45 protein-coding genes and 2 tRNA genes (1 of these 47 running past the window's edge) are annotated in these 57,671 nt (G+C 33.3%); 19 read left to right on the top strand and 28 right to left on the bottom strand.

All coding sequences use genetic code 11. From position 1 onward, the window contains the following. The 3 genes from leuC to ASD98_RS17135 form a co-directional block, all read right to left on the bottom strand. Positions 1 to 387: the beginning of a 3-isopropylmalate dehydratase large subunit gene (leuC, locus tag ASD98_RS17145; RefSeq protein WP_056206641.1), read on the bottom strand. 1,008 nt of this gene lie to the left of the window's left edge; the window shows 387 of its 1,395 coding nt (coding positions 1-387); the start codon lies at positions 385 to 387; its stop codon lies beyond the left edge, outside the window. 517 nt (positions 388 to 904) lie between these two features. Next, complete coding sequence (locus tag ASD98_RS17140; RefSeq protein WP_056206639.1) at positions 905 to 1,825, bottom strand: AraC family transcriptional regulator; 921 nt, start codon at positions 1,823 to 1,825, stop codon at positions 905 to 907. Positions 1,826 to 1,896: 71 nt separating this feature from the next. Then, the gene (locus tag ASD98_RS17135) at positions 1,897 to 2,700 is read right to left on the bottom strand and encodes an SDR family oxidoreductase (protein WP_056206638.1); all 804 of its coding nucleotides are present in this window, start codon (positions 2,698 to 2,700) and stop codon (positions 1,897 to 1,899) included. Positions 2,701 to 3,030: 330 nt separating this feature from the next. Between ASD98_RS17135 and dnaE the strand changes: the two genes are divergently transcribed. Both dnaE and ASD98_RS17125 read left to right on the top strand, forming a co-directional pair. Next, the gene (gene dnaE / locus ASD98_RS17130) at positions 3,031 to 7,569 is read left to right on the top strand and encodes a DNA polymerase III subunit alpha (protein WP_056206637.1); all 4,539 of its coding nucleotides are present in this window, start codon (positions 3,031 to 3,033) and stop codon (positions 7,567 to 7,569) included. Between the two features lie 177 nt (positions 7,570 to 7,746). Then, a complete protein-coding gene (locus ASD98_RS17125; protein WP_056206635.1) occupies positions 7,747 to 8,721 on the top strand; it encodes an outer membrane beta-barrel protein in 975 nt (324 codons plus the stop codon). Positions 8,722 to 8,973: 252 nt separating this feature from the next. Here the strand turns inward: ASD98_RS17125 and ASD98_RS17120 are convergent, their stop codons facing one another. The 4 genes from ASD98_RS17120 to ASD98_RS17105 all read right to left on the bottom strand — a co-directional run bounded on the left by ASD98_RS17120 (position 8,974) and on the right by ASD98_RS17105 (position 15,246). Further along, positions 8,974 to 9,966 (bottom strand): Gfo/Idh/MocA family protein, encoded by a 993-nt coding sequence (locus ASD98_RS17120; protein ID WP_056206633.1) that lies wholly within the window; start codon positions 9,964 to 9,966, stop codon positions 8,974 to 8,976. A 245-nt stretch (positions 9,967 to 10,211) separates the two neighbouring features. Further along, the gene (locus ASD98_RS17115) at positions 10,212 to 12,320 is read right to left on the bottom strand and encodes a prolyl oligopeptidase family protein (RefSeq protein ID WP_056206631.1); all 2,109 of its coding nucleotides are present in this window, start codon (positions 12,318 to 12,320) and stop codon (positions 10,212 to 10,214) included. 221 nt (positions 12,321 to 12,541) lie between these two features. Beyond that, positions 12,542 to 14,749 (bottom strand): TonB-dependent receptor, encoded by a 2,208-nt coding sequence (locus ASD98_RS17110; RefSeq protein WP_056206629.1) that lies wholly within the window; start codon positions 14,747 to 14,749, stop codon positions 12,542 to 12,544. A 143-nt stretch (positions 14,750 to 14,892) separates the two neighbouring features. Continuing rightward, entirely contained in the window at positions 14,893 to 15,246 is a 354-nt protein-coding gene (locus ASD98_RS17105) for a hypothetical protein (protein WP_056206627.1), read from the bottom strand. A gap of 224 nt (positions 15,247 to 15,470) precedes the next feature. Here ASD98_RS17105 and ASD98_RS17100 point away from each other — a divergent pair, with 224 nt between their 5' ends. Beyond that, positions 15,471 to 16,178 carry a porin family protein gene (locus ASD98_RS17100; protein ID WP_056206625.1) on the top strand — a complete coding sequence of 236 codons (708 nt, stop codon included), beginning with the start codon at positions 15,471 to 15,473 and terminating at the stop codon, positions 16,176 to 16,178. On the opposite strand, the gene ASD98_RS17095 is transcribed toward ASD98_RS17100, so the two are convergent. Beyond that, the gene (locus ASD98_RS17095; protein WP_056206623.1) at positions 16,173 to 16,778 is read right to left on the bottom strand and encodes a hypothetical protein; all 606 of its coding nucleotides are present in this window, start codon (positions 16,776 to 16,778) and stop codon (positions 16,173 to 16,175) included. The genes ASD98_RS17100 and ASD98_RS17095 overlap by 6 nt on opposite strands. A 335-nt stretch (positions 16,779 to 17,113) precedes the next feature. Here ASD98_RS17095 and ASD98_RS17085 point away from each other — a divergent pair, with 335 nt between their 5' ends. The 4 genes from ASD98_RS17085 to ASD98_RS17070 all read left to right on the top strand — a co-directional run bounded on the left by ASD98_RS17085 (position 17,114) and on the right by ASD98_RS17070 (position 21,986). Continuing rightward, positions 17,114 to 19,582 (top strand): bifunctional UDP-N-acetylmuramoyl-tripeptide:D-alanyl-D-alanine ligase/alanine racemase, encoded by a 2,469-nt coding sequence (locus ASD98_RS17085; RefSeq protein ID WP_056206620.1) that lies wholly within the window; start codon positions 17,114 to 17,116, stop codon positions 19,580 to 19,582. Positions 19,583 to 19,650: 68 nt separating this feature from the next. After that, positions 19,651 to 20,028 (top strand): large conductance mechanosensitive channel protein MscL, encoded by a 378-nt coding sequence (gene mscL, locus ASD98_RS17080; RefSeq protein ID WP_056206619.1) that lies wholly within the window; start codon positions 19,651 to 19,653, stop codon positions 20,026 to 20,028. 176 nt (positions 20,029 to 20,204) lie between these two features. Continuing rightward, positions 20,205 to 21,194, top strand: a complete 990-nt coding sequence (locus ASD98_RS17075; protein ID WP_056206617.1) for an aspartate-semialdehyde dehydrogenase — start codon at positions 20,205 to 20,207, stop codon at positions 21,192 to 21,194. A 105-nt stretch (positions 21,195 to 21,299) separates the two neighbouring features. Next, positions 21,300 to 21,986 (top strand): DUF6058 family natural product biosynthesis protein, encoded by a 687-nt coding sequence (locus ASD98_RS17070; protein WP_056206616.1) that lies wholly within the window; start codon positions 21,300 to 21,302, stop codon positions 21,984 to 21,986. A gap of 52 nt (positions 21,987 to 22,038) precedes the next feature. Here the strand turns inward: ASD98_RS17070 and ASD98_RS17065 are convergent, their stop codons facing one another. The 4 genes from ASD98_RS17065 to ASD98_RS17050 all read right to left on the bottom strand — a co-directional run bounded on the left by ASD98_RS17065 (position 22,039) and on the right by ASD98_RS17050 (position 24,560). Beyond that, complete coding sequence (locus tag ASD98_RS17065) at positions 22,039 to 22,356, bottom strand: 2Fe-2S iron-sulfur cluster-binding protein (RefSeq protein ID WP_056206614.1); 318 nt, start codon at positions 22,354 to 22,356, stop codon at positions 22,039 to 22,041. A 58-nt stretch (positions 22,357 to 22,414) separates the two neighbouring features. Continuing rightward, entirely contained in the window at positions 22,415 to 22,894 is a 480-nt protein-coding gene (locus ASD98_RS17060) for a hypothetical protein (protein ID WP_056206612.1), read from the bottom strand. Positions 22,895 to 23,109: 215 nt separating this feature from the next. Further along, positions 23,110 to 23,349 carry a NifU family protein gene (locus tag ASD98_RS17055; protein WP_053469915.1) on the bottom strand — a complete coding sequence of 80 codons (240 nt, stop codon included), beginning with the start codon at positions 23,347 to 23,349 and terminating at the stop codon, positions 23,110 to 23,112. A gap of 80 nt (positions 23,350 to 23,429) precedes the next feature. After that, the gene (locus ASD98_RS17050; RefSeq protein ID WP_056206610.1) at positions 23,430 to 24,560 is read right to left on the bottom strand and encodes an Mrp/NBP35 family ATP-binding protein; all 1,131 of its coding nucleotides are present in this window, start codon (positions 24,558 to 24,560) and stop codon (positions 23,430 to 23,432) included. A gap of 419 nt (positions 24,561 to 24,979) precedes the next feature. Here ASD98_RS17050 and ASD98_RS17045 point away from each other — a divergent pair, with 419 nt between their 5' ends. Beyond that, positions 24,980 to 26,599, top strand: coding sequence for a murein L,D-transpeptidase (locus tag ASD98_RS17045; protein WP_056206609.1), 1,620 nt, complete (start codon positions 24,980 to 24,982; stop codon positions 26,597 to 26,599). Positions 26,600 to 26,664: 65 nt separating this feature from the next. On the opposite strand, the gene ASD98_RS17040 is transcribed toward ASD98_RS17045, so the two are convergent. The 3 genes from ASD98_RS17040 to ASD98_RS17030 form a co-directional block, all read right to left on the bottom strand. After that, on the bottom strand, positions 26,665 to 29,091 hold the full coding sequence (locus tag ASD98_RS17040) for an ABC transporter permease (RefSeq protein WP_056206607.1): 2,427 nt from the start codon (positions 29,089 to 29,091) through the stop codon (positions 26,665 to 26,667). Positions 29,092 to 29,227: 136 nt separating this feature from the next. Then, the gene (locus ASD98_RS17035; RefSeq protein ID WP_056206605.1) at positions 29,228 to 29,935 is read right to left on the bottom strand and encodes an ABC transporter ATP-binding protein; all 708 of its coding nucleotides are present in this window, start codon (positions 29,933 to 29,935) and stop codon (positions 29,228 to 29,230) included. Positions 29,936 to 30,139: 204 nt separating this feature from the next. After that, the gene (locus ASD98_RS17030) at positions 30,140 to 31,384 is read right to left on the bottom strand and encodes an efflux RND transporter periplasmic adaptor subunit (protein ID WP_056206603.1); all 1,245 of its coding nucleotides are present in this window, start codon (positions 31,382 to 31,384) and stop codon (positions 30,140 to 30,142) included. 157 nt (positions 31,385 to 31,541) lie between these two features. Here ASD98_RS17030 and ASD98_RS17025 point away from each other — a divergent pair, with 157 nt between their 5' ends. Continuing rightward, positions 31,542 to 32,885, top strand: a complete 1,344-nt coding sequence (locus ASD98_RS17025; protein ID WP_056207415.1) for a sigma-54 dependent transcriptional regulator — start codon at positions 31,542 to 31,544, stop codon at positions 32,883 to 32,885. A 130-nt stretch (positions 32,886 to 33,015) separates the two neighbouring features. Next, positions 33,016 to 34,341: a PAS domain-containing sensor histidine kinase gene (locus ASD98_RS17020; protein ID WP_056206601.1), complete on the top strand. Its 1,326-nt coding sequence runs from the start codon at positions 33,016 to 33,018 to the stop codon at positions 34,339 to 34,341. Positions 34,342 to 34,501: 160 nt separating this feature from the next. Here ASD98_RS17020 and ASD98_RS17015 read toward each other — a convergent pair whose 3' ends face one another. The 5 genes from ASD98_RS17015 to ASD98_RS16995 all read right to left on the bottom strand — a co-directional run bounded on the left by ASD98_RS17015 (position 34,502) and on the right by ASD98_RS16995 (position 38,690). Continuing rightward, complete coding sequence (locus ASD98_RS17015) at positions 34,502 to 34,831, bottom strand: MGMT family protein (protein WP_056206598.1); 330 nt, start codon at positions 34,829 to 34,831, stop codon at positions 34,502 to 34,504. Positions 34,832 to 35,034: 203 nt separating this feature from the next. Further along, positions 35,035 to 35,673 carry a LysE family transporter gene (locus ASD98_RS17010; protein ID WP_056206596.1) on the bottom strand — a complete coding sequence of 213 codons (639 nt, stop codon included), beginning with the start codon at positions 35,671 to 35,673 and terminating at the stop codon, positions 35,035 to 35,037. Between the two features lie 42 nt (positions 35,674 to 35,715). Further along, a complete protein-coding gene (trmB, locus tag ASD98_RS17005; RefSeq protein ID WP_056206595.1) occupies positions 35,716 to 36,393 on the bottom strand; it encodes a tRNA (guanosine(46)-N7)-methyltransferase TrmB in 678 nt (225 codons plus the stop codon). Between the two features lie 162 nt (positions 36,394 to 36,555). Next, positions 36,556 to 37,938, bottom strand: a complete 1,383-nt coding sequence (locus ASD98_RS17000) for an ammonium transporter (RefSeq protein ID WP_056206593.1) — start codon at positions 37,936 to 37,938, stop codon at positions 36,556 to 36,558. Positions 37,939 to 38,201: 263 nt separating this feature from the next. Beyond that, positions 38,202 to 38,690 (bottom strand): nuclear transport factor 2 family protein, encoded by a 489-nt coding sequence (locus ASD98_RS16995; RefSeq protein WP_056206591.1) that lies wholly within the window; start codon positions 38,688 to 38,690, stop codon positions 38,202 to 38,204. A 287-nt stretch (positions 38,691 to 38,977) separates the two neighbouring features. Between ASD98_RS16995 and ASD98_RS16990 the strand changes: the two genes are divergently transcribed. Beyond that, on the top strand, positions 38,978 to 39,655 hold the full coding sequence (locus ASD98_RS16990) for a hypothetical protein (RefSeq protein WP_056206590.1): 678 nt from the start codon (positions 38,978 to 38,980) through the stop codon (positions 39,653 to 39,655). 150 nt (positions 39,656 to 39,805) lie between these two features. Here ASD98_RS16990 and ASD98_RS16985 read toward each other — a convergent pair whose 3' ends face one another. From ASD98_RS16985 to ASD98_RS16960, 6 genes are all read right to left on the bottom strand, one after another. Beyond that, positions 39,806 to 40,120 carry an HPF/RaiA family ribosome-associated protein gene (locus ASD98_RS16985; RefSeq protein ID WP_053469929.1) on the bottom strand — a complete coding sequence of 105 codons (315 nt, stop codon included), beginning with the start codon at positions 40,118 to 40,120 and terminating at the stop codon, positions 39,806 to 39,808. Positions 40,121 to 40,259: 139 nt separating this feature from the next. Beyond that, complete coding sequence (locus ASD98_RS16980; RefSeq protein WP_056206588.1) at positions 40,260 to 40,685, bottom strand: very short patch repair endonuclease; 426 nt, start codon at positions 40,683 to 40,685, stop codon at positions 40,260 to 40,262. Positions 40,686 to 40,784: 99 nt separating this feature from the next. Beyond that, positions 40,785 to 41,189 (bottom strand): hypothetical protein, encoded by a 405-nt coding sequence (locus tag ASD98_RS16975; RefSeq protein WP_056206587.1) that lies wholly within the window; start codon positions 41,187 to 41,189, stop codon positions 40,785 to 40,787. Positions 41,190 to 41,197: 8 nt separating this feature from the next. Continuing rightward, positions 41,198 to 43,849 carry an ATP-binding protein gene (locus tag ASD98_RS16970; protein WP_056206586.1) on the bottom strand — a complete coding sequence of 884 codons (2,652 nt, stop codon included), beginning with the start codon at positions 43,847 to 43,849 and terminating at the stop codon, positions 41,198 to 41,200. Beyond that, positions 43,849 to 45,438: a DNA cytosine methyltransferase gene (locus ASD98_RS16965; RefSeq protein ID WP_056206584.1), complete on the bottom strand. Its 1,590-nt coding sequence runs from the start codon at positions 45,436 to 45,438 to the stop codon at positions 43,849 to 43,851. The genes ASD98_RS16970 and ASD98_RS16965 overlap by 1 nt, the downstream gene beginning before the upstream one ends. Positions 45,439 to 45,533: 95 nt before the next feature. Then, positions 45,534 to 47,999, bottom strand: a complete 2,466-nt coding sequence (locus ASD98_RS16960) for an AsmA-like C-terminal region-containing protein (protein WP_056206581.1) — start codon at positions 47,997 to 47,999, stop codon at positions 45,534 to 45,536. A 241-nt stretch (positions 48,000 to 48,240) separates the two neighbouring features. Between ASD98_RS16960 and trxA the strand changes: the two genes are divergently transcribed. Continuing rightward, positions 48,241 to 48,558 carry a thioredoxin gene (gene trxA, locus ASD98_RS16955; RefSeq protein ID WP_012023423.1) on the top strand — a complete coding sequence of 106 codons (318 nt, stop codon included), beginning with the start codon at positions 48,241 to 48,243 and terminating at the stop codon, positions 48,556 to 48,558. Positions 48,559 to 48,734: 176 nt separating this feature from the next. Here the strand turns inward: trxA and ASD98_RS16950 are convergent, their stop codons facing one another. Together ASD98_RS16950 and ASD98_RS16945 are read right to left on the bottom strand one after the other, a co-directional pair. Next, positions 48,735 to 50,810 (bottom strand): ATP-binding protein, encoded by a 2,076-nt coding sequence (locus ASD98_RS16950; RefSeq protein WP_056206579.1) that lies wholly within the window; start codon positions 50,808 to 50,810, stop codon positions 48,735 to 48,737. Then, positions 50,811 to 51,515 (bottom strand): LytTR family DNA-binding domain-containing protein, encoded by a 705-nt coding sequence (locus ASD98_RS16945; protein ID WP_056206577.1) that lies wholly within the window; start codon positions 51,513 to 51,515, stop codon positions 50,811 to 50,813. It abuts the gene before it with no gap. Between the two features lie 202 nt (positions 51,516 to 51,717). Between ASD98_RS16945 and ASD98_RS16940 the strand changes: the two genes are divergently transcribed. The 7 genes from ASD98_RS16940 to ASD98_RS24590 form a co-directional block, all read left to right on the top strand. After that, complete coding sequence (locus tag ASD98_RS16940) at positions 51,718 to 52,233, top strand: hypothetical protein (RefSeq protein WP_056206574.1); 516 nt, start codon at positions 51,718 to 51,720, stop codon at positions 52,231 to 52,233. Positions 52,234 to 52,287: 54 nt separating this feature from the next. Next, entirely contained in the window at positions 52,288 to 52,872 is a 585-nt protein-coding gene (locus tag ASD98_RS16935; RefSeq protein WP_056206572.1) for a DUF4082 domain-containing protein, read from the top strand. Positions 52,873 to 53,243: 371 nt separating this feature from the next. Beyond that, positions 53,244 to 55,817, top strand: coding sequence for a M1 family aminopeptidase (locus tag ASD98_RS16930; protein WP_056206570.1), 2,574 nt, complete (start codon positions 53,244 to 53,246; stop codon positions 55,815 to 55,817). Further along, positions 55,814 to 56,740 carry a DUF58 domain-containing protein gene (locus ASD98_RS16925; RefSeq protein WP_056206568.1) on the top strand — a complete coding sequence of 309 codons (927 nt, stop codon included), beginning with the start codon at positions 55,814 to 55,816 and terminating at the stop codon, positions 56,738 to 56,740. The genes ASD98_RS16930 and ASD98_RS16925 overlap by 4 nt, the downstream gene beginning before the upstream one ends. 86 nt (positions 56,741 to 56,826) lie before the next feature. Then, a tRNA-Asp gene (locus ASD98_RS16920) sits at positions 56,827 to 56,900 on the top strand. Between the two features lie 535 nt (positions 56,901 to 57,435). Next, positions 57,436 to 57,509, top strand: a tRNA-Asp gene (locus tag ASD98_RS16915). Between the two features lie 62 nt (positions 57,510 to 57,571). Further along, a partial coding sequence (locus tag ASD98_RS24590) for a GIY-YIG nuclease family protein (RefSeq protein ID WP_199866310.1) occupies positions 57,572 to 57,671 on the top strand: 100 nt, incomplete at its 3' end.

The raw sequence follows: 57,671 nt of genomic DNA, 5'->3' as shown, positions 1-57,671 counted from the left end.
CGAATCACCACATACAATAGTGGCACCTGGCAAAGTAATTCCGTTTTCAGGACCAACTACGTGTACAATTCCATTTTTAATGTGACCTAATCCCCAGTGTGAAATTCCGTATTCATTAGCATTGTCTTCAAGAGCTTGAAGCTGATTTGCCGATAAAGGATCCTGAACTGGTAAATGTTGGTTTATGGTTGGTGTATTGTGATCTGCAGTTGCAAAAGTACGCTCTGGGTATAATACCGAAACATCTCTTGATTTTAATCCTAAAAAAGCAACAGGACTCGTAACTTCATGAATGAAATGGCGGTCAATAAAAAACACATCTGGTCCATCTTCAATTTTACGCACTACATGTGAATCCCATACTTTGTCAAATAATGTCTTACTCATTTTTTATTTTTTTTAATTGTAATTTCTATAACCACAGCATTTCCTGTTCATTATAATAGCAAAACAAAAGTAAAAAAAGATATAAAGGCGTCAATTTCAATATTTCATTATATACGATACCCAAACTAAAATACAAATTGCTAAACCGCTTTTGCAGTTTCAATTTTGGCAGAAAAATGATTTAGAAAATGACTTTGTTTTTCTTTTTCGGCTTTGTTTTTCTTTGATTGTTTTTTGTTTTAATAGTTTGCAAATTTATTTCAAAATCACTATAAAATATAAGGATTTAATTGAAAAAATCTAACAAAATGAATAAAAATAGTAATAATTGTTAGTTTTAATTTCTTTGCAAAGAAGATGCTTTTTGGGTTTTTGAAAGCTTTTAAATGAGTTTTTAAGACGTTATTTAGATTCAATAAACCATCTAAATACTACGACATCCAAGAAGTGTAATTTTATGAAATTTTATGCTTTTTTAAGACAAAAACTGCTTTTTTTGACAAGAATATTTTGAAGATTAATTTAACGAGTTTTTAAACTCTAATGGTGTCTGGCTTGTTTTCTTTTTAAAAAGTTTACTAAACGATTGAGGATATTCGAAGCCTAATTGATAAGCTATTTCGGCTACCGAAAGATTTGTAGTCATCAGGAAATCTTTTGATTTTTCAATTAGTTTAGAGTGAATATGCTGCTGGGCATTTTGTCCAGTTAAATTGCGAAGCATATCGCTTAAATAATGACTGGAGACATTAACTTGTGAGGCAAGAAAATCAACCGAAGGCAAACCTCTTTTTAAGGTTTCGGCATTATTAAAATAATTATTTAAAATGTCTTCTACTTTAAGTAATAAATCATTACTGATTGTTTTTCTGGTAATGAACTGACGTTTGTAAAAACGGTTGCTATAATTAAGTAAAACGTCCATATAAGAAACGATAACATCCTGACTCATTTCGTCAATAGCCGTATGAAGTTCATTGTCAATACTATTTAATAATCCTAAAATAGTTGTTTTTTCGCTGTCAGAAAGATGCAGTGCTTCATTGGTATCGTAGGAGAAGAAACCATATTTTTTGATATTTTTCCCTAAAGGATAATTTCTAATAAAGTCAGGATGAAAAAACAGAGTAAACCCGTGATATTCGATTCCTTCTTCATTATCAGTAAAAATCAATTGATTGGGTGAAGTAAACATTAATCCGCCTTCATTAAAATCATAATAACCCTGACCGTAACCCATTTTTCCGTTAGTAGAATATTTATAGGATATTTTATAGAAATCGAGAAGAAAAGCATTATTTGTCAATTCGGCATTTATAACCAGTGTGGTATTATCAACCAGACTAATCATAGGATGCAGCGGTTTTGGTAACCGAAATAAACTATGAAATTGTGATATAGAAGAAAGTCTCGACGGATTGTGGTTTTTCTTTTCCATGATATAAAGGTATAAAAAATGAAAATTAATACCGCACAGATTATCAAAACCTGAGCGGTATCAGTAATAAATTATGCTCCCAAAAATTGTTTGCCAAATGAAGCGCGAAAAACTTCGTCGCCTTGTTCCAATCTTTGTTGGTAAAGAGCTTTAGCATCTTCACCAGCCACATATCTAAGTTTGGTTTTTCCATCTGTTGCAGCTTCGTAAACAACGTCGGCAATTTGCTCTGGGGTGGATGCCATTTCAAACATTGCATCTACATTTTCAAACATTTTGTCTGCCATTGCTTGATATTCAGGTTTAACACCAGTATCAAGCGAACCGTGTAGAAATTCTGTTTTGATACCGCCCGGAGAAACCGTTTTAATATTTATTCCAAACGGATTTAATTCGTAAGCCAAACTTTCGCTCCAGCCTTCCAATCCCCATTTTGTCGCGTGATATACAGAACCTAAAGGAAAAGAAATTAATCCTCCAATAGAAGTAGTTGAAATAAACAATCCGTTTCTTTTTTCTCTGAAATACGGAATAAAAGCATTTGTAACACGAATTACCCCTAACAAGTTAGTGTTTAATTGTTTTGTGATCTGATCGTCAGTAAGACTCTCTAAAGGGCCAATCAAGCCATAACCAGCGTTATTAAAAACGATATCAATATTGCTTAATGCAATAGCTTTTTCAACCGTGCTTTGTATTTGGTCGTAGTTGGTAACATCCAAAGGTAGAAGTGTTACATTTTTTAATTGAGAAAGTTCTGTTTCTTTTTCAGGAGTTCTCATAGTTGCGATTACGTTCCATCCTTTTGCTTGAAATAATTTTGCTGTTGCTTTTCCTAAACCTGATGATGCGCCTGTGATAAAAATTGTTTTCATGATTATTATTTTTTTAATTGTTATAATTTGATGAAGCAAAGTTCAGGATACAGCATAGTTTAAAAGTGTTCATTTTGGTCTAATGAGTATCCAAAATGAATAATCGAACTTTTTTAAGAAAAAAAGAATGAAATTCAGGTGTTTTTGGGTTTAGAAAACGAAGATGTTAATTGTGCTTTTGTTGATAACTTCGTTTTTCATTAGCTTAAAAAAAAGCGTAAATTTGAACTTCTTCCATTTTCTATAAAGCAGTTTTTTATACTCCATATAATCAGATATTTATATTGGATAAGCTTGGGATTTGGAGTTTAATTTTTGTATTTTCACTCTATGTATTTAATATTCGATACCGAAACAACCGGATTACCAAAACGCTGGGACGCCCCAATAACCGATTCTGATAACTGGCCTCGCTGTATTCAGATCGCGTGGCAGCTGCATGATGAAATGGGACAGCTTATTGAGCATCAGGATTATTTGGTAAAACCAGAAGGATTTAATATTCCGTATGATGCTGAGCGTATTCACGGTATTTCGACTGAATTGGCTGAAGCCGATGGAATTACGCTGGCTGAAGTTTTGGAGAAATTCAACATTGCTTTAAGTAAAACCAAATTTATTGTTGGTCAAAATTTAGGTTTCGATGTTAATATTATGGGGGCCGAATTCCATAGAATGGGTGTGGACTCTCCAATGAGTACCATGCCGGTTTTGGATACCTGTACCGAAGTTACTGCTTCCTTATTACAGCTTCCGGGAGGTCGTGGAGGAAAATTCAAACTTCCAACTCTTACTGAGTTACACAGCTATCTTTTCGATAAACCTTTTGCAGAAGCGCACAACGCAACTGCCGACGTTGAGGCAACTACGCGTTGTTTCTTGGAGTTAATCAGAAGAGAGGTTTTTACCAAAGAAGAATTAGATGTTCCAAAGGATTATTTCAAAGAATTTCAAGATCGAAATCCACAGGAATTTCCGTTAATCGGATTAAAACACATCAATTTAAAAGCAGCTTCTGATAAAATCAGGGAGCAAATCAAGGCTTTACAATCTGATGACAAACAAATTACCGTTTCAGAATCTGACAGAGCAGATTTTAAAGCGGCAAAATTTGCACATTTACACAATCATACGCAGTTTTCGGTTCTGCAATCTACAATAGGAATTGGTAATATTGTTGCAGCTGCGGCCAAAAATGGAATGCCGGCTGTTGCCATGACAGATACCGGAAACATGATGGGTGCTTTTCACTTTGTGAGCGCCGTTATGAACCACAATAAAGCTGCATCAGGAAAAAATAAAGTTTTAGTTGAAGCCGGAGAGGAACCAACTGAAACGGAGGTAAAACCAATCGTAGGCTGCGAATTTAATATTTGTGAAAACCATTTAGATAAAAGTAAAAAAGACAACGGTTACCAAGTTGTGTTACTGGCTAAAAATAAAGCTGGTTATCATAATCTGGCTAAAATGGCTTCGATTGCTTATACAGAAGGATTTTATTATGTGCCGAGGATTGATCGAAACATAGTCGAAAAATACAAAGAAGACATCATGGTTTTGTCTGGGAATTTATACGGAGAAATTCCGAGTAAAATCCTGAATATTGGGGAAAACCAAGCGGAAGATGCTTTAGTTTGGTGGAAAGAACAATTTGGTGAAGACTTTTATCTGGAAGTCATGCGCCACAATCAGGAAGATGAAAATCGTGTTAACAAAACCCTGATTGAATTTGCACAAAAACACAATGTCAAATTAATTGCGACCAATAATACCTACTATTTAAATAAAGAAGATGCCAATGCGCACGATATTTTACTTTGTGTAAAAGACGGTGAAAAGCAGGCAACGCCTATCGGTCGCGGGCGTGGTTATCGTTACGGACTTCCAAATCAGGAATATTATTTCAAGTCGGAAGAAGAAATGAAAAAACTCTTCGCCGATTTACCCGAAGCGATTATCAACATTCAGGAAATTATAGATAAGGTTGAAGGATATTCACTTTACCGTGATGTATTGCTTCCAAAATTTGATATTCCCGAAGAATTTTTTGTTGCAGAAGATGAAGCTGACGGTGGTGTTCGTGGAGAAAATAAATATTTGAGACACCTTACAATGGAAGGTGCGAAAAGAAGATATGGAGAAATAACTGAATCTATCCAAGAACGTCTGGATTTTGAATTATTAACGATTTCAAATTCCGGATATCCGGGGTATTTCTTAATTGTACAGGATTTCATCGCCGAAGCCAGAAAAATGGATGTATCGGTTGGACCGGGTCGTGGATCTGCGGCGGGTTCTGCCGTTGCATATTGCCTCGGAATTACCAATATCGATCCAATTAAATATGACTTACTTTTTGAGCGTTTTTTAAATCCTGACCGTGTATCGATGCCCGATATTGATATCGACTTTGATGATGAGGGTCGTGGACGTGTAATGGATTACGTAATCAACAAATACGGCCAAAAGCAGGTGGCACAGATTATCACTTACGGTAAAATGGCAACCAAATCGGCTATTCGTGATACGGCTCGTGTACTGGATTTACCATTGTTTGAAGCCGATAGAATTGCCAAACTAATTCCGGGAATGATGCCGTCAAAATGGAATTTGGCGCGTTTTATTTCTGAAAGCGAAGAGGAAGTCAAAAAAGCACTTCGTTCAGACGAATTTGATAATGTAAAAGAATTGATTGCGATTGCCAATGAAGGTGATTTGGCAGGAGAAACTATTCAGCAGGCAAAAATCCTTGAAGGGTCGATGCGTAATACCGGAATTCACGCCTGCGGGGTAATTATTACACCATCGGATATTACGAATTATGTTCCTGTAACCACAGCAAAAGATTCGGATTTATATGTAACGCAGTTTGATAACTCGGTTGCAGAAAGTGCCGGATTGCTTAAAATGGACTTCTTGGGTCTGAAGACCCTTACGTTGATAAAAGATACCGTAAAACTGGTAAAATACAGAACAGGAATTGATCTGGATCCTGATACTTTCCCGATTGATGATGAAGAAACGTATGCACTTTTCCAAAGAGGTGAAACCGTTGGAATCTTCCAATACGAGTCACCTGGAATGCAGAAATACATGAAAGATCTAAAGCCAACGGTTTTTGGAGATTTAATTGCCATGAATGCATTATATCGTCCTGGACCTTTGGAGTATATTCCGTCTTTCGTTCGAAGAAAAAATGGCGACGAAGAAATCAAATACGATTTAGATGCCTGCGCGGAATATTTATCTGAAACCTACGGAATTACAGTTTATCAAGAGCAGGTAATGCTTTTGTCTCAGTCTTTGGCAGGATTTACAAAGGGTGAGGCCGACGTTTTGCGTAAAGCGATGGGTAAAAAACAAAAGGATGTACTGGATAAAATGAAGCCGAAGTTTGTGGAGCAGGCTGCAGCAAAAGGGCACGATGCCAAGATTCTGGAAAAAATATGGAAAGACTGGGAAGCCTTTGCGAGTTACGCCTTCAACAAATCACACTCGACTTGTTATGCCTGGATTGCGTACCAAACGGCATATTTAAAAGCACATTATCCTGCAGAATATATGGCTGCAGTTCTTTCGAATAATATGAACGATATCAAACAGGTTTCGTTTTTTATGGAAGAATGTAAACGTATGGGCTTAGAAGTTTTAGGCCCAGACGTAAACGAATCATACTATAAATTTACGGTAAACGATAATTATGCTGTTCGTTTTGGAATGGGCGCTATTAAAGGTGTTGGTTCCGGAGCTGTAGAAACCATTGTAGAAAACAGAAAAGACGGAAGATATAAATCAATTTTTGATTTGGCGAAGCGAATTGATTTGCGTGCAGCCAACAAAAAAGCAATTGAAAACTTAGCATTGGCTGGTGGTTTTGATTCTTTTGAAGGAACAACCAGAGCGCAATATTTCCATGATGATGGTGACGGAATTACGTTTTATGAAAAAGCGATGCGTTACGGATCGAAATTTCAGGAAAATGAAAACTCGTCGCAGGTAAGTTTATTTGGAGAAGCAAGTGAAGTTCAAATTGCAGAACCTGTTGTACCGCCATGTGAAGACTGGAGTACAATGGAAAAACTGGCCAAAGAAAAAGAGGTTGTAGGGATTTATATTTCCGGACATCCGCTTGATGATTTCAGGTTTGAAATGAAATACTTCTGCAACGCCCGATTAGAAGCCTTGAAAAGCATGAATGAATATGTAGGGAAAAATCTAAATTTTGCCGGAATCATCAATAACGTACAGCACCGTGTTGCCAAAAATGGAAAAGGCTGGGCTGTATTTAATCTGGAAGGATATGATGAAAGTTTTGAGTTTAAGATTTTTGGTGAAGAATACCTGAGGTTCCGCCACTTCCTGATTCAGAATAATTTTGCTTACTTGAAAATTTTGATAAAAGACGGCTGGGTAAACCATGATACAGGAAAAAAATCAGAACCCAGAATGCAGTTTGTTGAGATTAGACAGCTTCAGGATATTTTAGAGGCTTTTGCTAAAAAACTGATTCTTTTATTAAACATCAAAGATCTTCAACCTGAGTTTATTCATAAATTAAGTAATTTATTCAATGAAAATAAAGGCGATAATACAGTGAGTTTTGACATTATGGAAATCGAAAATGTGAAGCGTTTAGTTGAGGTTGAAACCACAAGTGAATTTGAAGACAGTGAAGATGCCGTTTTTGAAGATGAAAATGAAGACAGCGAAACCATCGCCGGAGAAGCTAAAATGCAGGAAGTAAAAGAAGTCGAAGAGGTGAAAGTAGTAACTAAATTAACGATGCCAAGCAGAAGATTAAAAATTAGGATTTCGGCAGAGCTTCTTCAGGAATTAGAGAAAATGCAGGTAAATTTTAAGCTGAACTAAATTTTAACAGTTAAAATTTAATTGAATGTAAATTTTTAGTGTTAAAAATATGCATGCATAATACTTTTTTAGTAATATTGCCCAAAATTACAACGATTTCGTTCCAAGTCTAACAATGCAAATTATAAGAATATGTTAAAAAATTCTAAGTTTGTATAAATTAATTAAATCAGAATTATGAAAAAGAACCTATTTTTATTAGGATTATTAGTTTGCTCTATCGCTACAATGGCGCAAACAGAAAAAGCAGACAAACCGGAAAGCTGGTACTTTAAATTAGGTGGATCTTATTTCAACCAAACTGCTTCAACTGAGTTTCCAGAAGTGGGAGGTCAGGCACCAAACAGAGACGTATATGCTGGGACTTTAGCAAATAATAAATTAGTTTCAAGAGAAAGTATTACAGGATCTTTTGGACAAGGTTTTAGAAGTGGAATTACTGCAGGATACCGTTTTTCTACACGTTTAGGAGTTGAGTTAGGGGCTAACTACTACATTAGTAATAGCAAAACTATGGCTCAGACTACTGATAGACTTTATTCATATACACCAGCTAACAATGTTGCAACTTACATTAGTTTTCAGGCTAATGGACAAATCAAAGCTTTTGATATAGCACCAGCAGTTGTAATGTTTTTAGGTGAAGCTCATGGTTTTGAACCATATACTAAAGTTGGGGTTATTGTTCCAATTCATGGTACATTAGATATTAAAACGGATAGAGAACTTACATCTTATGTAGGAAATAATGTTGTAAGTACAACAAATATTTATTCTAAAGATGTAGTAAAACCAAATCCAACTCTTGGATTTATGGCGACTTTAGGAACATCTTATAAATTAGGAAAACACATTTCTGCTTTTGCAGAATTAGAATACCGTAACTTTACTGTTCATGGTAAAACTAAAGAAACTACAGAATATACAGTAAACGGACAGGATGCTTTAGCAACAAGAAATACATCACAGAGATACACTGTATATCACGATAGATTAGATGTAAATTCTAATAATCCGTTATTTAATCCGAACACTGCTACAACTACTGATACAGCAGACACAACAAGACCAGATGACAAAATGGACGAATTAAGTTCTTATGTTGGAATTTCTGGTTTAGGATTAACTTTAGGTTTAAAATACAGCCTATAATTTTTTATAGAAGTTTTATAGTTTTTTGAAGAAAAGGATATTCGTGAGAATATCCTTTTTTGCTTTGTTTTTATTTCTCCTTTCGTAGAAATGACAAGATTTATTCAATTGCCTACAGCTTTTGCCGAGGTTGATAGAATTGAATTTAAAAAGGATTTAGGCAAACAAACGTTTTTGGCGAAAGCCTTGAATATGTTTTAATTTTTATCCTCTAGCTAAAGCTGAATGCAATTGAACTTATGTAATATAAAGTTATTTCGAATTCCTAAACTCCTTCAAAACTTCATCAATAACCCAAGTCGTTCTTGCTCCTGAAATTCCTTTAGACGGAGAAGCCCCTTCTTTACCTAAAAGCTCTGTCATTACAGTTTCTATAAAGGGCTGCTGAATATGAAGCGGATTCTCAATTGTAATACTTTCTTTTTTTCCATTTGTATATTGAACATGTATTGGATCATTTCCGAAAGTTGAAAATGAGATTTTACCTTTATCACCCACAATTTCAGTGTTATCGTAACGCTCAAAACTGGCGAAATTCCATAAACCAGTTCCGTGAACTCCATTTTCAAATAAAAATGACATAGAAACTGAATCTTCAGCAGGATATGCTTTAAGTTGAGAAGTCGCATGTCCGCGAACAGATTTTATCGGACCCAAAACAAAATCCAGAAAATCTAAAGTATGGCAGGCCAGATCAACAAAAATTCCACCTCCTGAAATATGTGGCAAAACTGTCCACGGAAGATTGATTTCGTCGTCGTAACGTGCTTCAAAAGGATGATATAAAACAGTATTTACATGTCTTATGTTTCCTAATTTTCCTTTGTCAATTATTTCTTTTATTTTTAAAAAGCGAGGTAAGCCCCTTCTGTAATAAGCAACAAACAAAGGAACATTATGTTCTTTGCAGGCACTGATCATTTCATTACATTCTTCAAAAGTCAATGCCATTGGTTTTTCAACATATACAGGTTTTCCGGCTTTGGCACACAAAAGAGTATATTCTTTATGGGAAGATGGCGGAGTAGCAATATAAACCGCGTCAACTTCAGGATCGTTAATTAAATCGGCGGCATTCGAATACCATTTCTGAACATTATGACGTTTTGCATAATCTTCTGCAAGCTTTGCGTCTCTTCGCATAACAGCAACCAAAGCAGAATTAGGAGCTCTCTGAAAAGCCGGCCCGCTTTTTACTTCTGTTACATTCCCGCAGCCTATAATTCCCCACTTTATAATTTTCATGGTTTAAGTTTTAAGTTTTTCAAATTTAGTGTAAATGCTTTATTTAAAAAAGTTAGCCACGAATTCACGAATTATTTCACGTAGATTCTACAGATTTAGGCAGATCTAAGCTGATTTAATTAATAAAAATCTGTGTGTATCCGTTTAAATCATTTTAAATCTGCGTGAAACAAAATAAACAAAGCCACGAATTCACAAAAAATAATTAGTGAATTCGCGGCTGAAAAAATTAAGTTTTAAAAGTTTTACTTTTTAGGCAAAGCTTTAAATCCCATATTATAAAGAGTGAAAGCCTGAATGTCTACATTCTCCTGAATTGTAGCCGCTACAGATTTTCCTGCACCGTGACCAGCTTTTACATCAATTCTAATTAAAACCGGGTTTTCTCCCGCTTGTTTGTCTTGCAATTCTGCAGCAAATTTAAAACTGTGAGCCGGAACTACACGGTCATCATGATCTCCAGTTGTTACCATTGTTGCCGGATATTTAGTGCCATTTTTAACGTTTTGAACAGGAGAATATCCTTTTAAATATTCAAACATTTCTTTATTATCCTGAGCTGTTCCGTAATCATACGCCCAGCCCGCACCAGCTGTAAAGGTATGGTAACGAAGCATGTCCATTACACCAACCGCAGGCAAAGCTACTTTCATCAAATCAGGACGCTGTGTCATTGCTGCGCCAACTAATAAACCTCCGTTAGATCCTCCGCGAATAGCTAAATAATCAGATGAAGTATATTTTTGTGCGATTAGATACTCTGCAGCAGCGATAAAATCATCAAATACATTTTGTTTTTGAAGCTTTGTTCCTGCATCGTGCCATTTTTTTCCATATTCACCGCCGCCTCTTAAATTGGCAACCGCATAAACACCTCCGTTTTCCATCCAAACCGCATTCGAAATACTAAATGCAGGCGTCAAACTAATATTAAATCCGCCGTAACCGTAAAGAATCGTTGGATTTTTACCATCTAATTTAGTTCCTTTTTTATAGGTAATAATCATAGGAACTTTTGTGCCGTCTTTTGAAGTATAGAAAACTTGTTTAGACTCGTAATCTTCACTTTTGAAATCAACTTTTGGTTTTTGATACACTTCTGATTTACCAGATTTTGGTTCAAAAGAAAAAATGGTTCCTGGTGTTGTATAGTTTGTAAAACTGTAGTATAAAATCTTTTCTTCTTTTTTTGCACCAAATCCGCCAGCAGTTCCAACTGCAGGAAGTTTGATTTCGCGAACTAGTTTTCCGCTGTAATCATATTGTAAAACTAACGAAACAGCATCTTTTGTATAATTGGCAAAGAAATAGCCGCCACCCGTAGATGGAGATAAAACATTCTCAGTTTCTTTTATAAAATCTTTCCAGTTTTCCTGTTTTGGATTGCTGAAATCTACAGAAACCACGCGGCCGTTAGGAGCGTTATAATCCGTTTGTATGAATAATTTACTTCCTTCGTTTTCGATAATATTATTATCACTGTTGAAGTTGTCTACAATGGTAACAATAGGGCTGTTTGGAGTTTTTAAATCTTTAATATAAAGTTCATTTCCGTAAGTCGAATTAGCAGCCGTAATTACTAAATAATGATTGTCTTCGGTCACAGAACCGCCAACATATCTCCTTTTTTGATCTGCACCAAAAATTACTTTATCTTCTTTTTGAGAAGTTCCTAACTTATGAAAATACAATTTGTGCTGATCTGTTTTTGCAGAAAGCTCGCTTCCTTTTGGTTTATCGTAACTAGAATAATAAAAACCTTCATTTCCAAGCCATGAAACGCCGCTGAATTTTACATCGACCAAAGTATCTTCCAAAACTTTTTTAGAAACAGCATCAATAATAATCACTTTTCTCCAGTCGCTTCCGCCTTCAGAAATGGAATATGCCGCTTTATTTCCATCTTTAGAAAAATCTAAACCGCCAAGCGAAGTGGTTCCGTCTTTCGAGAAAGTATTCGGATCCAGAAAAACTTCTTCTTTACCACTTTGATCTTTTCTGTAAATAACAGATTGATTTTGAAGGCCGTTATTTTTAGAATAATAAGTAAACTTTCCTTCTTTAGATGGAGCACCTATTTTTTCGTAGTTCCAAAGTTTTTCCATTCGCTTCTTAAGTTCTTCGCGAAATGGAATTTTATCTAAATATCCATAAGTTACTTCATTTTCAGCTTTAACCCAAGCACCAGTTTCTGCAGATTTATCATCTTCAAGCCAACGATAAGGATCGCTTACTTTTGTATCAAAATACACGTCGACAGTTTCTCCTTTTTTTGTTTCCGGGTACTGAATTTTATTTTGTCCAAATGAAATTCCTGCAGTTGTAATTGCCATTATAAGAAAGGTTTTTTTCATAGTTTTTGATTAACAGTTGTAACAAAAATAGCACTTTTTGTTGTGAAAATAATTTAAACCATATAAGTTATATAAGTTCATTTAATTTAAGGTCAAGCTTATATTTAGTAGGATAACTCATTTAAAGAATAAAGAATTAAACCATGTAAGTTATATGAGCTTATTTAATTTAAGGCTTAGCTTTTATTTACTTATATAACTTATATGGTTTAAAAAAAATGTTACAGATTGAAATTAACGCCCAGAACGATGTTTCTTCCAATATTTGGGATTCCGTCTGTTTTTAATCTTGAAAGGTGCGCAATGTATTTTTTGTCGAATAAATTGTTTCCGTTCAGGTTGATGTCAAAAGCAGTTTTACCCAATTTTACAGTTCCTCCAAAGCCTAAATTTACCAAAGTATAACCTTTAGAAGCAGTTTCAAAACCACTCACATTATCCTGGCTAAAAGTTGAAGAAACGTTTAACGAAGCAAAACCTTCGCTTAACCAGTTTTTGATATTAAATTCAGTTCTAAGCGTATTATTCCAGTTGTTGGCAGGAATCAACGGCAAGTAATCATTATTGTCTTTTTTACCGGTTACGGTTTCAAAACTAGTTTCAAAATGCAACCAGTCTAAAGGATGTGGGTGAAAGTGTAAACCAACTTCACCTCCGTACAATTGTGCATTATCCTGAATATAAGCAAAAACATCATTATCGTCACGAGTTTCTCCAGTTGGAGAAGTGTAGATATAATTGTTTATGTGATTGTAAAATCCATTAACGAAAAACTCAAAATGTGTGTTTTTGTATTCTAAATTCAAATCAGTCTGAACGTTTTGTTCTGTTTTCAAATCAGCATTTCCAATTTCATAGCGGTTTGTTCCTTCGTGAACCCCGTTTGAAGTTAACTCCGCTAAGTTTGGTGCTCTAAATCCGGTTGCTACATTTAAACGAAGCGTAAGCGGTTCAGCCAGTTTTGTTTTATATCCTAAAGAAGCATTAAAGCTATCAAAAGATTTGTCTAAAGCCTGAAAATAACCTTCTTCGCCTTCAATTCCGTGTGGATCAGAAGTAACATTTCTGTTGTCAAAACGTAATCCTGCCTGAAGAACATTATTGTTCCATTCGTAATTTGCGGTTCCAAAAACACCAAAATCATTAGTTGTTGCATCTGGAATTAAATATTCTTCACCCGAATTTTTATTCGTTTGATGCATTCCCTGAACACCTAAGATAGTTTCGATTTTTCCGAATTTAGGAAAGTGATATTTTAAGTTGTAATTCAAAGTATTCAATCTCATGTGAAGCGAAGCGTCATTGCTGTCTTCAAACTCGCTTCTGTCATTTGAAATATAACCTAAATCAACATCAAGTTTTGAGTTTTCAAAAAAGATCACATTGTTTAAACTCAATAAATGATTAAAAATCCCCTGTCTCGGAAATTGAGTGTCTTTGCTTGAAGATTGTTCTGCAATTCCATCTTCGGGCATTCCAATATCCAGCTTATTGTAATTGTATCTTAAAACACTTGAGAAACTTGAGTTGCTGTAACCAATTCCGGTTTTAAAATCGGTTTCATTATAGCGAGAATTTGTAACACGGTCGCCATCGGCAATTTTATAATCAGAATGCGTGTTATAACTTCCACGTGCCAGAAATTTCCAATTATCCGTAGACGTTTTTAATCCAATAGAAGAATTGCTTCCTTCTGTATTCGTAAAATATTTTTGACTGAAATTAGCTTTAAAAGTACCGGCATCAGCAAATTTTTCAGGATTAAAGTATAAAACTCCTCCTAAAGCATCAGAACCGTATAATAGCGATGCCGGGCCTTTAATAACTTCAACACTTTCAATTCCGGCATCGTTTAAACCTAAACCATGTTCGTCTCCAAACTGCTGGTTTTCGATACGAACACCTTGAGAGTATACTAAAACACGGTTTCCGCTTAATCCACGAATAACCGGTTTACCAATAGAAGTTCCGGTAGAAATTTGCGAAACTCCGGGAATAGTCGCCAAACCTTCAATTAAAGTTGAAGTTCCTTTTTGCTGTAAAGTTTTAATGCTTTCATGCTCGATTTTCATTACGTTTTGCGATTGCAATTTGTTGAAAGGTGTAGAAACCACAACTTCATCCATTTCTAAAATCGACTCTTCGAGCGATACATCAACGGTATTTTGCTTTACTAATTTTATGATATTTTTATTTTGAGTAGCATATCCAACATAAGAAAAAGACAAACGCAGATTTCCGTTTGGAAGATTGTTTAATTCGTATTTTCCGTTTGCATCAGTCGTTGTTCCTTTATGCAATTCTGAAGCATAAACAGAAACGCCCGGCAAAGGTTGGTTTTGATTGTCAGTTACTGTTCCTGAAACCGAATTTTGGGCAGAAAGCAAGCCCGAAAACCCTAAAATAAGGGCAATTATTAATTTTTTCATTTGAAAATTTTGCTATAGTTAAATGGATTTTCTTCTTTTAAATGAAAATTAAACGAACAGTACAGCAATCCCAATTTAATAAACAGGATTAGGAAACTCAAAGTTGTTTTGAATTTAGATTTAAAAAAAAGAGATGTTGAATTTTAAGAAACTATAGCAGCGGGAGGGCCTCGTAATAAATACGAACTTTTTGAAACAAAGAAAATCTTTTCTGACAGCGGGAAAAAATAAGGGATTTCGCTGCTGAAAGAATGAAACTGAAAAGAGAAAGTTTCCGGAACAATATAACTTCCAAAAGCAAAATTACAAACATAACAAAGATCGTAATTATGATGCTGATGCGTTATTTCGCCACTTGGATCATTATAATCGTGGTGACATTGTTTTTCTGAAAGCTGTTTTACAATATGCTCATAACTGTGTATGGACTGAAACAATATCGAGAACAATATTGTTACAGCAAAAGAGAAACTTAATATGAGCTGTTTTTTCTTCATACAGGACAAAGGTATAAAAGATCGAACAAATACAAATTCATTTTTTGAATTCTAATGCAGATTATTTGAAAAAAGTTCAGCAAACACAAATATTCTTAATCAAAAACAGAATAATTACTTTCTAATCGCTTCCTGAACTATCATTATATTATATTTGTAAGTGAAATAAATCGATTCTATTAAGCGTTTATTTTATAGAACCTCTTTTAAACTCAAAAAATTATATGCGATTTCTTTTTAGCTGTTTGTTTTTAGTTTCATTTTTTAATGCTTTTTCACAAGAAGATGTCAAAGCAGAAATAAAACCTATAGTTAAAATAGATTCTTTGTATAGAGAAGATCAGTTTTATTTTTCTGTAACCTATAATATGTTTACAGATATTCCTCAAAAATTCAAGCAGAACAAATTTTCCCTTGGACTTTCGGGCGGGTTTTTACGTGACATGCCAATCAATAAATCCAGAACAGTTTCAATTGCGGCAGGTTTAGGACTGAGTTATCAAAATTACTATCAGAATTTTGGTATTTCAAAAGATGGAGCCGGGGCCGTAGTTTATAATGTTGTAGATGCAGGAGAAATTGTTTCAAACCGATACAGACAATATTCTGTAGAACTTCCAATAGAATTTAGATGGCGTAATTCTACTTATGAAAGCACAAAATTCTGGAGAATTTATGGCGGAGTAAAATTGAGTTACATATTCTCTAATACTTCAATTTTAGACGATGGCGAAAACACGTATCGAATAAATAATAATGATGCTATTAATAAATTCCAATATGGGCCGTATATTTCTGCGGGTTACAATACCTGGAATGTTTATTTGTATTATGGTTTGAGTCCGTTGTTTAAAGATGGTGTTACCACATTAAGCGGAGAAAAAGTTACCATGAAAACGCTCAATGCAGGATTAATATTCTACATTTTATAACCATAAATACAAAAATAATAGCTGCGGTAAAACGCCAATTGAAAGCCCAATCGATATTTCTTTTGGCGTATGGGCATCCATTTCTAATCGGGATGAAGCTACAATTCCGGATAATAAAATTAACAATGCGCCCCAATATGGATTGTGCATTTGTAAATGAATATTTAATCCGATAGCAAAGATCGTAAATCCTGTAATGGCGGTCATGTGCAGACTGGCCTTAATTTTAAAAAGCGAGCAGACTAACGCCAGGATTGTACTAAACAACGCACCCAAAAAAAAGAAATGCAATTCAGGATAACGTGTAATAACAATACTTCTTTTTACCAATAAAATATATAAAAAGCATTGTAAAATAAGCGGAATGCGACGTTGAGAGTTTTCCGGAAGCATCATCGATTTTACGTGTCCGGTTGAACGCAAAAGCATGAAAAATAATATAGGAACTATAATCGTAATTACTAAAATCTGAAACAGAACAAAATATTTTTCCTGTGTCGTAAAAATATCATCCTTACAGTAAAGATATAATAGTGTGGCGTACATCGATATAAAAATCGGATGGAGTATATAGGAGAATAATGGAAGTATTTTTTTCAAAACGTATTATTTTGTGGTATTGAACAAATATAAGGAATTAATGTTTTTTGCAATTAACTGTGGAAATTTTCACAAATTATTAGCATATTTTTTTGCCACGAATTGCACGAATTATTTTATTGCTGGATGCTTAAAATATTTGCCACAGATTAAAAGATTTTCACAGATTAGAAATCCTTTTAATCCTTTAATCTGTGGCAAAAAATTAAAAAACAATTCGTGGAAATTCTTGCAATTCGTGGCATCCGCTTTTTTTACATTTCAAAATAAATTAAGAAATATTAGTGTAATTTGTGGCAAACCTTTTTTTAAATTTGACAAAAAGAAATTTCTAAATGAGCATAAATTTAAAAAGCCTTATTCCGGTTTTTAACGCCGAATGGATAGGTTCAGAATCTGATATTTTTGTAGATCATATTTCGATCGACAGCCGTTCTTTACAAAACGGATCTCAAACCTTGTTTATTGCTCTTTCCGGGGTCAATAATGATGCTCATTTGTATATTTCAGAATTGATAGAAAAAGGCGTTCAGAATTTTGTTGTTCAATACATTCCTGAAAATGTAAAAGGAAAAGCTAATTTTTTTATTGTAAAAAACACGCTCAAAGCACTTCAGGAGCTCGCAGGTTATTATCGTGATTTATTCGATTTTCCAATAATTGGTTTAACCGGAAGTAACGGAAAAACTATTGTAAAAGAATGGCTTAATTTCCTTTTAAGCCCAGACTATAATATTATCCGAAGCCCAAAAAGTTATAACTCACAGGTTGGTGTTCCGCTTTCTGTTATTGCCATAAATGAGAAACATAATCTAGGGATTTTCGAAGCCGGAATTTCGACGGTTAACGAAATGGTTAATCTCGAAAAAATCATCAAACCCAATATTGGCGTTTTAACCAGTATAGGTTCTGCACACGATGAAGGTTTTGAAAATCTGAGACAAAAAATCAAAGAAAAATTACTGCTTTTCAAAAAGTCAGCCGTAATAATCTATCAAAAAAATGAATTGACAGATGTATGTCTTTTGGATTTTTCTACCGAATTTCCACTTCAAAACAGAACGTTATTTTCATGGAGTTTTACAAATGCTTCTGCGGATGTTTTTATTCTGATGAAAGAAACTAAAAACGATTCAACAATTATCAAATATCAATATAAAGAAGAAATTTTCAATTTAGAAATTCCGTTTAGTGATTCGGCTTCTATTGAAAATACCATTTCCTGTTTATTGGTTTTACTGCGTTTTAACTATGACTTTGAGGTTATTCAAAATCGTGTGAAACTGCTTTATCCGGTCGAAATGCGTCTTGAAGTTAAAAACGGAATTCACAATTGCAGTTTAATTGACGATAGTTACAGCTCCGATTTTCAATCGCTAAAAATTGCTTTAGACTTTTTAGAAAGCCAGAAAAAAAATGCTTCAAAAGCCGTTATATTATCAGATATTTTTCAAAGTGGTTTTTCGAATGAAGAGCTCTATTCAAAAGTTGCTCAGTTAATTTCAGACAATAAAATCAACCGAGTGATAGGAATTGGAGCTACGATTTCATCTTTTGCAGCTAAATTTCCAAACAGTACAATGTTTCAAAATACGGCCGAATTTATTGATGCAATTGAAAGCCTGAATTTTAATAATGAAACAATTTTAATAAAAGGAGCAAGATCATTTCAGTTTGAAGAAATCGTTTCACTGCTGGAAGAAAAAACGCATGAAACGGTTCTCGAAATCAACCTTGACGCTATAAATCATAATTTAAATTATTTCAAATCAAAACTTGCCGATGATGTAAAAATTATGGTTATGGTTAAAGCTTTTGGTTATGGAAATGGCGGACTTGAAATTGCAAAATTACTCGAACATAATAAAGTAAATTATTTAGGTGTTGCTTTCGCTGATGAAGGAATCTCGCTGAAAAATGGCGGAATCAAACTGCCAATTATGGTTTTGAATCCTGAGTCGACCAGTTTTCCTTCCATCATTCAATATAAATTAGAACCTGAAATTTACAGCATAAAAGGTTTAAATGCCTTCTTGAAAATTGCCAGAGAAAAGAATTTAAAAGATTTTCCTATTCATATTAAACTTGATACAGGAATGCATCGTTTGGGTTTTGAAGACAATACGATCGATGAGTTAATTGCAACTTTAAAAGGAAATTCAACCGTTCGTGTTCAAAGTATTTTATCACATTTGGCAACAAGCGACGATTTAAATCATTACGATTTTGTCATTAAACAGATTAATTTATTCGAAAAATTATCTTCAAAATTAATGACGGAATTAAATATAAATCCAATTCGTCATATTTTAAATACATCGGGAATTAGCAATTTTCCAGATGCACAATATAATATGGTTCGTTTAGGAATTGGTTTATACGGTGTTTCTAACGATCCGTTAGAACAAAAATATCTGGAAAATGTCGGTACATTAAAATCGATTATTTCGCAGGTTCGTACTATTCCAACGGGTGACAGTGTAGGTTACGGACGTCGTTTTATGGCCGAAAAAGAAACCAAAATTGCCACAATCCCAATTGGATATGCAGATGGAATTTCGAGATTATGGGGCAATCAGGTTGGTTTTGTAACCATTAAAAATCAAAAAGCCTATATCGTAGGAAGCGTCTGTATGGATATGTTAATGGTTGATGTAAGTCATATTGATTGTAAAGAAGGGAATTCGGTAATTATTTTCGGCGAAAGCCCAACGGTTATCGAAATGGCCGATGCTTTAAAAACCATTCCGTATGAGATTATGACGAGTATTTCGCAGCGCGTGAAACGAGTATTTTTTAGATAGATTTTGGAAACTCTAAAGAAAATTACGTATTTTCGATATAATTAATTTATAAACTAAAAGAAATAATTATGGGTGTATTTTCAGAATTTAAGGAATTTGCAATGAAAGGCAACGTAGTCGATTTGGCTGTCGGTGTAATTATTGGAGCAGCTTTTGGTAAAATTGTAAGCTCATTAATTGAAAATGTAATAACGCCATTGATATTGAAACCGGCATTAGATGCGGCACATTTATCAACTATTGAAGAACTGACGGCTTTTGGAGGTGTCAAATACGGTTTGTTTCTTTCGGCAGTAATTAACTTTATAATCGTTGCTTTTGTTTTATTCTTAATCATAAAAGGAATAAACAATCTTAAAAAGAAAGATGTTCCGCCACCGCCGCCAGCCGGACCAACGCAGGAAGAATTACTTACGCAAATTAGAGATTTATTAAAAAATAAATAAAGATATATATACCGCTACACTAAGTCTAACTTAACCGCTTCACAACGAAGCGGTTTTTTACATATTGTTTAATTTATAACATTTTGTTATTTTTTGTGAAGCGTGTTGTTTTCGTTTTTATTATAACTATTTTTGCAGTGTAAAATTAGATTAATAGATATTTAAAAATATAAATAATGAGAATTGCAGTTGTAGGTGCTACCGGAATGGTTGGCGAAGTAATGCTTAAAGTTTTAGCAGAAAGAAATTTTCCTGTTACAGAATTAATTCCTGTTGCATCTGAAAGATCAGTAGGAAAAGAAATTGAATATAAAGGAACGAAATATAAAGTTGTTGGTTTACAGACTGCTGTAGATATGAAAGCGGATATCGCAGTTTTCTCTGCAGGTGGAGATACATCTTTAGAATGGGCTCCAAAATTTGCTGCAGCGGGAACAACTGTTATTGATAACTCATCGGCATGGAGAATGGACCCAACTAAGAAATTAGTAGTTCCGGAAATCAATGCATCTGTATTAACAAAAGAAGATAAAATTATTGCAAACCCAAACTGTTCTACTATTCAAATGGTATTGGCTTTGGCTCCTTTGCATAAAAAATACAACATTAAAAGAATCATCGTTTCTACTTACCAGTCTATCACTGGAACTGGTGTAAAAGCAGTGAAACAATTAGAAAACGAATACGCGGGAATTCAAGGTGATATGGCTTACAAATATCCTATCCATAGAAATGCAATTCCACACTGTGATAGTTTTGAAGAAAACGGATACACTAAAGAAGAAATGAAATTAGTGCGTGAAACTCAAAAAATTCTTGGTGATAACACAATCAGAGTTACGGCTACTGCAGTTCGTGTACCGGTTGTAGGCGGACACAGTGAAGCGGTAAATGTTGAGTTTACAAATGATTTTGAAGTAAATGAAGTTCGCGAAATTCTGCACAATACTGATGGAGTAGTGGTGCAGGATAATTTAGATACATTTACTTACCCAATGCCATTATATGCAGAAGGTAAAAATGATGTATTTGTTGGAAGAATTCGTCGTGACGAAAGCCAGCCAAATACATTAAATATGTGGATTGTTGCTGACAACTTAAGAAAAGGTGCTGCAACAAACACGATCCAAATTGCTGAATATTTAATTGCAGCAGGTTTGGTATAATTAGAGATTAAAGAAAATTGTTATAAAGAAAAAGCCGTAATTGCAGCAATGTAATTACGGCTTTTTCGATTTATTTTAATGTTATATTTGACTTTTATTTAAACTATGAAAGACATTAATTTAAAATACATCGAAAACCATTATATTGAGTTCAACGATGTAATTAAAACGGCGAATATTGCAGCAGATAAACTATATTGGTTAATCGAGGTTAAACTTGTTCCTGAGCCTTCTTATATTGTAAAGTCAGAAATTACAATTAGTTCTTCGCTAAATGACAGCCACCTGATAATGACAGATAAAAAGTATTTTCACCCAAAGGTTTTAGACCTTATAAAAATGAATGCTGATAATTCGAATCCTGAAAAATTCAAATCTGAGTTTAAAGAAAACTTGCTGTCAAACTTAAAAAATCATGCTTACAATACATTTGCGTACGGAAATGTTTTTGATGAAAATCAAAATGTTGATAATGTAAAAACCGAAAATGCATTAGAGGAAGAGTGGAATTACTTTTGCAAAGGGGTGTACGGAATCTGCACCTTACAAAACAATGAAAATGCTATTATAAATAAAGAGGTCACAATAAAAAGAATCTTGAATTTCATCGAAAAGAAGTCAACTTCATTAACAAACGATGAAAAAATAGAGCTGCAAGAACTCAATGCAGAATTTAATAAATCAACCAGTTTGTTTGCGCCTTATCAGCGAGAATCGAGCAGTCGGGGTAAATATTTAGATAAGCTGCTAAGGGAGTTTTCGTTAGATAATTTGATTAAAGATTACGATTAAAAATTTGGAAATAAAAAAAGCGAGAACCAATTGATTCTCGCTTTTTTATTTTTTAATATTCAGGAGCCAGTTCTAATTCCAGTCCTTCTAATCCTTCAGTAATTGGGATCTGACAGCCTAAGCGGCTATTGGATTTAACATAAAACGCTTCCGAAAGCATAGCCTCTTCTTCATCTCCCATTTCTGGTAACGCAACATCATTAAGAACATAACACTGGCAGGAAGCGCACATTGCCATTCCTCCGCAGGTTCCTTCAACAGGAAGTTCGTATGCCTTGCATAACTCCATTATATTCATTGCCATATCAGTCGGAGCCTGTAATTCGTGTATAACTCCTTCTCGATCTTTAATCTTTATTAATACATCCATTTATTATGGGAATTTTATTGACAGGATTTTATAACGTGAAAAAATCCTTGTATTTATACTAACTCGTAGGTTTTGTACTAAAAGCGTATTCTTTTCCGTTGCTTTCTTTAAGACGCATTTTTACGCCTAAAATACTATCGCTTTTCTCAAGAATTGTAATAACTGCAACTACTGAATAATAATCTCTATCAGATTGAAAAATTAATGTGCCTTCGTAAGTAGAGTTTAAAACTCCTTGTTTGTCTGTTGTTGCAGAAACCTTTCTCGGGTTCAAAAACTGCGCTGAACTATATGTCGCTCTGTTTGAAAATTTTCCTTTTCCATCAACAAAATCGTATAAGAAATCATAATTTCCAATACTTAAAGTTCCAGGTGCATCAGCAGGGTTAATTGAAAACACAATTTTTCCTGAGTACGTAAAATCTGACCATTCTTCAGCTTCGCTTATCCAAGCTTTGTCAACAACAACTGTTTTATTTTGCGCATAAATGCCTGACGCAAAAAACACTAACAAAAATAGAGTGTAAAATTTCTTCATAAAATATAAGATTAAGGGTTATGTCACAAATTTAAGTTAAAAATGTAACAAATAGTTAACTAAAACTCTTAAATCTTTATATTGTTTTTTATGAAATCCTCAAAAAACCGCAACAATCGAGTTAGTTTATTGAAGTTTTACAAATCTTTGCACTTAAAGGCCTATTATTCTTGTTAATTCAATAAAGCAAAAACAAGACAATAAATATCGTTTTATTACATAATATTTACCACAGTTTCAATTTGTGGTGCATATTTTTTTATAGTGGTTTCTACACCGGCTTTTAGGGTCATCTGGTTTACGCTGCAGCTTATGCATGCACCCTCTAGACGAACTTTTACATGTTTATCGTCATCTATAGAGATTAGCGAAATATCTCCGCCATCAGACTTTAAGAATGGCCTGATTTCGTCTAAGGCCAATAAAACATTATTTGTTAATTCTTCTGTTGTCATAATATTTAATGTGTCAATTAGAAAATGTGTCAATTAGAAATTTTAAAAAAAAATCTCATTATCTCATTATCTCAATTATCCTAATTTTTCTTAACTGCAGAGCAGCCTGCCATAGTTGTAATTTTAATGGCTTCGGTAGCAGGAAGACTTTCGTTTCTGCTTACTACTTCCTGAACTACGTTTCTGGTGATTTCTTCAAAAACAGCTTCAATAGGCGATGCCGTTTGTAAAGCCGCCGGACGGCCGTAATCTCCTGCTTCACGAATAGACTGTACAATTGGAACTTCTCCTAAAAACGGAACATTTAAATCTGCTGCAAGGTTTTTTGCTCCTTCCTGTCCAAAGATATAATATTTATTATTTGGCAATTCCTCTGGTGTAAAATAAGCCATGTTTTCAATGATTCCCAAAACAGGAACATTAATGTTATCCTGCATAAACATCGAAACTCCTTTTTTAGCATCGGCAAGAGCCACAGCCTGTGGTGTACTTACTACAACAGCTCCCGTAATTGGTAAAGACTGCATAATAGAAAGGTGAATATCTCCAGTTCCCGGAGGTAAATCAAGAAGCATAAAATCTAATTCTCCCCAATCTGCATCAAAAATCATTTGGTTCAATGCTTTTGCAGCCATTGGTCCTCTCCAGATTACTGCCTGGCTGGGTGCTGTAAAAAATCCAATAGAAAGCATTTTAATTTCATAACTTTCAATTGGTTTCATTTTTGATTTTCCGTCAACAGTAATCGAAACCGGTTTTTCATTTTCAACATCAAACATAATTGGCATTGAAGGTCCGTAAATATCGGCATCTAAAACTCCAACTTTGAAACCCATTTTTGCAAGCGTAACGGCAATATTTGCAGTAACAGTCGATTTTCCAACTCCTCCTTTTCCAGAAGCAACTGCAATAATATTTTTAATTCCCGGAATAGCACGACCTTTAATTTCGGCTTTCTCAGGAGTTTCTACTTTAATGTTTACTTTAATTTTAGCATCGGCAGATATTAATTCGTGAATCGTTTTTTTAATATCATCTTCAGCTCTTTTTTTGATATGCATAGCTGGCGTGTGCAATACTAAATCGACTACAACTTCGTCGCCAAAAGTAAGTACGTTAGCAACCGCACCACTTTCGACCATATTTTTTCCTTCTCCCGCTATAGTGATTGTTTCTAAAGCTTTAAGAATTTCTTTTCTATCTAATTTCATTTTATTGTGCTATTATGTATGGAAAGAAATCGATTTAAAATTCTATATTAATTTAAACTGATTTCAGACTGCAAAGATAACAGATTAAGTTTGGATTTAAACTCTTTTAAATTGTATTTATTGATATTGAGATTAGTCAAAATGATGAATGCAGATTTTTTAAAATCATTAAAATTCGAAAAGATGTTCTAAAACCTTATTCTGTAAAGATTTCTTTTAATTATAATCTGCATAAAAATGTATGAAATTTACAGCAGTAAATGTAAGAATTGTCAATTATCTTGATTAAATTTGAGTGCCTTAAATCTAAGATTTCCCAATAGTACAAAAAAGTATGAAAACTTATTTTTGGCGCTTCTTTATGAGTTTTCGATATTTTTTGAAATGATTTTTATTTTAAAAATTTAAACCTTAAAAATATGCGAAATTTTACTTCTCTTTCTGTAATTATTGCTTGTAGTTTTTTAATGTTTTCTATAAATGCAGCAAGCTATACATCGAAAATTAAAAATGAAAATTCTGAGTTTGAAAACGTTTTTGAATTCAAAAACAAGTTTGTTTTAGGAACAATTGATGCCGCTTCAATAAACAGCTTTTATGCGAAGTATCCTAAACTGAAGAAATATCAAAAAGACGTAGAAGATCTTTATAAAAAGAAAGCTTACAATACGATTTGGTATGATGATAAAAATGTCAGCGAGTTTGGTGCTTTATTATATCATAAGGTAGGTCTTTTAGAAGAGCAGGGTATAAATGCAGAAATGCCTTATATGGATTTGGTTGACGATGTTTTTAATGAAAATGTTTCAAATAAACTTCCACAAATAGACACAGAGCTTCTGCTTTCTAATATGTATGTATTTTATGCAAGTAATGTATATTCTGGAGTCGATGCCGAGACTTTGAAAAAAATTGGCTGGTATCTTCCAACCAAAACAATTTCATATGATCGAATTTTAGATTCTTTAATGGGCGATCCGGGTCGATTGAACAAGGATGAAAATCTTCTTTTCAGCCAATATTATAAACTTCAGGATGTTTTACAACGGTATCGAAATATTGAAAAAAAAGGTCTTTGGAAAAAAATTGAGATTGATGAAGCAAATTTCAAAGATTTAAAACCTTTAGACAGCGGAAAAGTTATCCAGCAAATTAGAGAACGTTTGTTTGTGGTTGGTGATTTAAAAGAAGACTCTAAAAGCCAGTATTATGATCAGGAAATGATGGACGCCGCTTTAAAGTATAAAAAACGATACGGACTTAAGTTGAATTACACTTTTACAAAAGAACAAATTGACCAGATGAACGAACCAATTGGAAATCGAATTCGGACTATTATGCTGAATATGGAACGCTGCAGATGGATTCCGACCAAACTCGCAAAAGCAGATGAATATGTAATGGTAAATATTCCGTCGTTTCGATTAGTATATGTAAAGAATGGGAAATATGATTTGGTTTCGGATGTTTTTGTGGGAACACGAATGACAGAAACGGTAATTTTTAGCGGTAATATCGACCGAATTGTTTTTAGTCCGTACTGGTATGTTCCAACAAGTATTATTCAAAATGAATTAAAACTTAAAATTGCCGAAGATAAAAACTATCTCGCCGATCATAATATGGAATGGAATGGAGGCCATGTAAGACAAAAACCCGGCCCGGACAATTCTCTGGGATTAGTCAAATTTATGTTTCCAAATCCAAATGATATTTACCTGCATGATACTCCGGCAAAAAGCTTATTTGAATTTGAAAAACGAATTTTCAGTCACGGATGTATTAATGTAAAAGAAGCTAAACAACTCGCTCTGGAAATCCTAAAAGACAATCCTGAGTGGCCGGTTGATAAAATTAATCAGGCCATGAGCGGTGAAAAAGAAACTACCTGCATGCTCAAAAATAAAATCCCAATTTATATAGGATATTTTACTGCCTGGGTAAACGATGATGGAGAAATTGGATTTTATCCGGATGTTTATGATCGGGATCAGCGTTTAGATAAACTGCTGTATTCTGACCCTGTTGCTTTAAAATAAAAAACAAATCCCCGTCAAGATTCTCATATCTGACGGGGATTCTCTTAAAAAAATGGTCTACAAGCTTATTCGTATTTTAAATATTTTAAAACGTCTATTTTGGTTACCTGATACGCTTTTGCCAAAACAATCAGCAAAGTAAGAACTAACAGCGAAACAAGTGCAATACTAAAAGGAGCGGCTGAAACATTAATTCTGAAAGCAAAATCTTCAAGCCATTTTTGCAATAAAATATAAGCCGGAACAATACCAATTGCAAATCCTGTTAAACAGAAAATGATGTATTGTTTTGATAACTCTTTCAGTAAAACATCTGTTTCTGCGCCAAGTGTTTTTCTAATCGCTATTTCTTTCAATCTTCTTTCCATCGAAAATGATGCCAAAGCAAACAATCCAAAAATTGCAATTGTGATTACAACCAGATTCAGGATAAAAAACAAATCTTTTTGTTTTACCTGCTCCTGATAAGTTTTAGCAAATCCTTTGTTTACAAATTCATAATCAAAAGGATAATCAGGATTTACGTTTGTCTCCCAATATGTTTTTAATTTATCTAATGTTTCGCTCAGATTATTTGGAGAAACTTTTATATATACATTATCAAAATTATTCCATTTCAAGGTTTTAAGATTGATAAAAACCATTGGAGGAACTTTATTTTGCAATCCTGTAATATGAAAATCCTTTACAATCCCTACAACCTTAAACTTTAAATTTCCTTTTTCATTCCCCCAGCCCGAAGTTATAACTGTATTTATAGGATTTTTAAGTCCTAATGATTTAGCCAGAGTTTCATTTATAAGCCAGTTATCAATAGTATCTGAGGCAAATTTTGGAGATAAATCACGACCTTCAACCACTTTAATTTTCATCATATCAAGAAAGCCAAAGTCCATTTCAACATTTCGAGGCTGAACAAAAACACCGTTGTGCGTAAAACCCGAACTCGAATTAGTGCTGTTTCCAAATGTGCCGGCAAAAGTAGAAACCTCCTGAACGCCGGATATTTTTAGAATTTCTTGTTTTGTTACTTGATATTTTTCACCCTTTTTTTTGTAATCGTTATAATTAAACGGAACTCTGATTACCTGATTACCATTAAAACCAAGATCTTTATTCATCATATAACCCACCTGAGAATTTACAATCAAAGCACCAATGATAAAAAATGTTGCAATTCCGAATTGAAAAATAAGCATCGAATTCCGAATCCAGATACCACTTTTGCTTCTGGAGAAATTACCTTTTAAAACTTTTAAAGTTTCGAAATTTGAGATATAAATGGCAGGGAATATACCCGCAAAAATGATTACTAATCCAAAAATCAAAATGAGCTGCAGGTAAAATTCACCGCCATTCATAGTCAAAGTCTTTCTTAAAAAAGAATTATAATACGGAAGAGAAAGTTCAACAATTGCTAAAGCAAACAAAATTGACAGCATTACAATTATTGCCGTTTCAAATATAAACTGCGTAATAATTTGGTTTTTTGAAGCACCAACAATTTTACGGACACCAACTTCTTTAGCACGTTTTATGGCAGAAGCTGTGGCGAGATTAATATAATTTACCAATGATAAAACCAAAATTAAAATCGATAAACCAGCCATAATATAAATAAGCTGTAAGTTTCCTTTTAATTCAGGAGTAGCAGATCCCGAAGTTTTGGTGCCATGTAAATGCAGCGTTTTCAGCTGATCAAGTATAACTTCTATTTCTCCATTTTCCTTAACGTACTGTTCAACCGTCTGGCCGCTTTCTTTAGCATCTTTTAAAGTTCTGTTTACATAATTTACGTTATGCATTTTCTTTAAAACCAAAGCAGGATCAGCATTTTTTTTAATTTTAATCAGCAAACCATAATTAAAATTCCCCCAGCTGTTAATATCGCTTTCACGTACAATGTCACCAAAAACATAGTTAGGTTCAACAGAAGAAGGTTTCACAATGCGATAAACAGATTTTACGATATAGGACTTATCATTGTAGGTAATAGATTTTCCGATAGGATCTTCATTATTAAAAAGCAGTGCAGCCTGTTGCTCAGAAATGGCGACACTGTTTTTCTCTTTTAAAATATCTTTTTTAGCACCTTTTATGATCGGGAAAGGGAAAAAATCAAAAAAGTTATTATCAGATACTGTTATCTTTTTATCGATTACTTTTTTATTCTGATATTTTATCGCTGCTTCGCTATACCAATTGTGCATAAAGGAAATCTGCTCAATTTCTGGGATCGATGCCTTGCAGGTTTGTCCAAACGGGATTGAACTCGTAGCCCAGGTGTCTCCGGTTTTTCCTATTTTGTTTAGAACCTGATAGACATTTTCTTTTTCCGGATTCCATTGATTGTAAGAGTGCTCATTATTCCAATATAAAATGGCAAAAATCACACCGGCAACACCAATACTTAATCCTAAAACATTTAAAAACGAAAACAATTTGCTTTGCCTTAAATGATAAACAAATATTTTAAACCAGTTAAAAATCATGGTATAAGTTTTATAATTACGTTAGTTATTTTTTGGTCCAAAGGCTGGTTGGCCTTTTAAAGAAGAGTAAAAATTTTGCAAACAAATCCCACCAGAACTAAGATTGCAGTAATAACAAATTTTATCATTTTTTCGATTATTTAGCGTCCATAAAAACATCAACATTTCTCTGATTTAGTTTTTCAGAGAATATAACTCCGTCTTTCATATGAATTGTTCTTTGTGAAAAAGAAGCATCATAATCAGAGTGGGTAACCATCAAAATTGTAGCACCTTTAGCATGTAAATCAGTTAAAAGTTCCATTACCTCATTACCATTTTTACTGTCCAGATTTCCTGTTGGCTCATCGGCCAGGATAATTTTTGGGTCATTAACCAAAGCTCTAGCAACCGCAACTCTTTGCTGCTGACCTCCGGAAAGCTGCTGTGGAAAATGTTTCAATCGATGTGAAATATTTAGTTTCTCAGCAATAGCTTCTATTTTTTGTTTTCTATCCGATGCTTTTACATTATTGTAAAGCAAAGGCAATTCGATATTATCATAAACCGAAAGCTCATCGATTAAGTTGAAATTCTGAAAAATGAAGCCAATGTTCTCTTTACGAACAGCAGCTCTTCCTTTCTCTTTTAAATTAATCATTTCCTGATCTAATAATTTGTAACTTCCGTCAGTGGCACTGTCTAAAAGTCCGATGATATTTAACAAAGTCGATTTTCCGCAGCCAGAAGGCCCCATAATCGTTAAAAAATCACCTTTTTTAATTTCTACATTAATACCGCTTAAAGCAGCAGTTTCAACTTCTTCGGTTCTAAATACTTTGGTTAAATTTTGTATCGTTATCATATTTTAAAAGATTAGTTATTAATTACGTTTTTTGATTGATGATTGATGATTGATGTTTTTATATTTTTTGTTTCGCCACGAATTTCACGAATGAATATTTTTCGTAATGCATATAATAATTAGTGCAAATTAGTGAAATTCGTGGCAGACTTTTTTTACTAAACTGCGACTGAACACTAAAAACCTGAACACTGACCACTTAATTTACTGCGACTGAATCGAAAGTTCCTCAATATCCTTATAATCGGAATACGAAGAAATTATTACAGATTGGCCTTCTTTCAAGCCTTCCAAAACTTCAAAATACGAAGGATTTTCTCTTCCTAATTTTATATTTCTTCTTTCGGCTTTATTTCCTTTTACTACAAAAATCCATTTTCCTGCAGTTTCCTGATTAAAACTTCCTTTTTGTACAACCAATATTTTGTTTTTCTCAGATAAAATCAGCTTCACTCCAAAACTTAAACCGTCTTGTAAAGCAATCTCTTCTTTAGAAACAAAAGCTAATTCTACAATAAAATGCCCGTTTTTAACCTCTGGAATTACTTTAGTAACAATAACTTCCAGCGTTTTTCCTTTAAATTCAACCTGGCCTTTTAAACCTTCGCGAATTTTCTCCAAGTAAAACTCGTCAACATCTGCAGCTAATTTGTAACCTCGTTTAGAATCAATTTTTCCAATGCTTTCCCCAGCCTGAAATGTCTTTCCTAAAACAGGTTCAAAAGAAGTCAATCGGCCAGATTCTGGAGCTGTAATCAAAAAGTTCTTTTTGTTATTTCTTAAAATATCAAGACTCATTTCCATTGTTTGAATCGAACGGTTAATTTGAGAAATCTGCAATTGGTTTGATTGCTTTTCTTTTTGAATACTTTGCTGAATCGTTTTTTTACGTTCTTCCTGAAAACGAAGACTTTCCTTAAAAGTATTCCAGTCATTTTTTGAGATCACATCTTTAGCAAACAATTTTGCATTTAAATCGTATAATCTTTTGGCGTCATTATAATCGTGTTCAATTAAAACATAATCTTTAGTTAGATTCAGTTCTTGATTTCTAATGTTCAGTTTTCCTGTATTCAAATTATTGATCTGCTCGATAATGGCTGTTTCCTGAGTCAAATAATTGAGTTCTGTATTTGGGTTGTATAAACGTGCCAGCGATTGTCCTTTTGTAACCATTGCGCCATTTTCTACAAAAATTTCTTTTACAGAACCTCCTTCTGTAACGTTTACAAGCATTACGTTTAATGGTTCAACTTTTGCCTGAAAAACAACAAAATCTTCAAAAAAAGCTTTTTCAACTTTATGGATTGAAAGTTCTTCAGCTTTTACATTTAAACTTCTTTTTGAATTAAAAGAAAAAAAGAGAATTGCTGCCAAAACTAAAAAAACTCCAATTGCTATTGTGAGATATCTAAATTTTCTATTTTTACGAGGAATTATCGTGTCCATTTTTTAAATAATTTACTGATAATCAATAGGTAAATACTGTGCCATAAAATTTATTTTTTGCAAAGCCCTGATTTTAAAGAAGCTTTAAAAAACATTCAAAAACGGAGTGTTCGATAATGAACAGTTGACCGTTCAAAATCGGACAAAAAAATATAAAATGAGAAAAAAGCAAGCCCAAATATTAGTTGTTGACGATCAGGAAGAAATTCTTTTTTCGGCAAAAATGATTCTCAAAAAGCATTTTGAAACGATTTTTACGACCAACAATCCAAAAAAAATCATTTCAATTTTGAATGAAAATGAAATAAATGTCGTTTTGCTGGACATGAATTACCGAATTGGTTTTGAAGATGGGCGAGAAGGAATTCATTGGCTGAAGGAAATAAAAACACTTTCGCCAAATACAATCGTTATTTTGATGACCGCTTTCGGAAAAATTGATACAGCAGTTGAAGGAATAAAAATTGGTGCTTTTGATTATGTGTTAAAACCCTGGCATAACGAAAAACTGCTGGAAACTATTGATAAGGCTGTAGCCGAAAGCCGAAAAAACAGTAAAAAACAAGTTGTTGAAAAAACAGAAAAACGTTATTTTGTTGGAACTTCTCAAAAAATAAAACAAGCGTATTCTATTGCCGAGAAAGTCGCCAGAACGGATGCCAACGTTTTGATTTTAGGTGAAAACGGAACCGGAAAATATGTTTTTTCGGAGTTCATTCATCAAAATTCGGCCAGAAAAAAAGAACCTTTTATTCATGTCGATTTAGGATCTCTAAGTGATAATTTATTCGAAAGTGAACTTTTTGGATACGCAAAAGGAGCTTTTACAGATGCGAAATCCGACACGCCCGGAAGATTTGAAATGGCGCAGAACGGAACCATTTTTCTGGATGAAATTGGTAATATTCCGCTTCATCTGCAATCAAAATTATTACATGTCTTGCAGACTAAAACGGTTACACGTTTAGGCGAAAGCAAACCAAGACCTTTAAATGTCAGAATAATTTCGGCAACCAATAATGATATCAAAGCTGAGGTAAAAAGTAAAACTTTTCGAGAAGATTTATTGTACAGAATTAATACAATGGAAATAAATCTGCCTTCGCTTCGTGAACGAAAAGATGATATTGTTCCGATGGCAAATTTTATTTTAGAAAATATTGCCGAAAAATACAATCAGGAAAATTGGCTTTTTGAAGAAAATGTCGCGCCGTATCTAGAAAAATATCCATGGAAAGGAAATGTCCGTGAAATGGAAAACAAAATTGAACGCGCTCTTATTTTAGCCGAAAACAATACCATTTCTGTAACCGATTTAGATATTTTAGATTTTGAAGAAATTCAGGAAAACGATGATAACCCATTATCTGAAATGGAAAAAACGGCAATCGAAAAAGCACTTTTTAAACATCACGGAAATATCTCAAAAACCGCTGAAGAACTTGGTTTATCAAGAGCCGCTTTATACAGAAGAATTGAAAAATACGATTTGAAGAATTAATTAAGAGTAAAGAGTAAAGAGTAAAGAGTAAAGATTTCTTTTATCTGCTAAATCTGCGAGAAACTAAAATTTTAAGACAAAGCAAAAATCATTTTAATCCGTGAAATCTGTGGCAAAAAAAAATATTTAAATGAAAAACTGGAAATTTTATAATGCCTTGTTCGTAAGAGTTTTGTTTGTTATGATTCTCTTTTTCGTCTGCGTTTTTCTAATCTATAAAATGTTCTATTACAATGCGCTTTTGGTTGGTTTTTTTGCTTTTATATTCTTAGCCGAAATGTATTTTTATATAAAAAACGAACTCCAGTTTTACGACAGAACCTTGCTTTCGATTCTTCAGAATGATTTTTCTACCAATTTTCCCGAAGAGAATAAAAAGGACAATTTTAAAAGCCTGTATCTTTTATATGAAAATTTAAAAGTGCAGCAGCAAGAACAGACATCAAAAGAAATGATTTACCGTTCGCTTTTAAATAATATCGACACCGCAGCTTTAATCCTGGAAAAAGGCAGCGAAGACTGGGATATATTTTTGATGAATGACTGCTTCTCCCATTTATTTAAAGTTCCAAAAGTAAGTCATTGGAAATATCTTAAAAACTATCTGCCTTCACTTTGTGTCGAAATTGAAAAAACGGATTTCAGCGAATTAAAATCGGCAATTTCTATTAAAATAGAAGAACAGGATTTGCAGACATTTATGCTGCAGACTTCAAAAACGCAAACGTATAATAAAGAATATTATATTATTTTATTAGACAGTATTCAGCGTGTTATTGAGAAAAAAGAAAAAGAAGCGTGGATTAATTTGATGAAAATTATCTCGCACGAATTAATGAATTCCTTGACGCCAATTCGTGCGCTTTCGCAGAATTTACTACATATTGTAGATCAGGAGAACTTAGGAGAAGATGATTTTGACGACATTAAAAGCAGTATTTCGACTATTATAAACAGAAGTGATCATTTGCAGGTTTTTGTAGAGAATTATCGTAAACTCGCCATGCTGCCAACGCCAGCGAAACAAATGACGCCAATCAATTCTTTATTCGAAGACTGCCTGCGGATTATGAGTCCGATTCTGAAGGCAGAAAATATTGAATTGATAAATGACATTCACAGTTCACGTTCGATTATGATTGATAAAAATCAAATGGAACAGGTAATTATTAATTTGATTACCAATAGTGTTTATGCTTTAAAAGAGAAAATCGAAAAGAAAATGTATTTGTCGAGTTATAACGAGAATAATCGTTTTTTCATTGCAATTTCGGATAACGGAAAAGGAATCGATCCGGAAATTCAGGACAAAATATTTCTTCCTTTTTTCACCACCAGAAAAGACGGTGCGGGAATTGGCTTAACGCTTTCTAAAAACATTGTCGAAGCACACGGCGGTTACCTAAGCTACCAAACCGATGAAGATAAAACAAGCTTTGTAATCTGCCTGATTTAGCTTTTTTTAACCATATAAGTTATATAAGTTCATTTAAAGTTTTGTTTTGATATATTTTATGATTTAGTCTCGCAAAGTCGCGAAGTCGCAAAGCTTTTTTAATTTTCTTTGCGACTTTGCGAGATATCTATGCGCAATGCTTAATATGAACTTATATAACTTATATGGTGGAAATTTCAGGTTTCCAAAAGTGTTTTTCGAAATCGACAATTTGATTGTTTACCACTTTAATACCTTCGTTTTCTAAAAGCTGCTGCATTAAATTAGTTCCGTCAAAATGATGTTTCCCCGTCAAAAGCCCTTTTTGGTTTACCACTCTGTGCGCCGGAACATCATCCATATTATGACATGCATTCATGGCCCAGCCTACCATTCTTGCCGAACGTGCCGTTCCTAAAGCCTTTGCAATTGCACCATAAGAAGTTACCTTTCCAAACGGAATTTGTCTGGCAACAGCATAAACTCTTTCGAAAAAATTTTCCTCAGCCATAATTTATTTTTTTGCCACAGATTAATGGATTAAAATGATTTTACTAATGAAATTTTCACGCAGATTTTGCAGATTTAGGCAGATCGAAAAAGATTTTTTGATTTAAATGTTATCTGCTTAAATCTGCAAAATCTGCGTGAAACTTAAATTTTATAGACAAAGTAAAGAAATCATATTAATCCGTGAAATCTGTGGTCATTATTTTATCCGAAATAGTAATTCAAAATATTAAAAAGCGTTACAATGGCAACTAAACCTGTAATACTTCCAATAATAGTATTCATGTTTCGCATTAAGTAATCTGTTTTCTTTTCAATTTTTTCAAAGAAACCAATATAACTGTACAAAACAGCAAACGAACCCAAAACAGATCCTAAAACAAAAGTGAAAATAATGCTGTTTTCAAACACAAAAAGATTGTACGAAGCCAAAGTTACACTTACTACAACATAATACGGAATAGGGAAAAAGTTTAGTGCAGAAAGCAGCATTCCAAGAAAGAAACGACTTTTTTTACTGCTCTTTTTAATTTTCGATTTCTTTTTGGTTTTTGGCTCTTTGGCAATAAACAAAAAGTATATGGTTAAGATCGAAAAAATAACAAAACCTATTTCACGTAATAAGGTAACAACATCCGGGCGATTGTCGATTACCTGTGCAAATAATACCGCAACGTAAACCTGAAAAAAAATCACTAAAACAGCACCAATAACAAACCACAAAGCATTCTTTTTTCCTTCTTTCAGATTTATTTTGGCTGCCGTCATATTGATTAATCCCGGTGGAATAATCCCAATTGCGGCGGCAATAAAGCCTGAAAGTAATGGAGTAAGATATACCATTCAGTTGTTTAAGCGATTAAAAGATGTTTTTCAAAAATTAAATTAGTCTTTAATTTTGAAACGAATATACGTAATTGCCTTGTTAATTTCTAAATATTGTTTTTCATAAAATGTTTGAAAAGCAGTAACTTCTTCCGGGCTTCCTTCATTTCTGTATACATTATGGTTGGCATACAAAACTTCGTGGCCTTCTCCGTGAAGCAGTCCAAGCGTGTAACCGTGCATAAATTCGCTGTCGGTTTTAAGGTTTACGACACCGTCTTTTTTAAGGATTTTTTTATACAATTTCAAGAACTCAGAATTTGTCATTCTGTGTTTTGTCCTCTTGTATTTGATCTGCGGATCCGGAAAAGTAATCCAGATTTCATCCACTTCATTTTCGGCAAAAATATGATTGATAAGTTCGATTTGAGTACGAACAAAAGCAACATTATGAAGTCCGTTTTCAACGGCAGTTTTAGCACCACGCCAAAAACGTGCACCTTTAATATCAATTCCGATAAAATTTTTGTTGGGATATTTTTCTGCTAATCCAACTGAGTATTCACCTTTCCCACATCCTAATTCTAAAACCAGAGGATTATCATTTTTAAAGAAATCCGAATTCCATTTTCCTCTCAAAGGCATTAAATTGCCTACAACTTCTTCTCTTGTTGGTTGAAAAACGTTTTGAAATGTTTCGTTTTCTCTGAATCTTTTTAGTTTATTTTTACTTCCCACTTTTTACAAAAATTTTCAGCAAAATTAAGGAATATAAACGAATGAAAATAGCTGAATTAGGTTTTAAAAGTTTTTAGCCACGAATTCACGAATTTTAATTTACTTATTAGAAACAATAGTATTAGAAAAAATTCGTGAATTCGTGGCTAAAAAAAATATTTTTTAACCGTAATGCGGTTCAGTAATTGGTTTTGATTTTGGATCCAATGTTTCGTCGTGCTGCGATAAATCCAATCCGATATGTTCGTTTTCTTCAGAAACACGAAGCGGAATGATGAAATTAGTCACTTTAAACAAGAAATAAGCTCCGAAGAAAGTAAAGATTGAAACCAGAACCAATGCCATCATATGATGTGCAAATACATTCCAGCCTCCATGTAGTAAACTTGCATTTTCACCATGCGCAAAAACAGCTGTTAGAATCATTCCCATAATTCCTCCAACACCGTGACAGGCAAAAACATCAAGAGTATCATCAAATCTTTTTGATAAACGGCAATTTACAACAGAGTTTGAAACCAAAGCCGTAATGAATCCGAAGAACATACTTTCAGGAACAGAAACAAATCCTGCGGCTGGAGTAATTGCTACCAAACCTACAACAGCTCCTATACAAGCTCCAAGAGCAGAAACCTTTCTTCCGTTCATTCTATCGAAGAAAACCCAGGTTAACATGGCTGCCGCCGATGATGTTGTAGTAGTTGCAAAGGCCATAGCAGCAGTTCCGTTGGCTGCAAGCGCAGAACCAGCGTTGAACCCGAACCAGCCAAACCATAACATTCCGGTTCCTAATAACACAAACGGAATATTGGTTGGTATATGCTGACTGTTTTTTCTTTTTCCTAAAACTAAAACTCCCGCCAAAGCTGCAAAACCAGAACTCATATGAACTACGGTTCCTCCGGCGAAATCTTTTACTCCAAAATAACTTCCTAAAACACCTGTTGGATACCAAACCGAATGGCACAAAGGCGCATAAATAAATATGGTAAACAAACTGATGAAAAGTAAATACGATATAAAACGAACACGTTCTGCAAACGAACCCGTAATAATTGCCGGAGCGATAATGGCAAATTTCATTTGGAATAAAGCAAACAACATAAACGGAATCGTATTTGCTAATTGTTTATGAGGTAGTATGTTTACATAATCCATAAAAGCAAAAGTGGTTGGATTTCCGAAGAAACTATAAAAATGATCTCCAGAACCAAAACCTACAGGTTCTCCAAATGCAAGACTAAAACCTACAACAACCCATAAAAGTGTTACAACACCCAAACAGATAAAACTTTGCAGCATTGTAGAAATCACATTTTTGCGGCCTACCATTCCGCCATAAAAAAAAGACAATCCCGGTGTCATGATTAAAACCAGACAACAAGAAGTCAGCATCCAGGCAACATCCGCAGGGACGATATGATCAGTTGTGCCAAATTCAGACAATACATAACTATTTTCAGTAACAGTTGGCCAAAAAGCGCCAATAATACAAACGATGCTGATAATGATAAAGGAAATGATCCAGCGTTTCTCTATTTTCATTTTTTCAAATACTTTATTTAACCCTATTTTTTTTGGGGTCAAAGTTAAAAAAAATTAAATATTTAGATTTTAAGGGCTGTTAAAATAGTGGTTGTGTTTTGATTTTAGTTGATTTTGTAAAATACTGATCGCTTTTTTAATAGTTTTTCATTTTACTATTCCAAAACGCACCCAATATTGTCAATTATACTATAATTAATTTGATAGCCATACTTATAAAGTCCTATAAAAGTTATGTTTATAAGAATAAAGCATAAAATTGTTTATTTTTTTTGAAGCTTCGCAATCAAAGCGTCTTCAATTGGTGCTTTTATTTTGGTTACCGCATCAACCTCATCATTCGGAATTGTCATTGATAATACATAATGTTGAATTTTCCATTCTTTGCCCACTTTTACCAAAACTCCAGAACCGCGGCAGATTTTCATTTGTGTATCCAGTAATTCATCAAACCAAGCCAGTTTTCCAGATTTGTCAAAAAAGATATGACGTTCAAGCGCTTTAAAATTCCAGGTTGTTCCTTTGTCGAAAAATGGTTTTGCCCAGATTTGAAATTCTTTTTTCGTCCAGTTTTCGGTTGCGTCAGTTCCTATGTAAATCGCATCATCGGCCAAAGCATTAAAATAAGCATCAAATTTTACTTCGCCAGCAGCTTTGTGCCAGGCATCAAGGGTTTGGTTGATTTTGTCTTTGTCGGTTTGAGCATTTGCAAAAGAAGCAGCGAATAAAAGTAGTAAAAGTGTTTTTTTCATTGGATATAGTATTTTAGTTTAAAGGTAAGGAATTTTTAAATCATGAAAGGTTTCAAGCAGATTCCGCAGACTTAAGCAGATTTTATATGAATTTTTATCTGCCAAAATCTGCAAAATCTGCGTGCAAAAAATTTCGCAACTCTGCTTCTGATAACTATGGGATGCGAGATTAAATGATAAAGAAAGTCCCCCAAAACTTAAATTATCTTATATAACTTATATGGTTATTTTTCTATGGTTTAATCTCAAAAAACAATTATATTTGAGTGCTTTAAAATATCCCAAATATGAATCCGAAAATCTTTATAAGTTCACTCGCTATAACCTCATTACTTTTTGTTTCCTGCAAAAAGGAATTAGAACCACAAGAAAGTACTTCAACATCTGAATTGGTAAGACTTGGACTTGCAAAAGATACAACGAAAACACCTTCAGTAGTACAGCAGAATCAAGCTTCACCATCATACCCAAATACTGTTTTAGGCGATACAAAAGGATTAAATCCGGCTCACGGACAACCGGGCCACCGTTGTGACATTGCCGTTGGAGCACCTTTAAATTCTGCACCGACGCAGCAAGTACAACAAGTGCAGCAGGTTCCAGCGCAAGCAGGGCAGACAGTACAAGTAAATCCGAATCAAAAAAATGTGGTTACTACTACAGTGGCTGCACCAGTAAAAGTTGGAAAAGGAATGAATCCGTCGCACGGACAGCCTGGGCATAGATGTGATATTCCGGTTGGAGCACCTTTAAATTCTCCAGTAGCGGCTAAAACTACTCCGGCAGCTTCGACACCGCAAGGCGGAACAATGACACAAAATGTAACCGTTCCTGCAGGAAATCCAGTTCCTGCTTTATTAAGCACCGACGCAAATAAAACAGTTGCAGAAGGAATGAACCCAGCACACGGACAACCGGGACATCGCTGCGATATTGCCGTTGGAGCGCCTCTGCCAAAATCATAAAGAAAAGGTCCAAAGACGCAAAGTGACAAAGGTTCAAAGTTTTTCTTCACGTTTGTTTTACTTTGTGTCTTTGTATCTTTGTCCCTTTTCAAAATACATAAAAAAAAGACGTTTCAATCTGAAACGTCTTTTTTTTATGTATTTTGAAATTTAATGTGCTTTCAATTTTTCGAAAGTAGTAGTAAGTGTTTTTTTGGCTTTACTCAAAGCACCGTTAAAAGCTTTTTCAAGAGTTTCGGCATGTTCAGTTACAGTTATTGGCTGTAATTTTGCTGTACGAACTTCGAGAACACATTTTTTATCATTTAGGCTGAATTTCTCGCCATTTTCATCTCCAAAATGTACTTCAATGCGTGTGATTTTATCTTCAAAACGCGCTAAACCTTTTTCTAATTCTTCAGAGAAATATTTTTCCAATCTTTGGTGTCCTTCGATGTTTTTGTCGGTATTGATTTGAATCTTCATAACGGTTTATATTTAATGTTTGTTTCTCAAAGCTATTTTTTTTAGACTGAAAAGACAAGGGGGTTAATAAAACATTATGATATTTTTAGTGTTAATTTTTTATTCCGAGGAAGGAGGAATCGGACGAGATTTTGAATTCTTATTTTGTGGTTTGTCTTTCGTTTATTGCGTTTTGAATTTCGAGAATACAAGCATCTAAATTCTTTTTGATATCGTTGCTCCAGAAACGTAAAATCTTCCAGTTTTGAGATTCTAAATAGGTGTTTACTTCGATATCTCTTTGTATATTTCTTTCGATTTTTTTGATCCAGAATTCATTGTTTGTTTTAATACGATTTTTGTCAATATCCCAGTTTTTTCCATGGAAAAACTCTCCATCTACAAAGATCGCTAATTTGATTTTTTTGAATGTGAAATCTGGCTTTCCAAATACAGTTTTATTATTTCGACGATATCGATATCCTAATGCCCATAAAGCTTTTGCTAAACGAACTTCGTCTTTGGTATTGGTGCTTCGAATAGCACTCATTAGTTTGGATCGTTGTTCGGGAGTTAGGAAGTCCATAATGAGTAAATTTCAATTACAATTTACTCATTATTAATGAAATATAAACGCAAGTTATGTTTTAAATTTTATTTTCTTATTTTGGTGTGAATTTGACATTTAGATGATTCCCTCTTCAAGCAATTCTCTCAATTTAGACATAAGATTTGGTCTATATACGCAGTAAGTAAAGTTATCTTCATTTGCTAATAATTCTCTTAGTTCAGTTTGGTTTAATTTAGCACTATAAAAAACAATTTTGCAGTTTGGATTCACAGATCGGATGTTTTGAATAACTTGGTCTCCATCTATTCCATGGCCTTCATTTTTTAGATTATAATCTACACAAAATAATAATTCACTAGGTATATTAGATGCTATATTCGAAAATTCGTTAGAATCGTTCTTTTCTGTAATACTTAATTTTACTTTAAATTCCTTTTCCAATTCGTTAATCTCATCTTCTACTGAAGGAAGATATTCGATTTTGTCTTCAACCCAAATAATATCAATTACTCTAATCATACGTTACTTTATTTTTTAAATGTTAAAATTAATTCTACTCCTTTTTTTATTTTATTATTCACAGTTATATTCATGTTTTCCGAAGATTCAATAATACTATTAACATGGAAAAGGCCTAAGCCGGAACCTGATGTAGTTGTAAAGCCCAAGTCAAATATATTTTTTACAGATTCTTCGGGTATGCCAATTCCGTCATCTCTGAAATTAACATTTAAATTTTCTTTTATAATTTCATAATCGACGGTCATTCTTGTTGATTTAGCTCTTATTGAATTACTGACAAGATTGTCAATTATTATGGTAATTTCAATTGGTTTAAAAGTACAAATAAATGAATTTTGATTAGAGTTCAGATTATTCGAGATAATCTCAATGTCTTCCGATCTTATAGGTATAACAATATTTTTAAGGTATTCATGAATAAATTCAAGTACATCTCCTTCAACTTCTTCTGCATAAAGTTTAAAATTAGCCTTTGTTGCAAATTGAGAAATAGCTAAGATTTTTCTGTTTTCTAAACTCATTTGCCTTAATTTATTTCCAATAACTTCATTAGGAATTTTTTCTCTTCTATTAATCCTTTTGTGTAAACCAGAAATGTAATTATTTAAAATGTCGGCTGAAATACCAATACTATGCATGAAACTTACTATTTCGTCAAGTTCTTGTGACTTCACAGATTTTAAAAACAGGTTTTGAGATTCTTTTTCTTTTAAAGAACTTTCTGCTTCTTTACGTTTATTTTCCTCATCTATGGCTTTTTTTTCAGCTTCTTTCCTTCTGTTTTCTTCATCTATGGCTTTTTTTTCAGCTTCTTTCCTTCTCTTGATTTCTTTTTTATAATCATTTTCTTGATTGTCAATAATTAATAATCCTTTTTTATCATTTGCGCGAATTGCAATTTCTCTAAGGGTATCAAATTGGGGCAAATTTTGTTCTTCGACATTCTCTGTAATATAATTTATTAGTTCATCAGAATATTCTATTAGTTGAATGTTTTTTTTGCCCGCTATATTTTTAACAAAATCTAACACTTGATTTTTAGCAGTAAGATCTAGTGTTTCTTGATTGTCACCAACCCTTTTACTTATTTTCCATAAAATTGGGGCTACAAAGCTCTCTAATTTTTTTAATGATTCAATAAAAAAATCACGTAGTTCTTCTGTTCCAGGGCTATTAAGCAGGCCACCATCGCGACTTGAAGTTTCTTGAAATTGTTCGGTGTTTTCTGAAATTGAAACTTGCCCAATTAACTCTCGGGTTCCTAGAAACCTCGCATAACCTTGAGCTTTTCTTTCATTTATATTAAAGGGATCATTGTTCGGTTCACCAAAAGGTAATACTCTGAATCCGTTATTAAAAAGGAATATCGAACCAAATTCTGCGGAAGTTATGCCCATTGTTTTTGTGAAACTTGATTTGGCATGTGTATTTAAATAAAAAAGTAAAATATTTGATTTGGAAGGAATGTGCTTATATTTATTAGATTCTTTTATCTTATATATTAGACTTCCTCTATCTATCAAGGTTGTTTCGATAAAATCTTCATCTTCCGTAATAGAAACTTTGATTTGAGTTGTAGCGATATTTAATGCTTCGAAAACAAAGTTTTTTACTTCTCCGTTCACAATATCAATTGAATTAGCAGATTCAAGATCTTTTTTTAATTCTCTTTGACTAATAAAATCAATAGAAAATTCATTCTGAAGAGTAAATGGGTTAATTAATTTGGCCAAGGATCTTTTGAGATCAAGAATTTTTTTTCTAGGCCATACATTTCGAAGATTTGAAATTTCTAATATTAATCCATTTTCAAAATTTTTAAATTTTGTGGAATTGGCATTACTGTATTTAATTTCGATATCTCCAAATTCATCTAAAGCATCATTTTCATATTCATCCCAGTCAAACTTTAAGTTCCAATAAATTGAATCATTTATCTTTTTTGTTGTCATCTCTAGTGTTGAACCTAGTCGATCGCTACCCATTCTACCGATGCCCTTTTGACCAGCATAGCTTCTGTTTGGATTTATTCTATCTCTATAGGATTTGTTTTTGTCTTCTTCAAATTCTACATCTTCAATACCTTCATTTTTTGCAGAATACGCAATAAAAAGCCATTTGTCGATAATATCTCTCCTGTTCATTCCTTTCCCATCATCCCAGATCGTAATTTTATCTTGATCGAAAATGATTTTTACTTTTTTTGCATGTGCATCAAACGAATTTTTTACTAGTTCAAAAACAGCAACAAAGTCATCTGTTATTAAGTTTTTTCCTAATATGGTTTTTAACTGAGAACTTATTCTAAATTTAAATTCATCAAAAAGTTCCCTTTCTTTAATTATTCTATTTTTTTCTGGAGAAAGTTTTATTTCAGAGTTTTTTTCTTCCCAAATTTCTGGAATTAAGGAATTGTAATTTTTTCGACCAGATTTATTTGTTACATATGCTCTAAAACCTAATAGTTGATTTTCAACTGAACGAACAGTTCTGTTTAGTTCATTTGCTAGAATATGAATTTTTGGATTATTTTCATGAATTCCTTTTCCATCTATTTCAATATATAACTCACATATTTTTTCAAGCTCTTTTTTATTAAAAGGCTGCCCAGTTAGGTCATTCTTTTCTCCGCCAGGAATTCTTTCATATTTTGCCATTATAAAATTTCTTTTAAATGTTTTTGAATGGTTTCTCCAATAACTTTTGCTAATAATGGAGGGACCGCATTTCCTACTTGTGTATATTGAGGCACTTCAAATTTTCTCATATCTCCCCCTGTTGTCGTTTTAGATCTAAATTCATACCAATCCGGAAATGATTGAAATCTGGCCATTTCACGAACGGTTAATGTACGAGGTTCGCTTTGATCATAATGGCATAAGTCATCAGGGATCGTTAATTGTGCTGGTGCTGGTTCTGATCTTCTTAATGCCCTTTGTGAATGTTTACGAGTTGGAATAGATTTAATTAATGTTTCAATTGTTTCAATGTTGGCAGGAACTTTTGATATTTCTTTTCCATTTTCAAGAAATAATAATTTATGCTTTGAAAATTCAGTCGTCAGTTTATTTAATAATTCTTTTGGAATGTCTTTACCTGTCAATAAATCAGTAGCTCCTTTTCTTAACCCGTTTTGAAATTGTTCAATAACTTGATAGAATCTAAATCTTGATTTTACCATAAAATTATGTTTTCTAACTTCGTGATTTTTGATGTAAATTGGGTTGTCTACGTCTTTGTAAAATGCATTATTAATGAAGTTAGCATATTGACTTTCAGTGTTGTTAAATTTATATTTGATGAACGTGTTTTTCAAATCTTCGATCGCATCGCTTGTGTTAATAAAGTTATTATTAGAATGAGAGATCTTTGGGAGAATTACACCATCAAATAAATTGGGATGATTTTCAATATCGTAATACTTAAATTCTTTTTCAGAAATGCTTTCTAAATTTTCCTTATTTTCAATTACTAAATCGTAGAATTTTTTAGATGTTAAAAGAATTTCATTATTTGGGTAAAATTTTATTAGTTTATTAAATATGTCTTTCCTGTATGCCTGTAAAATAAATCGAGGTCTATTTTGAGGAACTCCAAAATATTTAGAGTTTAACATCATACAAACAGGAATGAATCCCTCTAAAACAAATGCTTTGGAAACTTCTAACCATGCATAATATTTTTTTCTATTTTCTGTAAATGGAGAAGTGATTCCTTTTACATTTTCTAATAAAACAGTTTTAGGTTGTACCATTCCTGCAAATTTTGCAAAAGAAAGAGGAAGAAGGTTTTTATCATTGTTTTTTTCTCTTCTACCTGCTAAACTAAAACTTTGACAGGGTGGCCCACCAGAAATTAGATCGATATTTTTTGCTTTAAGCTCTTTTACAATTTTTGGATTTTGAGAAAAAAAATCTAACAAATGATCAATATTTCCAATTAATAATTTTTCTTCTAAACTTGTATTTTTATTTAAATCCGAAAATTTTCCTTTTGAAGTTGAAAAGGGATTTTCACGTAATCTATTTTCTAAATCTTCTGAAATGTAATTACTTTTAATCCAAAGTGACCTACTTGCAGTTTTTTTTTGTTTTGAAAGAGAATGTAAATCTTCATTTAATATATTATAAGCAAAAGTTTCTCCTGCCATAGGAGACAATTCATTAGCAAAAAACAATTCGAATCCAGCGGCTTCTAATCCTAGACTCATTCCTCCGCATCCTGCAAACAACTCAATATGTGTCAATGTAATATAATAATTTATTTTTAGAGATGTAAAGATAGTTTAAGATACTAACTTTTAAAAAAAAGTTTAAGTTTATTTTGATAACAAGAAAAAGCTTATTTATCCCCCTTCTTCCCCCACTTAATCTTCATTTTCCCACCATCATCAACAGCAAGTAAATGAAGAACAATACCACGTTCACGGACAGCATCACGTTCGGCTTTGCTGGCAAGTTTGGCGTCGTTTTTAGAATTTCTTAGTGGAATTGTCAGGGCGAGATTGGTACCTCGGCCGAAAGAATAAATTCCGTCAACATCGATGTTTAGGACGCTTGAACTTATAGTTAAATTATTTACGTCGATTTGCTCTCCGCGCATATTAAGATGACCGGATAAATCGCTGAAAGTTATATTCTTGACATCACGAAACGGAAAAGCAAATTTGCCCACTTTTACAATAGGCTCAAAGTTGAGCAATGCACCTTGAGTAACAGTAAAATCGAGTTTTCCGTGCATCGAGTTGGTAATTAATTCTCCTTGGCTGTTGATAAATCCGCTTACGTTTGCCGTGCTGGTCAATCTTCCTTTAATGTTATTTGGATTAAAAGATTTGATTCCGAAGTTGTTGAACGATCTCAAAAAACTCGCAATATCAACTCTGTTTACCTGAGCGTTTGAGCTGAAAGCATAATTTTTTCCGTTTGGCAAAAGTTCGCTGTTAAAAGTAATGTTTCCGCCGGAAGTTTGAAGCGAACCGTTTTTTATAACCAATTTAGAATTGAGCATTGAGATTGTTGCCGTTGTATTGGTTGCGGTCAATTTATTGTAATTGATTTTATCTGCTTTAATGTCAATAACAACAACACACTTTTCGATTACAGTTCGCAGATGATTTGAAATCGTTGTTCTTTTATTGTTTTTAAGTATGGCTTTCTTTTTTTGAGAAGAAGCCAAAACGCCAAGAAATTGTTTAAGATCGATATTTGGAAAGTAAATGTTCCAGTTTACGACCATTTTTTCGGGCGCATCGTAATACAGGTTTAGGAAATTATCGATTTTTCCGTCTATGAAAATTGTGTTCTTTTTATGTTTGTAAGCGATTTGTTTAATGACTAAAGCTTTCTCGGTAAAATCAAGATGAATGTTGGTTTTTACCGCATGAATATCTTTTGGGATATAATGAAATGAAGCATTATCGACATCGACATTTCCAATAAATCTTGGTTTATTAATGTATAAATCGACAATATCAAACTGAAATTTCAAATTGGCTTTGGCGTGGCCTTCTTCAAAATGAATCCATTTTTCGTTGCTTACCTGATTGAGTCTTTCGATATCAAAATCAGAACTTACGATTCCGGTTGCGATTGGTTTTTCGAGATTGTTAATTACAACTTGCGGAATTGTAAGCGGAATATTTTCATACTCTCCCGAAAATCGGGTTAAAATTACAGCCGAATTTGGATCGTTAAATCCGTTTTTTGGTTTAAAATTATTGGTAAAAATTCCTCTGAAATTACATTTATCAATTCGTCCGTCGGGAATGGTGAGTTCGTTATTTTTGGCTACAGCCTGAACCACAATTTTTGGATCGTCATGAACATTCAAATCACCTTTTAAGTCGCAGTTTACATCGATTGGTTTCTTCAAATCAAACCGATTCAATTTTGAACTAATATTTCCGGATAATAAATGAGAAGCATTGCTCCATAAAATACGAGTATTAATGTTGATTCCGAAAAGGGAATTGGTTTTGCCCACGTTGAAATAAGCCACAATATCAAATGAATCAGAACCAATTTTTAGGTTTTTGGTCGAAACATCAATTTTATGTTTATCAGCTTGATAAGAAACAGACAAAGTTCCTTTGAGTTCTTTTTGTTTGGCAAAACTTCCGTGAACGGTATTAAAAGCTAAACTGTTTATTTGAGTGTCTAAAAACAAATCAGTATTCCAGTCGTCTCCGTCATAATCAACTTTTGATTTTAAACTGTGAACATCAAAATCAAACAATTTATTCCCCAATTGATTATCGATAATAATATGAACATCGTTGAGGTCGATTTCGTCAATTGTGGTTTCGGGTTTTGATTTATTTTCGGGTGTTTTTTTCTTTTTCGGTTTAAAAATATCGGAGTTTGTGTAGCCGTCTTTGGTTTTGTAAATATAAATATCGGCGTCGTTAATCAGTATTTTATGAATATTGATTTCTTTTTGCAGTAAACTCCAAACGTTTAAATGTGCTTCGATTTCCTGTGCTTTCAGTAAAGTATGATGATGTGTATTCCATTTGTTGTCTTTGAGTTCGACATCTTTTAAGGCCAGCGTGAAATTCGGAAAACCGGTTAAAAACTTATATTGAAAATCGCCAATATGAAACTTCCCGTTTATGTTCTCATTAATCTTGGTATTAATCTTAGCAATAATTTCGGTTTTATTCTGATTGAAATAAAGAGATAATCCTCCACAGGCCAATAAAAGCAATCCAATTAGTATCAAAATAAAAATACCAAAACGTTTGGCGTATTTTTTAAAATGAACTGACTGAAAAAATGTTTTTATTTTGTGTAAAGCTTCCTTCATTTTATGTGGATTTTACGGACAAATAAAGATAAGTATAAAAAATGACTTTCTTTATGATAGTTATAGCTTGTAAATAAAGCACATGTGAATGTTATAATAATTGACGATACATTTATAATCAAAACTAATTTGGGAATGGTGTATGATTTGTTTTTAATTTTTAACTTTGTACCTCAGTTTTGAAAGTATTTAAAAAGTCTCCCGAGACAAAAGCTGAGAATAACTTTAAAGAAAAATAATTATGGCATTAGCAATAACAGATGCTACTTTTGACGAAGTAGTTTTAAAATCAGATAAACCAGTAATGGTAGATTTCTGGGCAGCATGGTGCGGCCCATGTAGAATGGTTGGTCCAATCATTGACCAATTAAGCGATGAATATGCAGGTAAAGTTGTGGTTGGTAAAGTAGATGTAGATGCTAATCAGGAATTTGCTGCTAAATATGGTGTGCGTAACATACCAACCGTTTTGGTGTTTCATAACGGTGAAGTAGTAGGAAAACAAGTAGGAGTTGCTCCGAAACAAACCTACGCTGACAGCTTAGACGCTTTGTTGTAATCGTAAGATTATGATTTATATAAAAAAGGCCTGATTTTTTCAGGCCTTTTTTATTGGAAAATTTTGAGAGAGTTTTTTCGCCACAAATTGCACGAATTATAATTTAATAACAAACTTACACGGATAGTTTTTTGAACATAAAATGAAAAAAATTCGTGAAATTCGTGGCAAACTGTTTAGAATGTAATCGTAAAAGTAGTTCCGAAATCTGGTTTTGAAGAAACTTCTATTTTGCAATTGATTGCTGTTGCGAGATCGCGAATTAAATGCAATCCTAATCCGGATTTGATCCCAATAACTTCTGAATCATCGTAAAGGGCTTTGAATTTTTCCTGATTTCCGCCTGCGCCGTTATCGGTTATAGAGAGAAAAGCCTGATTGTTTTCCTGCCACGCTTTCCAAATTATTTTTTGGTTTTCTCTTTTGTCAAGCGCTTTTATGGCGTTTCCGGTTAAGTTTCGGATAATAGTTTTTAGGTAATTTTCATCTGTAGTAAGAATAACATTTTCAGGATTCTCAAATGAAATTGAAATGTTCTCATTGCTCGAAAAATGCTGCTGCATTTCTTTAAAAACAACTTCAACAGCAATTTCTTTAAAATGAGGTTTGAAGTTTTCCATTTGGCCTTTACTCCAAAGCAAAATATCTTCCATTGAGGTTAATAAATTTTCTGCTCCCGAAATTACTTTGGTCTGCATTCGGGCAGCGGTTTCTTCATCAATCAATTCTGGATTTTCTTTTTGAAGATGTAAAAAGTGAATCAAATTTGAAACCGGACTTCTTAAATCATGGTTTAAAATACTAAAGAATCGCGCTTTTATTTTATTGGCTTCATCCAATTCCTGGTTTAAAACCTGTAATTTCTGATTTGTTTTCTTTCGGTTTTGGTTTTGATTGAATAACAATAATCCGATAATTCCAACCAATACTAATCCTGAAATTAAATAGAATCGCTGCTTTTTAGCTTCATCAATCTGGATATTTTTAATTGTATTTTCAGTCGAAAGGTTATTGATTTTCTGTTGTTTGGTCTTATTTTGATAACGGGCTTCGGCGTTTGCAATACTTTGTTTCGCCGATTCGTGCATCATTTCGTCGTTGTATTTGCTGTAGATTTCGTTATAATGAAATGCTTCTTCCCAAAGTCCAAGTGCAGCATAACTTTGAGAGAGTTTTTTATTTATAGTAACAAAGAATTCTTTGTCATAATTTAAGGCATTTACCGATGCTTTTTTTAAAGTTTCAATCGCACTTTTATACTCTCTTTTTTCATATAAAACCCTTCCCATAATGGTGTTGGCTTCCATTAGGATTTCTTCATCTGTAGATTTTTGCCCAAACAAAACCGCTTTTTTAGCATAATTGTAAGCCGTATTTATCTGGCCTTTATCGGCATAAAACTTAGACATACTTTGGTTCGCAAAACTCAAATTAAGAAACAAAGAATCTTTTACAGTTGGGTAGGTATAAATTAACTTATAATACTTCAAAACGCTGTCTGGTTTTTTCTGCGCTGCAAAACACTGCATATAATAATTGCATGAAAATGCGCTTATATAGGGAGATGTTTTTATATAAGGTTTGGCTTCATTTAAATATTCAACTGCTTTATCAAATTGTTTCATTTTGATGTAGGCACTTGCAATCTGGCTGTACGAAACTCCAATATTTTCAATATTTGGGATGCTTTTTTTAAGCAGTTTTTTATACGTTATTGCTTTTAGCTGATATTTAATGAAGTTTTCATATTGAGCATAATCGAGATAATATTCGCCTAAACTTCCGTTAAGAACAGCCTGTGTATAAGTATTTTTTGTAGTGTCGAGAACTTGTTTGATATAAACAATTAAGGCTTTCCTTTTTAAAGTATCATTCAGCGAATAATAAATATAATTGAGCCGCATTAAAGCCGAAGTTTCATTTTTTAGATGTTTAACTTTTTTGGCATACTTCAAAGATTGCTCATAATTAACCAATGCTTTTTGGTATTGATTATTACTAAATTCATACGCAGTTCCTTTTTGAAGATAAAACCGGCTTGTGTAAGCAGGATGATTTTTAGAAAGCTCGATTCCTTTTTGTGAAGCCGTTATTACTTTTGAATAATCTTCTTTGTCTAAAAGTTCTGTAGAATATTTCAGCCAGATTTTTAGTTTTTCGTTTGTAGTTTTATATCGGGACAAATTCGGCTCCTGTTGCGCAAAAACAGAAATACTGATAAAGAACAAAAACAAAACACCGACTTTTTTCATCTATATCAGGTTTAAGTTTTCTTTGTAGCTTCTCCCAACCGGAATCGCGACATTATTGTTTAAAATAATTTCCGTCGAATTCATCTTCTGAATAAACTGTTTCTGAACGGCATAACTTCTGTGAATTCTAATAAAAGATTGAAAATGATCTTCTTTCAATAAATTTCCAATACTCGATAAAACACAATGCCTTTTCTTATCTGTAATAATCAAAGTGTAATCTTTTAATGCTTCGAGATATAAAATTTCGTGAAGTTTTACCTTAGTCTGATCGTGGCCTTCTTTTATATAAATAGTATCACCGCCAATGCTGGCTTCAAAAAGAGAAGCTTTTAGTTTGATTTCCATAAACTCTTCAATCCGGCTTAAGGTTTGAGTAAAGCGATCCAGTTTTAAAGGTTTTACGATAAAGTCCAGCGTTTCTATTTGAAAACTTTCAACAGCGTGTTCAGGATGTGCGGTAATAAAAACACAAACCGGAATTTCTAAAGCTTGTTTTCTGAATTCAATCCCGCTTAAATCCGGCATATCAATATCCAGAAATAGAATATCAACTTTTTTTTCTTCAATAAAAGGAAGCGCATCTTCGGCAGAATCAAAAACACCTAAAATATCCAGAATCGGGAATTTTTTAGCAAAAGACAATACAGTCAGCCTGTCAATTTCGTCGTCATCAACAATAATACAAGAGTATTTTTTCATCATTCAAACCTATTTTATGTCGTCTGTCTATTTAAAATGTTGTTTGTCTATTGACTGTTTTTACCGCGGTTTTAATCGTGCAAATTTGCCTTGTAATTAATTCGAAAGCTGAAAATAACTATCCCTGACAGTCTTCTGAGTTTTACAAAAATAATGTTATTGAATTAAATAAGAACGATTTGACCAATTTAAAACTAAAATTATTATGAAATTTTCTAAAACCATTTTTACACTTTTTTTACTAGCCATTTTTACAATTTCATGCAGCGGCGATGATGGCACTGATGGTGTTGATGGAGCAGCGGGAGCAGCAAATGTAATTTACAGTGCCTGGGTAAATGCTCCAATAGCAGTTGCAGAAATAATAGATGGTACTTCAGGAATGTCTACATCTATTAATGCACCAGAACTATCAGCAGATATTCTTTCAAAAGGAACCATATTGGTTTATGTGTCTTTTGGAGTAGGAACTTACACAGTTCCTTATACATCTACGGCAGGCGGAAATGCTAATACAATTACAGCTATTTCCAGCTTACAAAAAATTAAACTATTCAGATTTAGACATGATCAGGGAGGAACGGTAGGTCTTCCGGTGTCACTTAGCTGGAGATATATTTTAATTCCCGGAGGAGTTGCTGCAACAGCAAAAACTGCAAAACCAGATTACTCTAAAATGAGCTACGAAGAAGTTTGTGCACGTTTTAACATTCAGCCGTAAGCTCTGAAAAAATCAATTTAATAAACCAAATAAGAACTAATCAATAAAGATATTATGAAAACTTTAAAAGCACTTTTTACTATTTTATTCGTTGCAATTTCTATTACTTCATGCAGCAGTGACGACGATAAAGACAATACACCAGCATTTGAAACAGAAAACCCATTGGCAGTTTATTACACTCAAACCGGATTTTCAACCGTAACCAATTTTATAAACGCTGGAGATTATGAATTCGGATTAGTTTTTACGCCAACTGTAAAAGGAAACATTAAAGCAATTACATTAAAATTACCGGAAGCAAATCCAACATTGCGTGTAACAATTTGGGATTATGCATCAAAAGCTGTTTTGCGTTCTGAAACCTTAAATGTTGCGACAGCTGATGTTCAGGTTACAAAAGAAATCAGTGTTTTAGGTCTTGAAAAAGACAAAAAATATTTGATCACAATGAATTCAAACGACTGGTACAAAAAGAATAAAGCAGATTTAACCAATGTTACTTATCCAATTACTGCCGGAAATATCACATTTAACGAGTACAGATGGATAAGTGGAACAGGACAAACTTTCCCAACCAATGTTTCTGCAAATTACAATGCAGGAGATTTAAGTTTTGAATTTCAACAAACTGAATAATTTTATTTTTGGATAGCTTGAATTAGTAAGTTTGGAAAGGTTTGGCAATCGTCAAACCTTTTTTTCCTTTAAACCGGAGTTAGAAAATGAACACAATATTTTGAGATTGTGGAGGGAAAATAAAATGGAAAGCAATATAAAAGAAAATCTGCTTATTCCATTTCACATTTGGTACTAAATAATGAATTTAAACTAATAAAAATGGACACATTCTTTTTTTTGGTGTTGTGCTGCAGCTTTTTAATTGTTTCGGCTCATAAGAGAGATTAAAGTTGGAAAGTCAATTTTAATCAAATACCATAATTTGTGAAAATTCGTGCAATTCATGGTAAACTTTTTTTATTTTTAACGAATCTTATATTCCTTTAAAAATGAAAAATCTGTACAGTTTTCTTTGTTTTGTTCTGTTGATTCCAATTGGTTTTTCTCAATCTAAAGAAAAAGAAAGTGCGTTTTTAGAAAATGGAGTTTCAGAACAATTGGCTCAATTTCGTAAAAAACAGATTTCAGGTATTCAATACGAATTGTCTTTTGAAATTCCGAATCAGAAAGAGGAGAATATTAATTCTCATTTGAATGTAAATTTGAATTTATCTGATTTAAGCCAGCCTTTACTTTTAGATTTTAAAGAGAAAACTTCAAATATAAAAACAGTTGAAGTAAACGGAAAAAGGATCGCAATTATTCATGAAAAAGGCCATATTGTAATTTCTCCTTCAGCTTTAGTTTTAGGAAAAAATACAGTTTCTGTTTCCTTCATCGCCGGCAATTTATCTTTAAACCGAAACGACGATTTTCTTTATACGCTTTTAGTTCCCGATCGTGCGAGTACATTGTTTCCGTGTTTTGATCAGCCGGATATTAAAGCGACTTATAAACTGAGTCTTTCCGTTCCAAAAGATTGGTCGGTTTTGGCTGGAGCCGATGTAAAAGAGAAAATCGAAAAAGGTGATTTCATAACGTACCATTTTGGAGAATCAGATAAAATGAGTACGTATTTGTTTTCTTTCGTTGCCGGAAAATTCAAAAGCGCAACACAAAAAGCAGGTTTAGAAATGACGATGCTCTATCGTGAAAATAATCCTGAAAAGATAAAAACCAGTACCGATACGATTTTCAATCTGCATCAGCAATCTTTAGATTTTTTAGAAAAATATACCAGTTATAAATTCCCGTTTCAAAAATTGGATTTTGCTGCAATTCCTGTTTTTCAATATGGCGGAATGGAACATGTGGGAGCCATTCAATACCAGGAATCGACTTTGTTTTTGGACAACAGTGCAACCGACAGCGAGAAATTAAATCGTGCAAAATTAATTGCACATGAAACTTCGCACATGTGGTTTGGGGATTTGGTAACCATGAAATGGTTTGATGACGTTTGGATGAAAGAAGTATTTGCCAATTTTATGGCCGATAAAATCATGAATCCAATTTTCCCTAAAGTCAATCATAATCTACAGTTTTTTACGGCGCATTATGGCAGCGCTTTCGCGGAAGACCGATCTTTGGGCACACATCCGATAAAACAGCATTTGGCAAATTTAAAAGATGCCGGATCGCTTTACGGAGCCATTATTTACAATAAAGCGCCAATTATGATGCGCCAGTTAGAAGCTTCGATGGGGGCATCAGCCTTTCAAAAAGGAATCGAAAAATACATTAAAAAATACGCCAACAACAACGCCGATTGGAATAATCTTGTAGAAATTCTGGATGCCGAAACGCCGCTCGATATGAAAAAATGGAGTGAAGTCTGGGTCAATAAATCAGGAAGAGCCATTTTTACAGATAAAATAGAATACGATTCTAAAAACCAAATCAAAAAGTTTGAAATTCAGCAAATCGCCGAAGATAAATCCAATAATATCTGGCCTCAGGTTTTTCAAATAGGTTTAGTTTACGATGATAATGTGAAAGTTTTAAACGTAAACATCAAAGACAAAAACATTGTTTTAAAAGAAGCTGCAGGACTTGAAAAACCAAACACAATTATTTACAATTACAATGGTTTTGGATACGGGGTATTTCCGCTTGACGGGAATAATTTAGATTATATTTCAACGTTGAAAGATGAGGTTGCACGAGCTTCGGCTTACAGTAACCTTTATGAAAACATGCTGATTGGAAATGTTTCTGCGGAAGAAGCTTTTAATTGTTTTTTCAAAGGAATTCAATTTGAAGAAAATGAATTGGTTTTGCGAATTGTATCTAGTAATCTGAATACAATTTACTGGAGATTTTTAACCCAAAAACAACAAGATAGAGTGCAGACTTTATTGAGTTACACTTTATACTCACGCCTGCAGACTAATTTATCTGCTAATGTAAAAAAGACATTATTTGGTTTGTTTAGTTCGACTGCGTATTCCTCTTCGGCGAAAGCCAAATTATATCAAATTTGGAATAAAGAAATCGTAATTCCGGGTTTAAAATTAAACGAAGATGATTTTACCAATATGGCAATGAATCTGGCAATTTTTAAACATGAAAAAGCAGATGAGATTCTTGAAAAAACCAGAACAACTATTACAAATCCTGATAAACAAAAACGTTTTGAATTCCTGCTTCCATCCTTATCAAAAGATGAATCGGTTCGAAATGCTTTTATGGAATCTTTAAAAGACGAAAAAAACCGTGAAAAAGAATCATGGGTTGAGGTTGGTTTGAGTAATATTCATCATCCGCTTCGTCAGGAAAGTGCTAAAAAATATATCAGATTTTCATTAGATTTGGTTGATGAAATCCAGCGTACCGGAGATATTTTCTTCCCGAAAGACTGGCTTGAAGATACAGTTGGAAAATATTCGTCTAAATTTGCTTTTGATGAAGTACAGCGATTCTTAAAAGAAAACCCTAATTTTAGTCCGATTCTGAAGAGGAAATTATTTCAAGCGACAGATTTGCTTTATAAAGCACAAAATATTAAAAAAGAAACCGAATGAAAATTGAATCGGAAATAGAGAAAGTCTCCAGTTTTCAGCATCTCGAAATGCTGGCAAATCAGGTTGTTGAAGGTTTTATATCCGGAATGCATAAAAGCCCGTTTCATGGATTTTCGGCCGAATTTGCCGAGCATAAAGTCTATAATGCAGGCGAAAGCACCAAACATATCGATTGGAAATTATTTGCCAAAACCGACCGTTTGTACACAAAACGTTTTGAGGAAGAAACTAATTTACGTTGTCATTTAATTGTAGATAATTCGTCTTCAATGCATTATCCTGAACTAAAATCGAATCAGCCTTTTTATGAAAAAAAGATTGGTTTTGCGGTCTTGGCTTCGGCAGTTTTAATGAACATTTTAAAAAAACAGCGCGATGCTGTTGGTTTAAGTGTTTTCTCAGATAAATACGAATATTACGCTCCAGAAAAAGGAAGCGATCGCCATCATAGAATGCTGTTGAATAAACTGGAAGAATTATTACAGCAGCCAAAAGTCAAAAAAACGACCGATACGATTACATATCTGCATCAAATAGCTGAGAAAATGCATCGTCGTTCGATGATTATTTTGTTTACCGATATGTTTCAGGCCGAAGATGATGAAAAGCTTTTTAGCGCTTTACAGCATTTAAAACACAATAAACATAAAGTGGTTTTGTTTCATGTGGTTGATAATGAAACGGAATTGAAATTTGATTTTGATAATGCACCAAGAAAATTTATCGACTTAGAATCTGGAGAAGAAGTTTCAATATTTGCAGATAATGTAAAATCAGAATATGAAAAAAGGGTAGAAGCGTACTTTAAAAACCTGGCTTTAACCTGTGCAAAAAACCAAATTAAGTATGTTCCGGTAAATGTAGGCGACAATTTTGAAAAAATATTGACTACATATTTAGTTGAAAAACAAAACTTTGGCTAAGAATTTGAAAATTTATTTCATTTTTTTTATCAAAACACTTGCAGAAATGAAATTCTGTACTATCTTTGCAACCGCAATAACGCAGAGGTTTGGTAGTTCAGTTGGTTAGAATACATGCCTGTCACGCATGGGGTCGCGGGTTCGAGTCCCGTCCAGACCGCAATATTGGGAGAAGCCTTTCTTAACAGAAAGGCTTTTTTGCCCAAAAACGGTATCTAAGATTAGTTGTGTTGTTTTGCTACGACTTTGTAACTCGTAGCTGGTTTAGTAGTTAGACCAATGAAAAGCTTTCCACTTTTGTGGATGGCTTTTTTGATTTAAGACCTTTTTGTCAAAAGGTAAATTCCAACCTTGGAAGCTCAAGAAAAATTCCAAATTCCAATTTTTAACGTATAGTTTGTCATTCCGAGGAACGAGGAATCTTCGCAAGTAACTCTATAAAGATTTTCTAATCACTATATAAAAACATAGCCCGTGGTTGAAACCACGGGCTATGTTTAAAATAATCACGCCTATTTCTGTACGAAAAACCTTTGTCAAAGTTTCAAACTTTGACAAAGGTCTGCATATTCAATTGGAATTTGGAATTTTAAGATATTGGAATTTAACCAATTAAAAATTTCTCAATTTTTATTCCTAAAAACCCTTGCAGAATCCAAGTTCTGTTGTATTTTTGCAGTCACAATAAAGCAGTGGGTTTGGTAGTTCAGTTGGTTAGAATACATGCCTGTCACGCATGGGGTCGCGGGTTCGAGTCCCGTCCAGACCGCTTAAGTTTGTAAAATGCCTCTCATTACGAGAGGCATTTTTTTTACCATTAAATTTTGATTTATGTTTTACGTTTATATAATTTATTCTAAAACTTTTGATCTTTATTACAAAGGGTTTAGTGAAGATGTTGCTCAAAGATTATTGTATCATAATGAGAACA

Origin of the sequence: Flavobacterium sp. Root186 (assembly GCF_001428525.1) — a bacterium.
Lineage (GTDB): Bacteria > Bacteroidota > Bacteroidia > Flavobacteriales > Flavobacteriaceae > Flavobacterium.
This window is presented reverse-complemented; position numbering and strand designations above follow the sequence as displayed.

Coding starts and splice junctions, on each gene's coding strand:
- ASD98_RS17140 (WP_056206639.1), bottom strand. CDS start 1,825: ATGGAAAAGAAAAACCACAATCCGTCGAGACTTTCTTCTATATCACAA.
- ASD98_RS17135 (WP_056206638.1), bottom strand. CDS start 2,700: ATGAAAACAATTTTTATCACAGGCGCATCATCAGGTTTAGGAAAAGCA.
- dnaE (WP_056206637.1), top strand. CDS start 3,031: ATGTATTTAATATTCGATACCGAAACAACCGGATTACCAAAACGCTGG.
- ASD98_RS17125 (WP_056206635.1), top strand. CDS start 7,747: ATGAAAAAGAACCTATTTTTATTAGGATTATTAGTTTGCTCTATCGCT.
- ASD98_RS17120 (WP_056206633.1), bottom strand. CDS start 9,966: ATGAAAATTATAAAGTGGGGAATTATAGGCTGCGGGAATGTAACAGAA.
- ASD98_RS17115 (WP_056206631.1), bottom strand. CDS start 12,320: ATGAAAAAAACCTTTCTTATAATGGCAATTACAACTGCAGGAATTTCA.
- ASD98_RS17110 (WP_056206629.1), bottom strand. CDS start 14,749: ATGAAAAAATTAATAATTGCCCTTATTTTAGGGTTTTCGGGCTTGCTT.
- ASD98_RS17105 (WP_056206627.1), bottom strand. CDS start 15,246: ATGAAGAAAAAACAGCTCATATTAAGTTTCTCTTTTGCTGTAACAATA.
- ASD98_RS17100 (WP_056206625.1), top strand. CDS start 15,471: ATGCGATTTCTTTTTAGCTGTTTGTTTTTAGTTTCATTTTTTAATGCT.
- ASD98_RS17085 (WP_056206620.1), top strand. CDS start 17,114: ATGAGCATAAATTTAAAAAGCCTTATTCCGGTTTTTAACGCCGAATGG.
- mscL (WP_056206619.1), top strand. CDS start 19,651: ATGGGTGTATTTTCAGAATTTAAGGAATTTGCAATGAAAGGCAACGTA.
- ASD98_RS17075 (WP_056206617.1), top strand. CDS start 20,205: ATGAGAATTGCAGTTGTAGGTGCTACCGGAATGGTTGGCGAAGTAATG.
- ASD98_RS17070 (WP_056206616.1), top strand. CDS start 21,300: ATGAAAGACATTAATTTAAAATACATCGAAAACCATTATATTGAGTTC.
- ASD98_RS17065 (WP_056206614.1), bottom strand. CDS start 22,356: ATGGATGTATTAATAAAGATTAAAGATCGAGAAGGAGTTATACACGAA.
- ASD98_RS17060 (WP_056206612.1), bottom strand. CDS start 22,894: ATGAAGAAATTTTACACTCTATTTTTGTTAGTGTTTTTTGCGTCAGGC.
- ASD98_RS17055 (WP_053469915.1), bottom strand. CDS start 23,349: ATGACAACAGAAGAATTAACAAATAATGTTTTATTGGCCTTAGACGAA.
- ASD98_RS17050 (WP_056206610.1), bottom strand. CDS start 24,560: ATGAAATTAGATAGAAAAGAAATTCTTAAAGCTTTAGAAACAATCACT.
- ASD98_RS17045 (WP_056206609.1), top strand. CDS start 24,980: ATGCGAAATTTTACTTCTCTTTCTGTAATTATTGCTTGTAGTTTTTTA.
- ASD98_RS17040 (WP_056206607.1), bottom strand. CDS start 29,091: ATGATTTTTAACTGGTTTAAAATATTTGTTTATCATTTAAGGCAAAGC.
- ASD98_RS17035 (WP_056206605.1), bottom strand. CDS start 29,935: ATGATAACGATACAAAATTTAACCAAAGTATTTAGAACCGAAGAAGTT.
- ASD98_RS17030 (WP_056206603.1), bottom strand. CDS start 31,384: ATGGACACGATAATTCCTCGTAAAAATAGAAAATTTAGATATCTCACA.
- ASD98_RS17025 (WP_056207415.1), top strand. CDS start 31,542: ATGAGAAAAAAGCAAGCCCAAATATTAGTTGTTGACGATCAGGAAGAA.
- ASD98_RS17020 (WP_056206601.1), top strand. CDS start 33,016: ATGAAAAACTGGAAATTTTATAATGCCTTGTTCGTAAGAGTTTTGTTT.
- ASD98_RS17015 (WP_056206598.1), bottom strand. CDS start 34,831: ATGGCTGAGGAAAATTTTTTCGAAAGAGTTTATGCTGTTGCCAGACAA.
- ASD98_RS17010 (WP_056206596.1), bottom strand. CDS start 35,673: ATGGTATATCTTACTCCATTACTTTCAGGCTTTATTGCCGCCGCAATT.
- ASD98_RS17000 (WP_056206593.1), bottom strand. CDS start 37,938: ATGAAAATAGAGAAACGCTGGATCATTTCCTTTATCATTATCAGCATC.
- ASD98_RS16995 (WP_056206591.1), bottom strand. CDS start 38,690: ATGAAAAAAACACTTTTACTACTTTTATTCGCTGCTTCTTTTGCAAAT.
- ASD98_RS16990 (WP_056206590.1), top strand. CDS start 38,978: ATGAATCCGAAAATCTTTATAAGTTCACTCGCTATAACCTCATTACTT.
- ASD98_RS16985 (WP_053469929.1), bottom strand. CDS start 40,120: ATGAAGATTCAAATCAATACCGACAAAAACATCGAAGGACACCAAAGA.
- ASD98_RS16980 (WP_056206588.1), bottom strand. CDS start 40,685: ATGGACTTCCTAACTCCCGAACAACGATCCAAACTAATGAGTGCTATT.
- ASD98_RS16975 (WP_056206587.1), bottom strand. CDS start 41,189: ATGATTAGAGTAATTGATATTATTTGGGTTGAAGACAAAATCGAATAT.
- ASD98_RS16970 (WP_056206586.1), bottom strand. CDS start 43,849: ATGGCAAAATATGAAAGAATTCCTGGCGGAGAAAAGAATGACCTAACT.
- ASD98_RS16960 (WP_056206581.1), bottom strand. CDS start 47,999: ATGAAGGAAGCTTTACACAAAATAAAAACATTTTTTCAGTCAGTTCAT.
- trxA (WP_012023423.1), top strand. CDS start 48,241: ATGGCATTAGCAATAACAGATGCTACTTTTGACGAAGTAGTTTTAAAA.
- ASD98_RS16950 (WP_056206579.1), bottom strand. CDS start 50,810: ATGAAAAAAGTCGGTGTTTTGTTTTTGTTCTTTATCAGTATTTCTGTT.
- ASD98_RS16945 (WP_056206577.1), bottom strand. CDS start 51,515: ATGATGAAAAAATACTCTTGTATTATTGTTGATGACGACGAAATTGAC.
- ASD98_RS16940 (WP_056206574.1), top strand. CDS start 51,718: ATGAAATTTTCTAAAACCATTTTTACACTTTTTTTACTAGCCATTTTT.
- ASD98_RS16935 (WP_056206572.1), top strand. CDS start 52,288: ATGAAAACTTTAAAAGCACTTTTTACTATTTTATTCGTTGCAATTTCT.
- ASD98_RS16930 (WP_056206570.1), top strand. CDS start 53,244: ATGAAAAATCTGTACAGTTTTCTTTGTTTTGTTCTGTTGATTCCAATT.
- ASD98_RS16925 (WP_056206568.1), top strand. CDS start 55,814: ATGAAAATTGAATCGGAAATAGAGAAAGTCTCCAGTTTTCAGCATCTC.